A 56,532-nucleotide genomic window follows, 5' to 3' on the forward strand; every position below is an offset into this window, starting at 1 on the left:
GAAATAACTTCTAAACCGAAAGGGTTATCAACTCAGCTACTTGAGCTGATAGAACATATTCTTGAGAACCCCAGTTATGAACCGGTTGAAGAGCCAGATATCACCGATGCTGCGATGTTGATGGCTGCAGACGGCTATGGTTCTGGTAAAGCATTGGGCACCTAAAACGGACACGACGTAGTGATACGAACTTCAGAGTCTCAAAAGAGCTTTTTATTTGATAAAAAGCCAGATCCTGAAATACTTGCATCCCTCGCTCGCGGTTACTTCAAGCGTGTCAGTAGTGAACGAAATATGAGGCATTGACCTGTGCGATATCTCTATGGCCTCCGTGTCGCATTAATAAGTGTGGAAGCAATAGTCTTGGCACTTGGGTGGTTGGCGTGGACGTATTTAGCTCCGCAACTCCATGATTTTGCAAGCTCGCTTGCGCTTAATGATGAAGTCCTTAAGTATCTAATGCTTCTACCAACGGCGCTGGCTGTATGGGTATTCAATGAGGTACGAGGGTTGTTGCAAGAAGATAAGGATACGATTCAACTTCTTGTTAAGTGGCCGGATTATTGGAAATTAAAAGCTCATGCATGGGTCAGCTTGATTTACGCGGTAGTCTTTTCATGTATGTCCCTACTTCCTTGGGTCGCAAAATCAGGTATCAGCACTGGCAGTGGAATGCTGTTATTCGTTACTAGCATAATCGGGCAACTTTCTCTTGCGATAAGCGTTTACGTCGCTCGGATAACACTAAAAGAGATTGTTGCGCATGCTAAAGCGCCGTGATTTACTCAATCTATCCCTAAGCTGGCGCAATAGGCTGTAACCAGAGGCCATGGTAAGTGGTATACCGCACCTTTAATGATAACTGGAGATGATCGGCGAAGCCCTTTTGCCGAGGACGTCTCAGTCTCTACGTAATCACTGGCGTCGCTGTGGCCTTTACCGCTGGGTTTGAAATATCTCAGGCGCCAGGTATTAACGCCGTAGAAATACTGTGCGTCGCCAAAAGTGGTAATTTCTTAGCGTACATTAAAAATTGCATTGCTAGCACGCATCCATAAATATGACCCTAGTTTCTTTTGAAAAGCGGCGTCCATTTTGGATCGTTCGCACTACCCCAAATAATAGGTAGAGAATTATTTGGGCAATTATCCTTAAATACGATCAGCAGTTGACCATCATGGTATCCGAGAGGGTGCCTGTTATTTATCCTGGCACCATATTTTCTCGCCATTGAAAGAGCTTTAGCAACTTCATGGTCCTCAAATATTTTTGACTCGGCTGCGAATACCTTATGCCCGCCATCAATAACATCACATACCCGGAGTACAATTTTGAATGGAAAGTTACTATTGTCAATATGATTTTGACAGTTCTCGATTCCATCGCCTGTTCCGCAAATTACGCCTACAACTACTAGTATTTCTCTTTCGCCCAGGATCTCACCAAGGTCGAGGTTTAATTGATCTAAGTGGCCAATTACAGTGCCGCCAGATGCGACCATATCATCGATGAATACTAGGGCCTTAATATTTTCATCACCCAGAATACCTTTTTGTAACTCGTTGTAGGCTTTTATGCTATGAGCGGTAATGCCGTTCTCCGTAGCATACATTCTGATATATGTCGGCCCGCTCTTGGATAAGGCGCCGAATGCGCTAACCAAAATATCCTTACGAACGCGCTCACCTGCTTTGATAGTGTGTACGACCTCACGCCTGACGATGTCATGGACAATTTTCAGTTTTTCTCTAATTTTAGATTCACCATAGAAGTCTAAATTAAGAAGTAATTTAAATGCCATGCGACGCTCTATGTTGTTTTCAAATTGATCTAGCCATGCGCGGATATGCGACGGGCTAATTTTAGCTCCTCGATAATGCTCCCACTTATCGCTAAGCGTAATAATTTCGCTTTCAGATATATACGCCGCACTTTCTTTCTCATTAAACGCAGTCTGCGCATCTTCATCCGCGAACGAAGCTCTCAGGTTGTACACGCCTTTTTCCGTAAGCCATCGTTCGAAAAGCCTTGGTTTTATCCTAAGCAGGCCTTCCTCCTCGACTATAATATTTCGGCTTATAAAACTCTCAAGTATCTCTTTCGATGGAATTCCAGAAAGAGATAAGTCACTAACAATAGAGGTTTTTTCTACCGAGCTATTTTCACGTAGTTTATCAGCAAATGCTATTAACAGTCTTCGTCGCTGGGTTTCTATGGTGTCTCTGCGCTCAGTGTCCTCAACTCTTATTCCATCACTCCAGAAGTGGTTTAAGTTGATAGCCTCCATATTAACGATTGTATCGTGAATCGCATCTTCCATTTCGTCAATCGATATGAAAGAGCAGCGTCGCTCGCACATTTTTTTGTAAAGGGTCTTAGCGACGAATTTTGTATAAAAGGGGTTGCCCTCTGTCACTTCATAAAGCTTGAGTATGGCTTCATCGCTGTACTCCAATATCCCTCGGACAGGGGCGGTTACAAGTTCTTTAAAGTCTTCCCAGTATTCGGATTTGTTAAAGTAACCGACATTTGAGGCGTCAAATTTATTAAGTTTGTCCGTGCTTTGCATAATCACGCTCATGTTCTCCCCGCCAACAAGTATCAAGGAGACGCGGCCCTCACCACTTTCGCCACTTAAACTTCTTAAGTTGTGAAAAAAAGAATTACCTTCTTCTGTATATGGATAAAGTTGTGACGGGATTTCGTCAAATTCATCTAGAATGATTATTATTCGAGCCTTCTTGTTTGCGGCCACTATGTCTTCTATGTATGAGACTAGAGGGTATAGAGAAGATGCAAATCCACTGTCATCTATTTCGACAGAAAATACCCGTCTTAAATTTTTAGTTATTTTCTTGCCAAGAGTGTTGATAAAGTTGCTTGGAGATGTTTTATCCAAGCTACCAGTCTCGATAAAAACAGTGGCGTGATTATCTTTTCCTTCAAATTTATGCTGAATGGTTCGTGCGAGTGATGTTTTGCCAACTCTTTTTTGGCCATAAATAATTGACGACTCACCTTTTCGAAGGGACAGTTTTGATGAAATATCCTCAAGAAGATCTTTACGTCCTACTAGATCAGCTTCGCTATCTACCGACTCTAGGCTGTAAGGCTGTTGTCTTTTTATTTCATCCCAGTTTAAAGTTCCGTTTTGAGGAACAACCTCAATTTCAAAGTCTACTTCAATTCGCTTTCCTTTATAATCAGCCCATGACAAAATGCCTAAGATTTTTGGGGTTTTCGTACCTCCGGCTACGGAGTGCGCTTTTATTATAAATTCGTGGCGACCAGCATCTACAGTACCTAGAGAAAGCTCATCACTTTCGACTTCAAGACCATCATCTGACTCTAGTATGTTAATTATGGTGTCAAAAGCCACTCCAGGGCCGGAGTTATAAAGGTAAACTTTAATTGGAAAGGATTCGCCAATTGCATGAAGAGGGTACTTTCGTTCAGACGCCTTCAGAGAAAGAATTACAGGTTTTTGCAGTCCGCTATGATTAAAATCCATTTGAGCTGTCACAAAGGCAGACTCTAGGACGTTTTCAATCATGGCGGAAACATAAATATTTGATCCATGTCTTTGTATGTCACTAATATAGCTACGATATATCTCTTCAAGTCTTGTAAAAGCGGTAAGAGCATTAACCCTGTCAGCTTGTGAATATTGCTCTATAGCATTAAAAAATTCATTTATACGCTCTTTAGATACTAACGACTGATCGTATATTTGACTTTCTGAGAATATCGTCGTGAGCGGGCTGCTAATAAGTTTTATGTAGCCTCTGCGGGCATTTATCGCGGTCTCCATGCTCACAATAGAGACTTTTATTTTCTCAAATTCGCCGATTGTATTGGCATGAATGGCCTGCAGTCCTGCGAATATTTCATGGCTGCTGTTTTTTTCATCTATTTTTAATATCTTGTATATCTGATTGCATAAGACATCGTTAAAGAGAGTAATGGCTTTGTGTCTTGTCGAGCTGTCATCCCATAATAATTTAGAATGACCGCTAAGTGCTCGTAGTAGATAAGAGGCTACATGTTTTTTAATGGGGTTATTGTTGTTTTGATCAAGAAGAGAAACTTGAGGGGTGACTGGATTTAACTCAAGAAAAATGCAGATGGTTTTGAATAGCGAGTGTAGAGTTTCGACATTGGAATCATCATCAAGTGCTATAAAACGTTCTTCAATACCATTTTCTTGTTTCATTCGAACTCCCTGTTGAAGTTTCTCGCAATGAGCGTTGATAGCTATATGCCATGAGTGTAATCGTTAATGCATATGAAGGCAATGCTTCAGCGCTCTGCGAAAAGCGCTAAGGACGGTTGGCTCGCTCTGAATTGCACTAGATTTCATAAACCCAGCCTGGGCCTATTGCTGACATGCGCTAAAGATTTAAACTGCCAAGATTTTCCTAATCGAAGAGTGAGCAAATGCATGGTCAGCAGATAGTAATAACGCGTCGATTCGGCGCGTTGGTTCACTTGCTGATTTAGGAGCCACACGAGATGTTTTCGCTGCGAGGTCCGTGGATTGTCGCGTTGCCAGCCCTCATCGATTGCTGTTTGGATAGTCTTCGCCTGACGCAGGTGACGCTGGCGGGTGGTATGCGACCCGGTCAGGACGCCAGCCAGGAAGAGTTCCATATCGAATGCCGTGCTGATGCTCTACCACCAATATACGCCGATACCACGTGGATACGGCCGTGCCCCAGCTCATAGCTGATTTGTACTCGGGCCTGCTGATCGAGGTGTCGGTTGAGCTGATAGCAATGGCCATCGTTGATGGGCGCGGGATGATGGGTGATTTGCTCGTAACGTTCGCATGCATAGGCTGCCCGCAATTCATGGAAACCTTTGAGGTTGTGCTTATGAAGGATGTCCCGTGCGTGACCGAGGATCCCTGCAAGAAATCGGGGTAGCGTTCGTTCGGTGCAAGCAGGTTGCGGCTACCGTCAGGCGAAACTTGAAGGGCAGATGCCAGTGCGTCGCGGATGTGCTCATTCACCGTTATCCATCGAGGGGCTGAGACTCCCAAGCGTCCACCTTTGGTGCCGTCCTGGATGTTGATCCTCCCGAGTTGCTCGGCTTCCCGTTGCAGTCGAGGAAGGTCGGCCAAAATGGCCTCGCGTAAGCGCATTCCGGCGGCTCGCACCAAGTGCACGATGGCGGCAGCGCGTTGCATTTGGTGTTCGCGGAGTACGTCCACGATCCGTTTCACATGTTCGCGATCTTGGCTTTGCGGTACCGATTGACTAGCACTGATGCGCCGCATTCCCAACGCCTTGCTCGGACTCACGACCTTCACATACTGATCGCCTCGAAGCGCAGCCATGGTCCGGTTCACGCTGGACAATCGGTTTTGCGCGGTGGCGATGCCTATAGCGCCTTGTTCAACTTATTGACGCAGATATCCGGCGTATTCCAGCAGGGTCTGTCGATCAATTTGTCGCGTATCGTTAATTTCTGGCCCATCCTCCGACCGACACCACCGAACAAACGCCTGCCAGCGATCACTGTGCGCTTTAACGGTCCCATAGTGTCCGCCGCCGAACATGTCTTTCAGCGCTTGCGACCCGGCATAGCTCAGTTGCCGACCATAGCCAAAATTCCGCCCGTCGCGTCTACCCACCAGTGCCATGATCAAACTCCTCTCGAAGCCATACCTTTAAGACTTTCCCCATGTCATTCCGCCAAGGATGTTGAGTGTGATCAGGCATCAAGGCCCCTGCGACCTGTGAGGGTTGTCCACTAACGCGGGACTTGCGGCTCTTTACGACCGGGAGCTTGGGCATCTCATGATCTGGCCTCCTAAGCACTTCCGAAGAAGTGGGCGGGTGGAGGCTGCACTGGCTGACGAGACCAGCGCCGCGAGATCCTGAGTCGGGTGAAGGCATCTGTGCGATGACCGGGGCATGCCTGACTGTCAGTCAGGTGCAGTCCATTCCGTGGGCTGCGGGACCATCATCTGCATCGCTGTTGATGGTGACTTCGGTGTTTGTCACGCCGATTGTCACGAGCGGAAATGCCGCAATGCCTTGTACGAGGTGGGCTTCAGCAGTGGTAGGAGCGCCCGTCTCTTTCCGGAATGTATAAACCGGAGAGATAGATGACAGCTGTGCCAAGACATGGTGGACACTCTCCGGCAGCACAGACTGCCGGAGCCATGACCATGCCTTGGGATGAGAAAGACATCATGACGTTACGCGAGGAGTTTGTTGCTTTAGCGCTGCAAGATGGCGCCAACCGTCGAGAGCTTTGCCGACGATTTAAAATCAGCCCTCAGACAGCGTACAAATGGCTGTCCCGCTTCAAATCAGATGGTTTAGAGGGCCTGGAGGATCGTTCACGACGCCCAAAAACGAGCCCCAACCAATCTGCGATGAGCGTTGAAAAGCAGGTCGTGGAGCTGCGCGTCCAGCATCCTGCTTGGGGAGGTCGGAAAATTAGCCGGCGACTACAAGATCTCGGTGGCCCCCAAGTCGCACCGAGCACCGTGACTTCGATACTGCACAGATACCAATTGATATTGTCTGAAGCCTCTGACGCTGGCAAAGCATGGCGCCGGTTTGTTCACGACGCGCCTAATGACCTATGGCAAATGGACTTCAAAGGATATTTCCCTACATCTCAAGGGCAGTGCCATCCCTGGACGGTGTTGGATGATCACTCACGGTTTAATTTGGCGATTCAAGCGTGCGGCAACGAACGGTATGCCAGGGTCAAAGAGCGCTGGATGGATGTATTTCGACTTTATGGTATGCCCGTTCAGATCAATACCGACAACGGCGGGGCATGGGGGTCTCCCCGAGTGCCAGGAGAGCTATCTCAGCTCGGAGTCTGGCTGGTTCGTCTTGGGATAAGGCTCACGTTCAGCCGCCCGTGGCATCCACAAACTAACGGTAAAGATGAGCGCTTTCATCGCTCACTGAAGGCAGAAGTTCTCCGAGACAGAGCGTTTCGGTCACTCAGCGAAGCCCAGCTTGCCTTCGACGATTGGCGGAACATCTATAACCACCAAAGGCCGCACCAGGCTCTCCAGATGACAACGCCAGCGACCCACTACCGAATGAGTCCAAGGCCGGATCCGGAAACACTTCCAGAGCTTGAGTACGGTCCAGAAGACACGGTTGTCAAAGTGCACTTTCATGGTAACGCTCGTTTTCGAGGCGAGTTGATTCCCGTCTCGAAAGCGCTTAGAGGGCTGCCCATCGCTGTAAGGCCTAAGGGGGCTGCGGACGGGTGCTTTGACGTCTACTTCAGCCACCACAAGCTCTGCGAGATAGATCTGCGCGGGCGCAAGCCAAAGCCTTGAAACCGTCCACCATGTCTTGGCACAACTGTCACCCTTGTATCTGGTCCATACACGGAAGAAAGAGACGGGCGCAGGTTGGCGCAAGGAAATGGCCAAGCGGATAGGTTGCTGCAGGGCAGCTATGAAAGGGATAAGTTGCCGCCGTGGGCACACTGGTAAAAGTAGGCATCCGTCACATCGTTGTGCCCGTGCGAGCCGCCGGACGCTAATCGCACTTTGGGAGAACCACCACGGTGTGGTCTAGCCTTAAGGGTTCTGGCTACCTGGGTTGCTGTCAACGACAGCGCATTGCCCGATCTTTTCTACGCCTGTGGATAATTCGAGACAAGGCTCGAACTTATATGAGCTCTGCGGCTATGGATGAAATTGTCCACAGGTGGAAATTTATGGCTTTCCGCAGACAGTTCCATGAGGTTTAGTTTTTTAAGTGAAGTCCATCCAAACAGGGCTTCTTTGCAGCTCTGTTTGGATGGATCCGCATGCACAAGCCGATCACCGAGATATGAAGACCGAGCGCTTACTCAGTTGCGTCATGTTTTGCTTTAAGGCGAGTGACGTTCGCTCCGGTCTGGTTCGCGAACTCAGGGGGAGTGACATGCTCCTACTGGTTGGCCTCCAGGTAACGGCTCCGCGAGTTCATGATCAGCCTGCGCTCCTCAATGTTCTCCCAGCTGCCGTGCTTGAGGTCGAACTCGTTCAAGTGTGCGAAGTGCAATTCGATGGAGCACACGAACATGTAAAACCATGGTGGGCTCTAGTGAGGATTGGGGTCGCAGTTGTAGGTGCGCAGCGTTTGCGTGACGGTGGGCAGAGATATTTGATAGGGGCTTAGAGCGGTGGTAACTGAACCGACGCCTTCGCGGCCACTGGCCGCTCCTACAGGGGTTGTGCGCATAAGGCGAACAGCGGCCAGGCGCCCACAAGAAGCACAAACAAAAAAGGCCCACCTTGCGGTGAGCCTTTCTCGTCAAACTATGGTGCCGGCACCAGGAATCGAACCCGGGACCTACTGATTACAAGTCAGTTGCTCTACCATCTGAGCTATACCGGCAAGTGAGGGCGCTGATTATAGCTATTCGATCGGCCGAGTAAACCCCCCTGCGGCATAATTTCTTCGCCTTTAGCTCTTAACCCGCCAGTGCTTATGCACATTTGGCGTGCCAACCCCAGCAACCGCTCGGCGTTTAGGTCGGTTTGATGACATCGTTCGCAAGCTACTGTTTTCGCAGGCGAAACGGACATGAACGAAAAATGACTGATCTTCAGCCTGGCGTTCAAACGCAGACTCAATGCACTGCGCAACATTTCTACCCACAGAGTTATCCACAGGTTGCGCACGCTTCAGAGGCGTTCGGCGATGATCATCAGATTGCGTGGGGTCAGGGTTTCCGGGCAGAAGGTGCCGACCTGTGCGCTGTACTGGCGCTCTTGCAGGTACAGGGCGCGGTCGAGCACCAGCCACAGTTCCAAGGGCTTGCGAAACAGGTCGCGTAGCAGTTCCAGGTTGCGGACTTGGGCAAGTCGTTGCCAGCCGCGCGCTTCAAGCTTATCGAAATTCACGGCATGCCCAATAGTTACGCTCTGCAGCGCTGCAAGGTCGTGGCAGTAATCGGCAAAGGGTTTGTCCAGCCAGGCGGCGGGCAGGGAGGGGCAGGGCAGGTAGTGGTCGATGCGGCGTTGTTCGCGCTGCAGCAGGTCGAAAGCCAGGCGGCGGGCCATGGAGTGGTCACGCTGGCGGCGCACGCGGGCGCCGGCGGTGACGGTGGCTTCGAGGGGCAGGCCGAGGTCTTCGAGGGTCAGGGAGAGCGCCGAGGGTTCGGCGCACAGTTGGCGATAGGCGCCGTGGGTGCGGTTGTAGCAGCAGGGTGCGAAGGCCAGGTGTTGGCAGCCTGCCTGGGTGGCGCAGTGCATGAGTCGCACGTGCAGGTCGCCGCAGGCGTGCAGGGCGACGGGTGTGCTTGAGGCTGGCAGGCGCAGATCGTCGGCCATGACGTCTTGCAGTTGGTGCTGTGCGGGCAAGGCGTGATGGGTGCTGAGCTGGGCGCCGCTGGCCACCAGTGCCGGGTCGTGTTCCAGGCAGGTGAGTTGCTGGCCGTCGCGCAGCAGGCGGCGGCCGAGGTGGCCTTTGCCGGCGCACCAGTCCAGCCAGTGGCTGGCGGACGCTGCGAACGGCAGGGCGGCAGCGAAGGCTTCGATCTGTTGCCATTTGCGGCCGGGTACATCGACGTTGAGACGATGGCGCGCAGTGGGCAAAAAACTGGTCGGCAGCGGGCCTACCGCGGCCAGCGCATGCGCCTGCTGGGCTAAGGCAGGAAAGGGCGCCGGAGCGTCCAGGTCCAGCAGCGAGTTATGCACAGCCTCGGCTTCGGCCAGGGTGCGGGCGCGCAGCCAGGTGGCGAGCTCGGAATGCTTCGCTTCCCAAGGTAAGGTCATTTGGGTGAAGGGCTTGGGCCGCCACAGGTCGGCATGGGCGACCAGAAAGGCGTCCAGTGCGTGAAAGCGCTCACGCAGCTGGTCGCCTTGCAGTGTCAGCGGCCCTGGCACGCGTCCACGCGCAGCCAGCGTTCAAGCAGTTTGAAGCCCTGCACCAGCACGAACGACATGGCCAGGTAGAACATGCCGGCGGCAAAGAAGATTTCCACCGGCAGGTAGGTGCGGGCGATGATCGTGCGGGCCATGCCGGTGAGTTCCAGCAGGGTGACGGTGCTGGCCAGCGAGCTGGCCTTGAGCATCAGGATCACTTCATTGCTGTAGGCCGGCAGGCCGATGCGCGCGGCGCGCGGCAGCATGATGTGCAGCAGGGCTTTGCTGCGGGACATGCCGAGGGCGCGAGCGGCCTCGATTTCGCCCTTGGGTATGGCTTGCAGCGCCCCGCGCAGGATCTCTGCGATATAGGCGGCGGTGTGCAGAGTCATGGTCCCGGCGGCGCACCAGAACGGGCTGCGCAGGTACGGCCACAGGCTGCTCTCGCGCACCGCGTCGAACTGCGCCAGCCCGTAGTACACCAGAAACAGCTGCACCAGCAGCGGGGTGCCGCGAAAGAAGAAGATGTAGGCGTACGGCAGGCCGCTGATGTACCACTTCTTCGAGGTGCGGGCGATGCCCAGCGGGATGGCCAGGATAAGCCCGGCGAGTACCGCGATGGCCACCAGCTCGAGGGTCAGGGTGGCGCCTTGCATCAGCCGCGGCAGCCACTTGATGATCACTTCCCAGTTCATTGCGAGGCCCTCGCGAAGCCGCGCGAGGCGCGTTTCTCCATGAAGTGCAGGGCAACCATGGCGACCACGGTGAGGCTCAGGTACATCAGGGCGGCAACCATATAGAAGGTGAACGGTTGTTTGCTGACGGTGACGGCGTTCTGCGCGTTGCGCATGATCTCTTCCAGGCTGATGACGGACACCAGGGCGGTGTCCTTCATCAGAATCAGAAACAGATTACCCAGCCCCGGCAGGGCGATGCGCCACATCTGCGGCAGCACCAGGCGAATGAAGATGCGCGACGTGCTCAGGCCCAGGGCCAGGCCGGCTTCGCGGTGGCCTTTGGGAATGGCCAGGATGGCGCCGCGGAACACTTCAGTGGCGTAGGCGCCGAAGCACAGGCCCAAGGCGATGACGCCGGCTGCGAAGGGGCTGAGTTCCAGGCTGCCGACGCCCAGCGCCAGGCCGATGCTGCGCAGGCCATTGACGGTGCCGAAGTAGATCAGCAACACCCACAGCAGTTCGGGGATGCCGCGTACCAGCGTCGAGTAGAAACCGCCGAGCCATTGCAGGGGGCGGTTGCCGGAAGTTTTCGCCAGGGCACCGGCGAGGCCCAGCAGCAGCCCCAGGCACAGAGCGCTGAGGGCCAGTTTGACGGTCATCAGCGCGCCTGCGGCAAGCGCAGGGCCGAAGCCATAGAGATCGATGTTCATGGGCAGGCTTGTTCAGGGGCGGGCATCGGCCGTGTAGGCCAACGCCCGCCGGGCTGTCAGAGGATGCTGAAAGGGAAGTACTTGTCGTTGATCTTCTTGTAGGTACCGTCGGCAATGATTTCCTGCAGCGCGGCATTCAGCTTGTCGCGCAGGGCATCACCCTTGCGCACGGCGATGCCGATCTTGTCGCTTTGCTCGACCGCGTCACCCTTGAACTCGAAATTCTTGCCGGCGTCGCTCTTGAGCCAATCGTAGCTGGCGTACTTGTCGGCCAGGATGGCGTCGAGGCGGCCGCTGCTCAGGTCGAGAAAGGCGTTTTCGGAGGTGTCGTACAGCTTGAGGTCGACATCCATGCCGTACTTGTCTTCCAGCCAGGTGCCGGACAGGGTCGCGCGCTGGGCGCCGATGACTTTGCCCTTGAGGCTGTCGCCGTCGGTCTTGAAGTCATCGCCCTTCTTGGCAATGAACTGCAGCTTGTTGCTGTAGTAGGGGTTGGTGAAGTCGACCACTTCCGAGCGCTCGGGGGTGATCGACATCGACGACACGAGGAAGTCGAACTTCTGCGACTGCAGTGCGGGAATGATGCCGTCCCAGTCGGAGGTGACGATTTCGCACTCTACTTCCATCTTGGCGCACAGGGCCTTGCCGATGTCGACGTCGAAGCCCACGACCTGGCCGCTGGTGTCCTTGTTGTTGAACGGTGGGTAGGCCGCTTCCACGCCCATTTTCAGTTTTTCGGCAGCCATGGCGGCGCCGTTGACCAGCAGTGTGGCGGCAACCGCCAGGAAGATTTTCTTCATGCTCATATTGTTATTGCTCCGTTAGCGGTTGCTGGACATAAACTGCCTGCAGCGCGCCGACAAGGGGTTGTCGAATACTTGCTCGGGCGTACCCTGCTCTTCCACCAGACCTTGATGCAGAAACACCACCTCGCTGGAGACCTGCCGGGCAAAGCCCATCTCGTGTGTCACCAGCAGCATGGTACGGCCTTCTTCGGCCAGGTTGCGAATAACCGCGAGCACCTCCTGGACCATTTCCGGATCCAGCGCCGAGGTCGGTTCGTCGAACAGAATAACCTTGGGCTGCATGGCCAGGGTGCGGGCAATCGCTGCACGTTGTTGCTGGCCGCCGGAAAGCTCGTTCGGATAGGCGTGGCGCTTGTCGGCGATACCCACCTTGGCCAGCAGCGCCTCGGCCACTTCGATCGCTTCGGCGCGGCTTTGCCCCAGCACGCGGCGCGGCGCCTCGATGATGTTGTCGAGCACGCTCATGTGCGGCCACAGGTTGAAATTCTGGAAGACGAAACCGATCTGGCTGCGCAGCCGGTTGATCTGGCGGCTGTCGGCGGCGATCAGCTCGCCGTTGCGAGCGGCCTTGAGCTTGAGCGCTTCACCGGCCACCAGGATCTCTCCCTGATGGGGGTTTTCCAGCAGGTTGATGCAGCGCAGCAGGGTCGACTTGCCGGAGCCGGACGAACCGAGGATGGAAATCACCGCGCCGTCGTTGGCGGCCAGCGATATGCCCTTGAGCACGTCCAGTGCACCGTAGCGCTTGTGCAGGTTACGGATTTCCAGAGCGGGCGTGGCCTGAGCCATGTGCGGTCCTCATATAGGCGGGTGCGGCCTGCCGTCACCAAAGTGAACAGCGAAGCGCAAAGCTAGCATAGCGCGGATGGCGAGGCTGGACTTGCAGCTTGTGTCCGATCTGCCTGGCGCGATGTGCGAAGGCACCGCAGCAGGAACGTCGGACGGGCAGGGCGCGATAAAAAAGGCGCGATGTTGCCAGTTTTGCCCAGTGGAGGAAAGCGCGAATGCGGCTTGAATGTGGCAGCGCGATAAGAGGCAGGTCGCACGAAGTTGCACCTGAGCCATACAGTGCCCATGCAAAAGTTGCGCCTTTAGGTTGCACTGTTTTTGTGCGAAGGTGTTACCGACGTCGTTTTTTGGTGCGGCATATCGCCCCACGCTGAGTAGTTCGGTAATCCGTCTCGGCCCGCAAAGCAAACCTCAACGGATTCAATCTGTTGGCACGAATGGCCAAAAGGTCCGTTTCAGGGCGGCAGGATATACCTTGGTACAATTTGGCGCAATTTTTGCGTAAAAGATAAGGAACGGGGTGTAGCGGACTTTGCACAAGGCTCGCGATCACCGCCGGACAGAACGCTATTCTTCGCAAAGGTAGTTTTATGAGTACGCAGAATTCCACAGGTCTCGCTCAGGGACTCAAGCCGCGTCATGTAACTATGTTGTCGATCGCCGGTGTCATTGGTGCCGGCCTGTTCGTAGGTTCCGGGCACGCCATCGCCGCTGCCGGCCCTGCCGTGCTGCTGGCCTATGCTGCTGCCGGCAGCCTGGTGGTGCTGGTCATGCGCATGCTCGGTGAAATGGCCGTTGCCTCGCCGGACACTGGGTCGTTTTCCACCTACGCCGACCGTGCCATCGGTCACTGGGCCGGTTTTTCCATCGGCTGGTTGTACTGGTGGTTCTGGGTGCTGGTGATTCCGCTGGAAGCCAACGCCGCCGCCTCGATCCTGCATGCCTGGATTCCCGACGTGTCGCATTGGGTGTTCGCATTGTTGATCACCCTGGTGCTGACGGTGACCAACCTGTTCAGCGTGAAGAACTACGGTGAATTCGAATTCTGGTTCGCGCTGATCAAGGTGCTGGCAATCATTGCCTTCATCGTCGTTGGCCTGGGCGCCGTGTTCGGCTTCATGCCCAACAGCCAAGTCAGCGGTGTCAGTCACCTCACCGATACCATGGGCTTCATGCCCAACGGGCTGGGTGCCGTCGTCGCCGCCATGCTGACCACCATGTTCTCGTTCATGGGCACCGAGATCGTCACCATCGCCGCCGCCGAATCGAAGAACCCAGGTCAGCAGATTTCCAAGGCCACCAACTCGGTGATCTGGCGGATCTTCCTGTTCTATCTGGTTTCGATCTTCCTGGTGGTGGCCCTGGTGCCGTGGAACGACCCGCGCCTGGCCGAGCTGGGCTCGTACCAGACCGTTCTCGAGCTAATCGGCATCCCCAACGCCAAGTTGATCGTCGATATCGTGGTATTGGTCGCTGTAACCAGCTGCCTGAACTCGGCGCTGTATACCGCGTCGCGCATGCTGTTCTCCCTCAGCAAGCGCGGCGACGCGCCTGCTGCTGCGCAGAAAACCTCGAAGTCCGGTACCCCGTCGGTGGCCGTGCTGATGTCTACCGCAGCCGCGTTCGTGGCCGTGATCGCCAACTACGTCGCCCCAGCGGCGGTGTTCGACTTCCTGCTCGCCACCTCCGGCGCCATCGCGCTGCTGGTGTACCTGGTGATCGCCGTGTCGCAACTGCGCATGCGCCGCAAGCGCGAGTTGGCCGGTGAGAAGATCGACTTCAAGATGTGGCTGTTCCCCGGCCTCACCTACCTGGTCATCCTGTTCATCGTCGCGGTGCTCACCACCATGGCCCTGCGCGAAGACCACCGCGTTGAAATCCTCGCCACCGGTGGCCTGGCCATCGCCGTAGTCGTCGCCGGGCTGATCGTCTCCAGCCGTCGCAAGGCCGGTAACGCGCGCGTGGCGCTCGGTCGCTGATCGCTTCGACCACTTGAACGCAAAGGCCGCTGTCGGTGACGACAGCGGCCTTTGTTGTTTCTGCGACTGCCGGCGCCAGATCGACCCCGCCCGATGCACTGCATCAGGAAGGTCGGTTGTCCGGCTGTTTCGCTTTGGCGGTCTGTGGCTGGGTGGCTGCGACAGGTTTGAAAAAATCCTGCTTCCACTGAGGCCACTGCGCAACCGTCTGGCGGCACGCAGAGAGATGGTCGAGAAACGCCTGTTTTTTACTGGTCATGTCATTTGTTCTCCAAGTAGCTGGATAGTAGGCTCGCTGCAGTCGATTCCCGGTCTACATAAGACCAGGGGTGCATCTGGGTTCGCAGTTTCGCGTCGCCCTCTTTCCATTCCACGACTTCGCCATCTTCATTCTTGCGAGCGACAGGGTAGCCGCTACCGAGGTTGGTGGAAAACAAGTTGAAGAAGCTGCGAGGACCAACCCCTATGAATGGTTCGAAAACGACATTGCTGTGGTTTTTCGTCAGTGAGATCGAATCCGAGTGAAATTCCAACGCCTTGCTTTTCGGATACGGCTCTACATACACGACTCGTTTGATACCTGCCGCCACGATGTGCTTGGCGCAGTTATGGCAGGGGAACGTCGTACAGTAGAGATCGCTCCCCGCGCAGGAAGTGCCTGAACGGGCACTGGAAAGCAGTGCTTCCATCTCGGCATGCACCACGCGACCGTATTCAGTGATGTCCTTGATTCTGCTTTTCTTGATCAAGGGCGCCAGTTCCTCCTGGTACTGCGCAGGAATCACCGCAAGGATTTCGTCGACGATGAGCTTTTTGTGCGAGGCATTGGAGTCCAGACCGCGCATGTAGTCGCGTCCATCCGGCGTGTCGACGATGCCATGGCTTTCCGGGTCTTTTTCAGGCCAATAGAGCCCGCCGTGTGCCTTGGGCACGTCATTGGCGCCGGTGGCGACGATGCAGCGGTCTTTGGTCAGCACGGCGCCGACCTGGCGCGAGAGATCGGCCGAACGCAGCGATGCGGAAAATGCCATGAACATGGCGTACTCATCGAACGTGGGCGTGATGTAGGGACGCCCGAACAATAGATCGAGGATTCGCCAGGTCTGCTTCTTGAGCGCGTCCGAGTTGCCGTCGTAGTCGATGAAGAAGTCCGAAAGGTGATAGGTGTTGCGCGTGTGCTGCCCATGCTCGTCGCGTTCGTCCGCGTCGCGCTCGATCAGTCGGGAAGCCTGCTGTTCGGTCATCGAGCGATCTTTGACGAGGTACTCGTGACGCCGCGCCGAGTCCGCATGGACACCGACCAGGAAAAAACCATCGGAGTAGATTTTGCGCAGGCGTTCGACCTCGGCAGGACTTTTCAGCGAGTTGATGATGAACGCCCGGCGGCGCATGGGGGCGGACTCGCTGCGCAGCTTGTTGATCTGGGCCGCCGCGCCAAGGGCCAGGATGGCATTGTCCTGGCTGTCCTTGCGCAGCCGGTTGCCTTCTTCCATGTAGCTGCTGATGCGCTCATATTCACTGGTGGTCTGGGCCGGACAGCCAATGCTGGCGATGACATCCGTCGAGATTTTGATGCAGCTGGTTTCATAGCCGAAGATCTTGAGCCTGTCACCGATCAGCTTCGAGACTTCAGGCAGATCAGTGCCGATGGTGCCGACCAGGCCGATGATGAGTTCGGAGTCTGAATAGGTGTCGTCGATGAAGTAGGACGTATCTGATGGGGGAACCTCGGAGAGTTCCGCAACCATCTGCGCTGCACCCAGGGATGGGATGGATGAGCTGCCGTACTGGCTGTCGAGTAGAGGGCCGACCATTTCCTGCAGTTTTGCCGCTGCATGCGGCTTGCCCTGGAAGTGGAGGGTTCCGGTAGAGGGGTACCAATTGAGAATGCCCTTGCCCAGGGTCTTGAACTGACATTGATTGTCGTTGATCACCCGCCATTCGCCTGCAGGCAAAATGCTTTCGAGCTGTGATTTGAGCTCTTCGAATGTGCCATCGAAACGCATAGTGACTCCTTGTTCTCACTGCCGATCAATCCGTTGATCGAGGGGGCTCCCGGTGTCTTTCGAGAGGTAAGGCCATACGGGAATCAAGATAGCCCAGAGTCGAGGAAGGTACAGGCGTTACCCGCGTTGATAAGTAACAGCGTATGTGGGCGTAAGCCGCACCCAGACCGATCGAGTGTCTGCACCGCAGATTGATCTGCAAAAAGATGTGCGTGCCTCGCCCCCAAATCCCGCCCAATAAAAAACCCCTGAATCTTTCAATTCAGGGGTTTCTCGGTATTAGTGGTGCCCAGAGACGGAATCGAACCGCCGACACGGGGATTTTCAATCCCCTGCTCTACCGACTGAGCTATCTGGGCAACGGGGCGCATTAAACTGGTTTTTCGACGGGTCGTCAAGCGTGATGTCGAAAAAAATTTTAATCATTACCGTCGCTTACGATTTTGCTGGGTTATTCGGCGGGTGGTACGTAGCCGTCGGCCTTGGCGTATTCCTCGCCGGACAGGTACTTGTCCATTTCGCCCTGGAGGAATTTGCGGTCTTCGGCGTTCATCATGTTCAGGCGGCGCTCGTTGATCAGCAGCGTCTGGTGTTTCTGCCAGTCGCCCCAGGCTTGCTGGGAGACGTGGTTGTAGATGTCTTCGCCCTTGGCGCCGGGGTAGGGAGGGCGTTCCAGGCCAGGCAGTTCTTCTTTGTACTTACGGCACAGTACGGTGCGGGTCATTACAGATCTCCTGCGTTCAAGGCGTCGGCTGCGTGTTGCAGCAGCTTCTTCACCGGGGCTGCGAGGCCCAGGCGCGGCGGTGTGGCGAGGTTATACCAGAGCCAGTCGGCCTCGGCCACGTGGTGGGCGGTCTGTTCGACCTGCACCAGCCAGGGGTCGATGGCCAGCTGGAAGTGGCTGAAAGTGTGGGTCAGGGCTGGCAATTGACGGCGTGCGAGCATGTGCAGTGCGTGCTGGTCGGCAAGGTGATCGAGGTCGCTCAGGTCATCGAGCTGCGGAAGGCTCCACAGGCCGCCCCACAGGCCTGTCGAGGGCCTTCGGTAGAGCAGGATGGCGCCGTCGCGGTTGGCGAGCAGGGGCATCAGTGTTGCGCGTTGCGGGATGGTCTTGCGCGGCTTGGGTATCGGGTAGCGGATTTCCAGGCCGAGCATGTGCGCTTCACAGCTCTTTTCCAGCGGGCACAGCAGGCAGCTGGGCTTGCTGCGGGTGCACAGCGTGGCGCCCAGGTCCATCATTGCCTGGGTGTAGTGGTTCACACGGGTCTGCGGAGTCAGGCGCTCGGCGGTGGCCCACAGCGCCTTGGCCACCTTGGGCTCGCCTGGGTAGCCTTCCTGCGCGGTGTAGCGGGCGAGCACGCGCTTGACGTTGCCGTCGAGGATCGGCGCGCGCAGGCCCATGCTGATGCTGGCGATAGCCCCGGCCGTGGACAGGCCGATACCGGGCAGCTCGACCAGCTTCTCGACGTTGCGGGGAAACTCGCCGCCGTGCTCGCTCATCACGATTTTCGCGGTTTTCTGCAGGTTGCGCGCGCGGGTGTAATAGCCCAGCCCGGTCCACAGGTGCAGCACTTCGTCTTCCGGCGCCTCGGCCAGCGCCTGCACCGTGGGCAGCGCGGCCATGAAGCGGTCGAAGTAGTTCAGTACCGTGCTGACCTGGGTCTGCTGCAGCATGATTTCCGACACCCATACCCGGTAAGGGTTGATGCCCTGCTGCCAGGGCAGATCATGCCGGCCATTGCGGTCGTACCATTCCAGCACGGCGCTGGAAAACTGCTCGGGGCTCATCGGTTGAACAGACCTCGCAATGCGTCTTTGAGTTTTGGATCGACCTTGTCGCCCAGTTTTTCTTCGAGCTTCTCGTCGATCTTGTCGCGAATACGGTCGCCGGCCAGCTTGGCGGCGACCTGGCCCAAGCCGTCACGGTCGATGCGGCAGGCCTTGGCGCCCATCTCCAGCGGGCCGCGGCAGCGCAGCGGCAGCTCGACGCCGACGAAGCGCTCGCCCACCTGGCAGGCCGGGTCGGCGCTGGTGCCTTGTTCGCCGTCGACCACCACACCAATGCGGTAGTCCATGCCCAGCACGCGCAGATCGACGTCGCCGTTGCCCTTCACGGTCAGGCCGGGGATGCGCACGAGCAGGTCCTGGTTGCTGGCCACACCGTTACGGAACACCAGGCTGCCCTTGAGCTCCTTGAACGGCGTGTCCTTGCCGCGCGGTTCGCCGTTGAGCGTTTTGCGGTTGAGCACGGAGATGCCGCGGCAGATCTGCTGCTCGAGGTTGGCGTTGACCAGCACGCCGTCGTTGAGGACGAAGCTGGCGGTACCGTTGAGCGATTCGACCAGGGCCTTCTGGCTGTTGCCTGAACCGCTGAGGTTGCTGTTGAGGTTCAACAGGCCGCGCAGCGGTGGGTTGGCGTTCTGCGTCTTGATGAAGTTTTCCACCGGCACCTTGTCGATGCGTGTCTGCAACGCCAGCAGCGGCATGTCCGGGCGCACGTCGAGCGTGCCCTGGGTGTTGAAGCTGCCGTTGTAGAGGCCGCCGGCCAGGGTCTGCAGGGTCAGCATGCCGCCCTGGCCCTGCGCCTTGAGGGTGGCGTTGTGCACAGGCAGGCCCTTCAGGGTCAGTTGGCCAATGGTCAGGTCGGCCTGCACGTCCAGGGCGCGCAGACGCTCCACGGGCAGCAGGCGGTCATCGCTCCAGGCGCCGCGGGTCGGGGGCTCCGGCAGCGGTGATTCGCCCGAGGCGACTGCGGCCGCTTCGCTGTTCTGCACTTCGGCCTGGCGCGCCGCGCTGGCATTGGTGGCCTTTTCGGTCTTGGCCGGCAGGTAGCGATCGGCGTTGAAGGTGTCGCCCTTGAGCTGCAGGCGCAGGGCCTGGCGGGCAAAATCGTCCACGGCGATGCGGCCGGTGAAGGTGCTGTCGTCCAGTTTCAGCGTCAGGTCTTCCAGACCAAGGCTGTCGCGGGTGCCCTGCAGGCGGCTGACCAGCTCGAACTTACCGAGGCTGCCCGGTGCCATCGCCGGCAGCGGTTGGCCGATGCCGTCGAAGAACGCGCGCAGGTCGAACTCGGCAATCGACAGGCCGCCGGTGAGCTGAGGGTCGCTGTCCAGATTGCGCACGCGCAGTTCGCCCAGCGCGCGCAGCTGATTGGCGGCCAGCTTGAGGCCGGTCCATTCGGCGACGTTGGCGGACTGGTCGAGCAGCAACTGCCCCTGCGCGCTGAAGGTCACGGTCTTGCCCTGCAGCGGGTCGCCCGAGGCTTCACCGCTCAGGCGCATGTCTTCGAGCTGGTAGCGCTTGAGCACGCGATCGAAGCGAAGCTCGCCGGCAAGCTCGGTGCGGGCCCGCACGACCGGCTGGTTGGTGCCCAGGAAAGCGGTCAGTTTCAGCGGAATGTCCGCGCCTTCATGGACGGCGCCGGTGCTCAGCTGGATGCTTTCGGCGGTGTACATGCGGCCTGTGCGCACGTCGTTGTACTGCACGCGGGCGTTGTTCACGGTCAGGCTGTCGATGTCGAGCTTGACCGGGCGCGAGGGCGCCTGCGGTTTGCCCGGCTCGGTGACTGCCGGTGCATTCGGGTCGGTGGCGTCGGCCGTGGTGACGGGCAGCGGCTTGCCGATGTCTTCCCAGTTGCCGTGGCCGTTGGCATCACGTTCCAGGGACAGGTTCAGGCCTTCGACCCGTACGTCGCTCATCTGCACTTCCTTGCGCAGCAGCGGCAGCACGCGCACGGACAGCCCGAGCATCTGCAGGTCGGCGAAGGGTGCCTTGGGGTTGGCGAGGGTGGCCACGCTGGCGTCGTGCAGTTCCAGGCCCAGCCATGGGAACAGGCTCCAGCCGATGTCCCCGTTGAGGGTCAGCTCGACGTGAGCCTTGTCCCGTGCCAGTTGGCGAATCTCGTCCTTGTAGTCGTTGGGGTCGAACAGGTGGGTGAGGGCGAAGCCCAGGGCCACCAGAATCAACAACAGACCGAGAATGCACAGGCCGAGGATTTTGCCGAACGCTTTCATGGGCGAGTCCTTTAGTCCGAATTTTGGAAGTTAGCGGGAGAGTATAACGTTGTGCGACTGGCGATGTGGGCGGTCCGTCGGTGCCATTTCATTGGGCACCGACGGTCGCTTCGTGAAGGTCGCCCAAGCGCTTTGGGCCGTGGGTTTCACCGCTCCATCGGGCGACTGCCGAGCCATTCAGGGGGATTTTGCCAACCACCTGGCAGTTCATCGCGATAAAGGGATAGCAGTTTGCTTCCATTGGTTACATCTAGTGGTAATCTCCGCCCCTTCAACTGTCCGCTGCGACTTTATGTCGCGATTTGCCAAGTGCTGCCGATAAAACAATCGATCGCCAACGCGCGTGAAGAATGTGGGCGCATTTGTGTGCAGACAGCTGAACTACAAAAATCAACGGGGGTTACAAAATGAGCAGTAGTCTTTCGGGCGGCGGCGTGGGTGCCCAGCCAGGATTCCTGTCCAAGGAGCGGATCATCGCCAAGCCTGGCTTCAACCGCTGGCTGGTTCCACCAGCTGCGTTGGCCATTCACTTGTGCATCGGCATGGCGTACGGTTTTTCGGTGTTCTGGCTGCCATTGTCCAAGGCGATCGGTATCACCGCGCCAGTGGCGTGCGCGCCCGACATGAGCTTCTTCAGCCAGGTGTTTTCATCGTCCTGTGATTGGTCGGTGTCGATGCTGAGCTGGATCTACACACTGTTCTTCATCTTCCTGGGTTGCTCGGCGGCCATCTGGGGTGGCTGGCTGGAGCACGCCGGGCCGCGCAAGGCCGGGGTGGTTTCGGCACTGTGCTGGTGCGGTGGTCTGGTCATTTCCGCGTTGGGTATCTACACCCACCAGATCTGGCTGATGTGGCTGGGCTCGGGCGTGATCGGCGGTATCGGCCTGGGGCTGGGCTACATTTCCCCGGTATCGACCCTGATCAAATGGTTCCCGGACAAGCGCGGCATGGCTACCGGCATGGCGATCATGGGCTTCGGTGGCGGCGCCATGGTGGGCGCACCGCTGGCAGCGGTCCTGATGGGCCATTTCGCCTCGCCTACCAGCGTCGGCGTGTGGCAGAGCTTCCTGGTGATGGCGGCGATCTACTTCGTCTTCATGATCGGCGGCGCATTGTCCTACCGCGTGCCGCCTACCGGTTGGAAGCCTGAAGGCTACGTCGCTCCGGCGAAGAAGGCCAAGGGCATGATCACCAACCGCCACGTGCACGTGAACGTGGCCTGGAAGACGCCTCAGTTCGCCCTGGTGTGGCTGGTACTGTGCCTCAACGTTTCCGCAGGTATCGGCATCCTCGGCATGGCTTCGCCGCTGCTGCAGGAAGTGTTCGGCGGCAAGCTGCTGGGCGTGGACCTGGCGTTCAACCAGCTGGACTCGGCGCAACTGGCGCAGATCGCTGCCATCGCGGCGGGCTTCACCGGCTTGCTCAGCCTGTTCAACATCGGTGGACGCTTCTTCTGGGCTTCGTTCTCCGACTACATCGGCCGCAAGGTGACCTACTTCGTGTTCTTCGCCCTGGGCGTGGCACTGTACGCCTCGGTACCGACCCTGGGTCATTCGGGCAGCATCGCGCTGTTCGTGGCAGCCTTCTGCATCGTGCTGTCGATGTACGGCGGCGGCTTCGCCACGGTTCCGGCCTACCTGGCCGACCTGTTCGGCACGCAGATGGTCGGCGCCATCCACGGTCGCCTGTTGACCGCCTGGGCCGTGGCCGGTGTGCTGGGTCCGGTGCTGGTGACCAACCTGCGTGACTACCAACTGGCGCAGGGCGTTCCGCGCGCGGCCGTGTACGACACCACGTTGTACATCCTCTCCGGTTTGCTGGTGCTGGGTTTCATCTGCAACGCGCTGGTGCGTCCGGTGGCCGACAAGTACTTCATGACCGATGCCGAGCTCAAGGCCGAGCAGGCGCTGGGCCATGACAAAGGTGCAGACGGCACGACCGTGCTGGAGTGGAAGGCCAATCCGGCTTCCAAGCCGCTGGCCATCGCTGCCTGGCTGGCCGTGGGCATTCCGTTGGCGTGGGGTGTGTGGGTGACCCTGCAGAAGACGGCGGTGCTGTTTCATTGATGTAGATGCTTGAATCGGCGGTGGCCCGTTCGCGGCCACTGACCGCTCCTACGACATCCCGTAGGAGCGGTCATCGGCCGCGAAAAGGCCACCGCAGATCATCCTTTCCCCCCTCTTCTGTTCCCGTTTCCCGCCTGCGTGCCTATAATGATCACCTTTTTCGCCCAACGATTTTGCGGAGCTGGTGATGGCCGAACGTATCGCGTTCGTCGAGCGCAACACTCTGGAAACCCAGATCAAAGCCTCGATCAACCTGGATGGCACCGGAAAGGCCCGATTCGATATCGGCGTTCCTTTTCTTGAGCACATGCTTGACCAGATCGCCCGGCACGGGCTGATCGACCTGGACATCGAGTGCAAGGGCGACCTGCACATCGACGACCACCACACCGTGGAGGACGTCGGCATCACCTTGGGCCAGGCATTCGCCAAGGCCATCGGCGACAAGAAAGGCATCTTTCGCTACGGCCACGCCTACGTCCCGCTGGACGAAGCGCTGTCGCGCGTGGTCATCGACTTCTCCGGCCGCCCCGGCCTGCAGATGCACGTGCCCTACACCCGCGCCACCGTCGGCGGCTTCGATGTGGATCTGTTCCAGGAGTTCTTCCAGGGCTTCGTCAACCACGCCAACGTCTCCCTGCACATCGACAACCTGCGTGGGCACAACACCCATCACCAGATCGAAACCGTGTTCAAGGCTTTCGGCCGCGCGCTGCGCATGGCCGTTGCGGTCGACGAACGCATGGCCGGGCAGATGCCGTCGACCAAGGGCGTGCTCTGATGCAGACCGTCGCGGTAATCGACTACGGCATGGGCAACCTGCATTCGGTGGCCAAGGCTCTGGAGCATGTCGGTGCCGGCAAGGTGCTGATCACCAGTGACGCCAATGTCATTCGTGAAGCCGACCGCGTGGTCTTTCCCGGTGTGGGTGCCATTCGCGACTGCATGGCTGAAATCCGTCGCTTGGGCTTCGATGTGCTGGTGCGCGAAGTCAGTCAGGACCGGCCCTTCCTGGGTATCTGCGTCGGCATGCAGGCGTTGATGGAGCACAGCGAAGAGAACGCCGGCGTCGACTGCATCGGCGTGTTTCCCGGCAAGGTGCGCTTTTTCGGCAAGGACCTGCACGAAGGTGGCGAGCACCTGAAGGTCCCGCACATGGGCTGGAACGAAGTGCAGCAGGCGGTGGATCACCCGCTGTGGCACGACATTCCGGACCTGGCGCGTTTCTACTTCGTGCACAGCTATTACATCGAGGCCGGCAAGCCGGGCCAGGTGGTGGGGCGCGGCCATTACGGTCGCGACTTCGCCGCGGCACTGGCCGAGGGGTCACGCTTCGCCGTGCAATTCCACCCCGAGAAGAGCCATACCCATGGCCTGCAGCTGCTGCAGAATTTCGCAGCCTGGGATGGACGCTGGTAATGGGCAAGGCCAGCAAGCCGCCCATTCTTACCCTGACGCCGGAGCAGGAGAGCGAAGCGGCCGAGAAGATCAAGCGGTTCATGCGTGACCGCTTCGATCTCGATCTGGGTTCGTTCGAGGCCCTCGAGGTGCTCGAGCTGTTCACCCGCGAAATGGCTCCACACTATTACAACAGGGCGATTTTCGATGTGCAGGCGCACCTCAGCGAGAGGTTCGAAAGCATCGAGAGCGACCTGTGGGCGCTCGAGAAGAACTGACTTCCGAGCATCGCCGTTCACCGACTTCGAAGGTTTTTGCAGATGCTGATTATCCCCGCTATCGATCTTAAAGACGGTGCCTGCGTGCGCCTGCGCCAGGGCCGCATGGAAGATTCCACGGTGTTTTCGGACGATCCGGTGAGCATGGCCGCCAAGTGGGTCGAGGGCGGCTGCCGTCGCCTGCACCTGGTCGACCTCAACGGTGCCTTCGAAGGCCAGCCGGTGAACGGCGATGTGGTCACCGCCATTGCCAAGCGCTACCCGCACCTGCCGATCCAGATCGGCGGCGGCATCCGCTCGCTGGAAACCATCGAGCACTACGTCAAGGCCGGCGTGAGCTACGTGATCATCGGCACCAAGGCGGTCAAGCAGCCCGAGTTCGTCGCCGAGGCCTGCCGTGCATTCCCCGGCAAGGTCATCGTCGGCCTGGACGCCAAGGATGGCTTCGTCGCCACCGACGGCTGGGCCGAAGTAAGCACGGTGCAGGTCATCGACCTGGCCAAGCGGTTCGAGGCCGATGGCGTGTCGGCGATCGTCTACACCGACATCGCCAAGGACGGCATGATGCAGGGCTGCAACGTGCCCTTCACGGCTGCTCTGGCGGCTGCGACCAAGATCCCGGTGATCGCCTCCGGCGGTATCCACAACCTGGGCGACATCCGTGCCCTGCTGGATGCCAAGGCGCCGGGCATCATCGGCGCCATCACTGGCCGCGCCATCTACGAAGGCACCCTGGACGTCGCCGAGGCCCAGGCATTCTGCGATTCGTACAGCGCGTAACGCCGGACGCAGCTCGCGCCACGGCTCCCTGTAGCAGCGGCGCAAGCCGCGTCCGCCTGCACCTCGGTCCAACTTTAGCGGAGAACCCCCATGGCCCTGGCCAAACGCATCATCCCCTGCCTGGACGTGGACAACGGCCGAGTGGTCAAGGGCGTCAAGTTCGAGAACATCCGCGACGCCGGCGACCCGGTCGAGATCGCCCGGCGCTACGACGAGCAGGGCGCCGACGAGATCACCTTCCTCGACATCACCGCCAGTGTCGATGGCCGTGACACCACCCTGCACACCGTCGAGCGCATGGCCAGCCAGGTGTTCATCCCCCTGACCGTGGGCGGCGGCGTACGCACGGTGGCGGATATCCGCAACCTGCTCAATGCCGGTGCGGACAAGGTTTCGATCAACACGGCTGCGGTGTTCAACCCGGAGTTCGTCGGTGAGGCGGCTTCGCGCTTCGGCTCGCAGTGCATCGTGGTGGCCATCGATGCGAAGAAGGTCTCGGGGCCCGGCGAAGAGCCGCGCTGGGAGATCTTCACCCACGGTGGGCGCAAGCCTACCGGCCTGGACGCCGTGCAATGGGCGCAGAAGATGGAAGGCCTGGGCGCGGGTGAAATCCTGCTGACCAGCATGGACCAGGACGGCATGAAGAACGGCTTCGACCTGGGCGTGACCCGCGCCATCAGCGACGCGTTGGGCATTCCGGTGATCGCTTCCGGCGGGGTGGGCAACCTGCAGCACCTGGCCGATGGCGTGATCCAGGGTGGCGCGAGCGCGGTGCTGGCCGCCAGTATCTTCCACTTCGGCGAGTACACCGTGCCTGAAGCCAAGGCGTTCATGGCGAAGCAAGGCATCGTGGTCCGCTGACCCTGTAGCAGCGGCGCAAGCCGCGTCAGGCGTCACCGCGTTGCGCCAGGTTCACCGCACGCACCGCCGACGCGGCTCGCGCCGCTGCTACAAGGAATCTGTCGTTGCGGTAACCGCGTCCGGCATCCCGGTAATGACGATCGCCGTTTCGGCAACCGCGTCCGGCGTCCGAGTAATGACGATCGCCGTTGCGGTAACCGCGTCCGGCGTCCGGGTAATGACGATCGCCTTCACGGCAACCGCGTCCGGCGTCCGGGTAATGATGGTCACCGTTTCGGCAACCGCGTTCGGCATCACCGCGACCCTGTAGCAGCGGCGCGAGCCGCGTCGGCGGGCAGCGCGGTGGGACGGCTGATCGCGTCGGCGTTTGACGCGGCTTGCGCCGCTGCTACAGGGGTAAGGAGTTTGTATGTACCACGGCGAACGAATGAACGCCTGGACCCATTTGGCTGGGGCTGTGCTGGCGGCGGTCGGTGCTGTCTGGCTGCTGCTGGTGGCAGCGTTTCAAGGTGATCCCTGGAAGATCGTCAGCGTGTGCATCTATGGCAGCACGCTGATCCTGCTCTACAGCGTTTCCACGATCTACCACAGCGTGCGCGGGCGCGGCAAAGCGCTCATGCAGAAGCTCGATCACCTGTCGATCTACCTGCTGATCGCCGGCAGCTACACGCCGTTCTGTCTGGTCACCCTGCGCGGGCCTTGGGGCTGGAGCCTGTTCGGTGTGGTCTGGGGGCTGGCGGTGCTGGGCATGTTGCAGGAGATCAAGCCACGCTCCGAGGCCCGCGTGCTGTCCATCGTGATCTACGCGGTGATGGGCTGGATCGTGCTGGTCGCGATCGAGCCGTTGCTGCGCCTGCTGGGCCCCGCCGGATTCGCCTGGCTGGCCGCGGGCGGCGCGCTGTACACCGTGGGCATCATCTTCTTTGCACTGGACAAGCGCCTGCGCCATGCCCACGGGATCTGGCACCTGTTCGTGATCGCGGGCAGCGTGCTGCACTTCATCGCGATCTTTTTCTACGTCATCTGAACCCTAGAAATCACCCCATAGCTGCTGCGCCACCGCCAGGGCGACCACCGGCGCGGTTTCGGTGCGCAATACGCGCGGGCCGAGGCGGGCTGCGTGAAAGCCGCCAGCCTTGGCCTGCTCCACTTCGGCATCGCTCAAACCGCCTTCAGGGCCGATCAGGAACGCCAGGCTGGCAGGTTTTGCATGGCTGAGCAGCGGCTCTGCAACGGGATGCAGCACCAACTTGAGTTCGGCGTGGCTGGCGGCGACCCAATCGGCCAGCGCCTGCGGCGCATGAATGACCGGCACGCTGGAACGGCCGCACTGCTCGCACGCGCTGACCGCCACCTGGCGCCAGTGGGCCATGCGCTTGTCGGCGCGCTCGTCCTTGAGGCGCACCTCGCAGCGCTCGCTCACCAGGGGGGTGATTTCACTCACGCCCAGTTCGGTAGCTTTCTGGATCGCCCAGTCCATCCGTTCGCCACGGGACAGGCCCTGACCCAGATGGATGGCCAGCGGCGAATCGGGCTGGCCGGCAAACTGTTCGTCGAGGGTGACGCTGACGCGTTTCTTGCCCACTTCCAGCAAGGTGCCGAGGTATTCCTGACCGCTGCCGTCGAACAGCTGCACCTTGTCGCCGGCGGCCATGCGCAGCACGCGGCCGATGTAGTGGGCCTGGGCTTCGGGAAGTTCGTGTTCGCCCAGGGCGAGCGGGGCGTCGATGAAAAAGCGGGACAGTCGCATGGGGGTGTCTCTGGTGATTTTTTGGTGTTTATTCGGGCCTCTTCGCGGCCACTGGCCGCTCCTACGGTTGCAGGGTGTGCCCTTGTAGGAGCGGTCAGTGGCCGCGAAAGCACTGGTACAGGCGACGTCCTACTCAACCCGGATCGCGAAACCCTGGGTGAAAATCTTCGGCGACCTGCACGCTCACGCTGCTGCGCGTGGCGATATCGATCCCCTCGCTGGCCACCTCGGCCAGGAAGTCGATCTGCTCGGGCGTGATCACATAGGGCGGCAGGAAATACACCACACTGCCCAGCGGCCGCAGCAACGCGCCACGTTCGAGTGCATGGTTGAATACTTTCAATCCGCGCCGCTCCTGCCAGGGGTAGGCGGTCTTGCTGGCCTTGTCCTGGACCATTTCGATGGCCAGGACCATGCCGGTCTGGCGCACTTCGGCCACGTGGGCATGATCGACGAGGTGCGCCGTGGCGCTGGCCATGCGCTCGGCCAGGGCGCGGTTGTTCTCGATGACGTTTTCCTGCTCGAAGATGTCCAGTGTCGCCAGCGCCGCGGCACAGGCCAGCGGATTGCCGGTGTAGCTGTGCGAATGCAGGAAAGCGCGCAGGGTCGGGTAGTCGTCGTAGAAAGCGCTGTAGACGTCATCGGTGGTCACACAGGCGGCCAGCGGCAGGTAGCCCCCGGTCAGCGCCTTGGACAGGCACAGGAAATCCGGACGGATGCCGGCCTGTTCGCAGGCGAACATCGTTCCGGTACGGCCAAAGCCCACCGCGATTTCGTCGTGGATCAGGTGCACGCCGTAGCGGTCGCACGCCTCGCGCAACAGCTTGAGGTACACCGGGTGATACATGCGCATGCCGCCAGCGCCCTGGATCAACGGTTCGATGATCACCGCAGCAATACTTTCATGGTGCTCGGCCAGGGTGTGTTCCATGGCCTGGAACAGCGTGCGCGAATGCGCCTCCCAACTCACCCCTTCGGGCCGCAGGTAGCAGTCCGGGCTCGGCACTTTCAGCGTGTCGAGCAGGAGCGGCTTGTAGGTTTCGGTGAACAGCGGCACGTCACCAACCGACATCGCCGCAATGGTTTCGCCGTGATAGCTGTTGGTCAGCGTGACGAAGCGCTGCTTGTTCGGCTGGCCTCGGTTGACCCAGTAATGAAAGCTCATCTTCAGCGCGACTTCGATGCACGACGAGCCGTTGTCGGCGTAGAAGCAGCGGGTCAGCCCCTCGGGCGTCATCTTGACCAGCCGCTCGGACAGCTCGATCACCGGCTGATGGCTGAAGCCGGCCAGGATCACGTGTTCCAGCTGGTCGACCTGATCCTTGATGCGCTGATTGATGCGCGGGTTGGCGTGCCCGAACACATTGACCCACCAGGAGCTGACCGCGTCCAGGTAACGCTTGCCCTCGAAGTCTTCAAGCCATACGCCTTCACCGCGCTTGATCGGGATCAGCGGCAGCCGCTCGTGGTCTTTCATCTGGGTACAGGGATGCCACAAGACCTCGAGGTCGCGCTTCATCCACTGATCGTTGAGTCCCATCTTTTTCTCCCGCGGCAACACGCTTGGCAAACAGTCGCGCAAGCCTATGCAATGAGGCCTCGGCTCACAACCCAAACATGCTCGATGGCGGCGCTGGCGGGCAGTATGGCGCTGGCGTATGCTGCGCGGCACTTTGCCATTGCCGGGGCATGATCCGGCCATATCGCTTGCTCTGCCGGAGTTCTCTGCATGTCTGCTGGTTGGTTGCGCGCTTGGGCGCTGATAGTGGTGGGGCTGTTCAGCGCGCAGGCGTTGGGCAATGACAAGGCACAGACGGCGATCGTCGTCGGCGGCGGTCTGGCGGGGCTCACAGCCGCCTACGAGCTGCAGGCAAAGGGCTGGCAGGTGACCTTGCTCGAGGCGCGCCCCAGCCTTGGCGGCCGCTCGGGCCTGGCCACCAGCGAGTGGATCGGCGGCAGCAAGATCCAACCGGTGCTCAACGGCTATGTGAACACCTTCAAGCTGGCCACCCAGCCGGCGCCGGAATTCGTCCGCAACCCCGGCTACCTGATCGACGGCGAATACTTCACCGCCGCCGATCTGGCCACCAAGCAGCCGGCCACTGCCGAGGCGCTCAAGCGCTACGAGAAAACCCTGGATGACCTGGCCCGCTCGGTCAAGGACCCGGAAAACCCCGGCGCGACCAGCACCTTGTTCGCTCTGGACCAGATCAACGTGTCCAACTGGCTGGACCGCCTGCAACTGCCCGCCACGGCACGGCAGCTTATCAATCAGAAAATTCGTACGCGCTATGACGAACCATCGCGTCTGTCGCTGCTGTATTTCGCCCAGCAAAGCCGCGTTTACCAAGACATCGACGATCGCGATCTGCGCGCTTCACGCTTGATTGGCGGCAGCCCCGTGCTGGCGCAGGCCTTCGTCAAACAGATCAAGACCATCAAGACCGATTCGCCGGTCTCGGCCATCAGTCAGGACAAGGACGGCGTGACCGTCAAGGTCGGCGCGGTGGGTTACCAGGCCAGTTACGTGGTGCTGGCCATCCCCTTGCGTGCGCTGGGCAAGATTGCCTTCACCCCGGCGCTGGACAATCGTCAGTTGGCCGCGATCAAAGGCACCAACTACGGTTGGCGCGACCAGTTGCTGCTCAAGTTCAAGACGCCGGTGTGGGACAGCAAGGCGCGCATGTCCGGCGAGATCTACAGCAACACCGGTCTGGGCATGTTGTGGATCGAGCCGGCCTTGAAGGGCGGCGCCAACGTGGTGATCAACCTGTCCGGTGACAACGCTCGCCTGCTGCAGGCCTTCGGCGACAAGCAGATGGTCGACCAGGTGTTGATCCGCCTGCACGCGTTCTATCCTCAGGCACGCGGTGCCTTCACCGGCTATGAAATCCGTCGCTACAGTGTCGATCCTTCCTACGGTGGTGCTTACCTGGCCTACGGGCCGGGACAGATCAGCAAGTTCTGGAAGGTCTGGGAAAAGCCGCAGCAGCGCATCGCTTTCGCCGGTGAGCATACCGATTCGCTGTACCCAGGCACGCTGGAAGGTGCCCTGCGCAGTGGCCAGCACGCCGCTGGCCAGGTTGTGGACCTGGCAGCGGGTAAATCCTTCGAGCCGGTCAAAGTGGTTCCGCCAGTGGCCGTGCCGGCGAAGGCCGTGGACAGCAAGCCTGGGTTCTTCTCCAAATGGTTTGGCGGGGGCGAGACGCCGGTGGCCAAGCCGGTCGAGCCAGCACCTGCGCCTGCGCCTGCACCAATACCTGCGCCAGCACCAACGCCCGCCCCGGTACCTGTGGTGGTGCCCGCGCCAGCGCCGGTCAACGCCGAGCCTGTGAAAAAGGCCGCACCGGTGAAAAAGGTCGACACCAAGAAACCGGAGACGAAGAAAGCCGAGGTGAAGAAGCCTGTGGCCAAGAAACCGGTCGAAACCAAGAAACCGGTCGAACCGAAAAACAAGGCAGAAGCGAAAAAGCCTGCGGTACAGCCGTAGGTTTCACACCCTCGCCGTCGCCTTTCCCACAGGGCGGCGGCGAGCCTTCAACGTGCTATTGCTGCACCCTGGTCACTGACATCACTGCGCTTAATACTGACTTAATCGACTTTATCGATATTTCAAAGCGAGATTTTCCGCTTTAATTCGATAGGTGAGTCAGTCATCTTGAGCGCAGTTCTTACAGGGTCCAGGCACATGCAGCTACGTAATTCCACTTCTCGCTATGGCTGGGTCAGCATCGTTCTGCACTGGGGCGTCGCGCTGACCGTGTTCGGGCTTTTCGCCCTGGGGCTGTGGATGGTTGGCCTGGGCTATTACGACCCATGGCGCAAGGCCGGCCCCGATCTGCACAAGAGCATCGGTCTGGTACTGTTCTTCTTCATGTTGCTGCGCGTGGTCTGGCGCTTCATCAGCCCGCCGCCGCCCGCTACGCCCAATCAAGGCAAGCTCACCCGCACTGCGGCTCATCTGGGCCACCTGTTTCTCTATGTGGACCTGTTCCTGGTGATGAGCGCCGGTTACCTGATCTCGACGGCCGACGGCGTGGGGATTCCCGTGTTCGGACTGTTCGAGATTCCGGCATTGGTCAGTGGGTTGCCCGATCAGGCGGAAACCGCCGGTACCGTGCATTTCTACCTGGCCTGGGTATTGGTGATATTCGCCGTATTGCATGGCCTGGCCGCATTGAAACACCACTTCATCGATCGTGATGCAACCCTCATCCGTATGCTGGGTCGCAAAGCTTGACCGCTGTACCTATCAATTTTCCAGAGGAATGCTTTCTATGCTGAAAAAGACTCTTGCCGCACTCGCCATTGGCTCTGCCTTGTTCACCGCAGGCCAGGCCATGGCCGCCGACTACAAGATCGACAAGGAAGGCCAGCACGCTTTCGTCGACTTCAAGATCAGCCACCTGGGCTACAGCTTCATCACCGGTACCTTCAAGGACTTCGATGGCTCGTTCAGCTTCGATGCAGCCAAGCCTGAAGACTCGAAGATCGACGTGACCTTGAAGACTGCCAGCGTGTTCACCAACCACGCCGAACGCGACAAGCACATCAGCAGCAAGGACTTCCTGGACGTCGCCGCGTTTCCCGAGGCTACCTTCAAGTCCACCAGCGTCAAGCCGACCGGCAAAAGCGCCGATGGCAAGACCACTGCCGACGTGACTGGCGATCTGACCCTGCACGGCGTGACCAAGCCAGTCGTGATCAAGGCCACCTTCCTGGGTGAAGGCAAGGATCCATGGGGCGGCTACCGTGCCGGTTTCGAAGGCACCACGTCGATCAACCGCAAGGACTTCGCGCCCAAGTCGATGGACCTGGGTCCACAGTCGGACACCGTCGAGCTGTACTTCACGTTTGAAGGCGTGAAAGCGAAGTAAGTTANCGTGCTGAAACCTTCGCGGCAGAGCCCGCTCCCACAGGGCGGCGGGCCTGCCTACCTCATGCTCAGCCTTCGCGGTTACGCGTCAGCAGCGCAGGCTTTTCACCCCGTGGCCGGCTTGGCAATTGCTCCAGCTGCTCGACAGTCGGGAAACGATCGATCTTCGATTCCTTGTGCACGATCACCGGTTGGCTCGGGTTGCGCGAGTCAGCTACCACCGGTTCCTGGCGTGGTTGCTCGTCACGCGCCGGGCGGCGGTTGCGCGGATTGCTTTCGCGACGGGGCTGGCCGTCACGCGCGCCACCCCCGTTGCTGCGCGGGCCACGCTTGGCACCAGCGTTGTCACCGGTGCCAGCCGGACGCGCGGCACCGCCGCTGCGCGGCGCGCTACCGGCAGGACGACCCTGGCGAGGCGCGGCTGCAGGCGCGGCAGCACCGGCCGGAGCCGAAGCGCCCGGACGACGACCGCGGCCCTGGTTCTTGCCCTGATAGGGGCTGACGTAATCCGCACGGTTGCCGAAATTGTCCACTTCGTCATCGAGGAATTCGTCCGGCGCACGGTTGGCGGAAACAGTCGATTCTACGGCCGGGCGCGCAGCTTGGGGCTGGCGTGGCTTCTGGTCACGGGGTTGGCGTTCAGAACGCGCCCCGGCGGGCTTTTCCTTGCCTTTGTCCTTCCCTTTGTCCTTGCGTCCACCACCGGCATTGCTGCTGCCGTCGCCGCGTGGCGCGCGAGCGCCGCGGGCATTGTTGGCCTGAGGGCGTTCACGCACCTCGGGTTTTTCCGCTTCCACGGTGCTGGCATCGAACCCCATCAGATCACCGTCCGGGATCTTCTGCTTGGTCATGCGCTCGATGCTCTTGAGCAGCTTCTCTTCGTCCGGCGCGACCAGCGAGATCGCTTCGCCACTGCGACCGGCACGGCCAGTACGGCCAATGCGGTGCACGTAGTCTTCGTCGACGTTGGGCAGCTCGAAGTTGACCACGTGGGGCAACTGGTCGATGTCCAGGCCACGGGCAGCGATGTCGGTGGCAACCATGATGCGTACGGCGCCGGCCTTGAAGTCGGCCAGGGCCTTGGTGCGTGCGTTCTGGCTCTTGTTGCCGTGGATGGCCACGGCGCTCAGGCCATGCTTCTCCAGGTACTCGGCCAGGCGGTTGGCGCCGTGCTTGGTACGGGTGAACACCAGCACCTGCTCCCATGCGCCCTGAGTGATCAGGTGCGCCAGCAGCGAGCGCTTGTGGCTCGAGGCCAGGCGATAGACGCGCTGCTCGATGCGCTCGACCGTGGTATTGGGCGGCGTGACTTCGATGCGCTCGGGGTTGTGCAGCAGCTTGCCGGCGAGGTCGGTGATGTCCTTGGAGAACGTCGCCGAGAACAGCAGGTTCTGACGCTTGGACGGCAGGCGCGAGAGCACTTTCTTGACGTCGTGCACGAAGCCCATGTCGAGCATGCGGTCGGCTTCGTCGAGCACGAGGATTTCAACGTGGGACAGATCGACACTGCCCTGGCCACACAGGTCGAGCAGACGACCGGGGCAGGCCACCAGCACGTCGACACCGCGGGACATGGCCTGAACCTGCGGGTTCATGCCGACACCGCCGAAGATACAGGCGCTGACGAATTTCAGGTCGCGAGCGTACGTCTTGAAGCTGTCGTGAACCTGGGCGGCGAGCTCGCGCGTCGGGGTCAGGACCAGCACGCGCGGTTGGCGCGGGCCATGACGTTGGGATTTGTCCGGGTGACCACCTGGGAACAGCCGTTCCAGAATCGGAAGGGCGAAACCGCCGGTCTTACCTGTACCTGTCTGAGCGGCAACCATCAGGTCGCGGCCTTGCAACACGGCGGGAATGGCCCGCTGTTGCACCGGTGTGGGCTGGGTGTAGCCCGCTGCCTCGATGGCGCGGACTAGAGCCTCGGAGAGACCGAGGGAAGCAAAGGACATGAGTAATCCTGTTCTAGTAGGGGCTTATGCCCGAGGGATAATCTTGCCTGGCGCGACGGGTGTGTGATGACACTGTCGCGTCCGGTCCTGCTGGGGTTGCAAAGGGGGCTTCACGAAGCGGTGCGCGGGCGCAAGCCCAGCTGGCAGGTGCTTCGAGAGGCCTTGGCAAGGCCGAGCGGCCGGACGTAAGCCTGGCACAAGGGCCGAGTATAACAGAGCAATCACATTGCGCTGCTTTCACGCTGCCCAGCGGTGCTCGCGGGCGGTTGCCGCAGTATCTGCGGCGCAGCGGAAGGTAGCGTTTTACCACTCATTGGCGCGTCGGCATAGCGTGCCAGCAACTGCGCGTAGGCCGGCTCCTGTTTGAACCGGCGCAGTTCCGCGGCGAAGCGCTGCACCAGCAGGTCCATCCCGGCGCCGCGGCGTACCGCCAGAAACTGCGGATTGCTGCCGATCTCCATGGGCAGCCGACTGACCCGCTGCTCCATGCCCAGACGCTTGACGGTGTATTCGCCCACCCGGCGGTCGGTGATCAGCAGGTCGATGCGTGCCTTGGCCAGCTTGCCGAAGTTGGCTTCCTGGCTGGGTCCGCTCTCGCGGATCACGCCAGGCGCCTGGGCGAACTCGTCACCGTAGTCGTACCCCGCCGTTATGCCCACGGTCAGCCCCTTGAGGTCGGCCATGCTCTGCACGGGGTGAGGGCGATCGTTGGCCTGGTAGAACACCCATTCCACCTCCGACAGCGGCTCCCTGGGATAGAACAGGCTGGCATCGCGCTCGTTGGTCTGGAAAATATCGAGGATGCCGTCGGCCTGGCCTTGATCGAGCATGGCCAGGCAGCGTTTCCACGGCAGGAATTGCCACTGCACTTGAATGCCCAGGCGCTCGAAGATCAGCGCGGTGATGTCGTAGTCGATTCCCTGCGCCTTACCGTTTTCCTCGAAGGCGTAGGGCGCCCATGAATCGGTGACGATGCGCAGCGTTTCGCCGTGGGCCTGCAGGCACCAGCAAAGGAGAAGCGCAGAGGGCAACGAGCGGAGGATGGCAACCATGGGCCGGAGATTACGACGGCTGGCTCCGCTTGAAAAGGTCTGCGCCGGGCTTTCAGGACTTTTGCCGGCTCGTCAGGTGCTGATAGATGGAGCTGCGGCGGCGGCCCAGCAGTAAACGAACGCCGGGATGCCCCAGCCACTGTTCCAGTTGCCGCGGCTGCAGCGGCGTGCGCATGCGCCGCTCGACGTTGTCCTGAGCCTTTTCCCACCAGACGGGCGCGCAGGCCTGATCGAACTCGTTGGCATGGGGATAGCAGCCATACAGCACTTCGCGCACGAACTGCCGCTGATGACCGGGCAGCAGCAGGGTCACGGCCTTGAACAGCAGGCGTTGCGCAGCGGGCGGACGCGGCAACTGGGCGGTGACCTGCCGGGTATCGTCCAGCGCAGCAGGATCGAGCGGCACGTTTTGGTGCTTGCGCAGCCACGCCATGACCTTGGCCCGGAACAGCTGCTTGCGGCTCCAGTAGTGGTGGATCAGGTCGGGGCATTCACGCAGGGCGTAGTGCCGGTAGGCGGCGATGCCCAGGCAGAACTCCTCCAGGATGTAGGCACCCTGGGCCCGCGGGTACAGGTCGTCCATCAGCTCGATCGAGCGCTCGAGCAGGCAGGCATCGTCGGCATGCAGGCCGATCACCCCGGAGTTGATCAGGGGCATCTGGTCATCGGCCAGGCCGCGCGCCTGCAGTTCTTCGCTCAATGCGCTGTACAGCACGCTTTCCCGGCAGTCGCCATAGCGGATACCGATCGCGTTGCACAGCAGGCTCCCCGGCGCGATGCGCTCGAACAGCGCCAGCGGCGATTGATGGAAGAAGGTATCGGTGTCGATCAGCAGAGCGACTTCGGATTCGCGCAGCACTTCGAGCAGCGCCATGTGCTTGATGCGGAAGTGGTAACCGTGCGGTTGCATCCACGCCTTGCGGGTGGCCGCGTCGAAATTGCGCACGCGTACCGGCAGGTCGCCGTAGGGCGCGGGGTCGTCGGTGAACACCTGGATATCGATGCGGTGACCGGGCGTTTCACGTAGACGCGCCAGGGCGCTGCAGATGCTGAAGATGGCTTCCCGGTGATAGGTGTCGGCACCGAACACGAGGTAGACCAGTTGCGGGCGAGAAGAGCGGGTTTGAGTGACCATGGACCTGATTCTGATGCTGATGAACGACGAAAAAAGGCCCCGGCAATGTGCCGAGGCCCTGTGGCCGCCTGAGAAGACTCAGCTGCTGAGTTTCAGATTGTTCCATACGGCCAGGCTGGGTTCTGCCTGGTTAAGGGTATAGAAGTGCAGGCCCGGTGCGCCGCCCTGCAACAAACGCTCACACATCTGCGTGATCACTTGCTCGCCGAACGCCTGGATGCTTTTCACGTCATCGCCGTAGGCTTCCAGCTGCTTGCGCACCCAGCGCGGGATTTCTGCGCCGCAGGCGTCGGAGAAACGCGCCAGCTTGCTGTAGTTGGTGATCGGCATGATGCCGGGCACGATCGGAATGTTCACGCCCAGCTTCTGCACACGCTCGACGAAGTAGAAGTAGCTGTCGGCGTTGAAGAAGTACTGAGTGATTGCGCTGCTGGCGCCGGCGTTGGCCTTGCGCGCGAAGTTGACCAGGTCATCTTCGAAATTGCGCGCCTGCGGATGCATCTCCGGGTAGGCCGCCACTTCGATGTGGAAGTGGTCGCCGGTTTCGGCGCGAATGAACTCGACCAGGTCGTTGGCATGGCGCAGTTCGCCGCTGGACATGCCCATGCCCGAAGGCAGGTCGCCGCGCAGGGCAACGATGCGCTTGATGCCGGCCGCTTTGTACTGATCGAGCAGGCCACGCAGGTCCTGCTTGCTGTCGCCCACACACGACAGGTGCGGAGCGGCGGGAACATTGACTTCGTTTTCCAGCTGCAGAACGGTGTTCAGCGTACGGTCGCGGGTCGAACCGCCAGCGCCGTAGGTGCAGGAAAAGAAATCGGGTTTGTAGGCAGCCAACTGGCGGGCAACGCCCATCAGCTTTTCATGCCCGGCATCGGTCTTGGTCGGAAAGAACTCGAAGCTTAAGGGACGATCTTGAGACATGGCAGTTTCTCGGTAAACCCATCGAGCGGGCCAGGGTTGGCTGGCCCGCCGTATCAACGGTGCAGAAGCTTAGTAGCGATAGGCTTCTGGCTTGAACGGACCTTCGACGGTGACGCCGATGTAGTCGGCCTGCTGCTGGGTCAGCTGGGTGACCACGCCGCCGAAGCCGCGGACCATTTCCAGGGCCACTTCCTCGTCGAGTTTCTTCGGTAGCACTTCGACGGTCAGGCGCGCAGCCTTGCCGTTGGCGTCCAGGTCGGCGTATTTCTGCTCGAACAGGAAGATCTGCGCCAGCACCTGGTTGGCGAACGAGCCGTCCATGATGCGGCTTGGGTGACCAGTGGCATTGCCCAGGTTAACCAGACGGCCTTCGGCCAGCAGGATCAGGTAGTCGTCGTTCTGCGCGTCGAAGCTGCCGGCACCGGTGCGGTGAATCTTGTGTACCTGCGGCTTCACCTCTTCCCATGCCCAGTTCTTGCGCATGAAAGCGGTGTCGATTTCGTTGTCGAAGTGGCCGATGTTGCAGACCACGGCACGCTTCTTCAGCGCCTTGAGCATGTTGGCATCGCAGACGTTGACGTTACCGGTGGTGGTGACGATCAGGTCGATCTTGCCCAGCAGTGCCTTGTCGATGCTCGCTTCGGTGCCGTCGTTGATGCCGTCGACGAATGGCGACACCAGCTCGTAGCCATCCATGCAGGCCTGCATGGCGCAGATCGGGTCGACTTCGGAAACCTTGACGATCATGCCTTCCTGACGCAGCGACTGGGCCGAGCCCTTGCCCACGTCACCATAGCCGATCACCAGCGCCTGCTTGCCCGACAGCAGGTGGTCGGTGCCGCGCTTGATGGCGTCGTTGAGGCTGTGACGGCAGCCGTACTTGTTGTCGTTCTTGCTCTTGGTCACCGAGTCGTTGACGTTGATGGCCGGGATCTTCAGTTCGCCCTTGGCCAGCATGTCCAGCAGGCGGTGTACGCCGGTGGTGGTTTCTTCGGTCACGCCGTGGACCTTGTCCAGCATGGCCGGGTATTTCTTGTGCAGGATTTCGGTCAGGTCGCCGCCGTCGTCCAGGATCATGTTGGCATCCCATGGCTGGCCGTCCTTGAGGATGGTCTGCTCGATGCACCACTCGTATTCTTCCTCGGTTTCACCTTTCCAGGCGAACACCGGGATACCGGCGGCAGCGATGGCTGCAGCGGCCTGATCCTGGGTGGAGAAGATGTTGCACGAGGACCAGCGCACTTCGGCACCCAGGGCGACCAGGGTCTCGATCAGCACGGCGGTCTGGATGGTCATGTGGATGCAACCCAGGATCTTCGCGCCCTGGAGCGGCAGCTGGCCGGCATATTTGCGGCGCAGGCCCATCAGCGCGGGCATTTCCGACTCGGCAATGATGGTTTCGCGACGGCCCCAGGCAGCCAGGGAGATGTCGGCGACTTTGAAATCGGAAAAACCAGCAGGCGTAAGTACAGCGCTCATTAAGAGCCTCCATTCGTAAGGTTCGAATGGGCGCCGTTGTGTGCGTTTGGCGTCCCCAGGCAAAGCCTGTAGGGACAACGCCCCATCCGAGCCTGACAGGTCGAACCTGCTGCAGCGCCCCTCGGACGGGTGGCGGGAACGGCCGGGAGTGAAAAAGGCCGTTGGGTGAATCGGTGGCGATTATATAGCGATGTGCCCAGCTGCCAAAGTATTTCTGACGATCAGCGCCGGATCGATAATGGTATTCATAGGCAAAGCTCAATGGAGCCGGGCGCCGCGGTCTGCCATGATTCGAGCCACTTAGGTGAAGAACAGAGGAGCCAGCATGAATTTTCATACGCGCAAATGGGTAAAACCCGAAGACCTCAACCCCAACGGCACCTTGTTCGGTGGCAGCCTGCTGCGCTGGATCGACGAGGAAGCGGCCATCTACGCCATCGTCCAGTTGGGCAATCAGCGCGTGGTGACCAAGTACATCTCCGAGATCAACTTCGTCAGCGCTTCGCGCCAGGGCGACATCATCGAGCTGGGCATCACCGCCACCGAATTCGGGCGTACCTCCATCACCCTGACCTGCGAAGTGCGCAACAAGATCACCCGCAAGAGCATCCTCACCGTGGACAAGCTGGTATTCGTCAACCTCGGCGAAGATGGCCTGCCAGCGCCTCACGGACGCAGCGAAATCCGCTACATCAAGGATCAGTTCGACACCGTCGGCTGAGCCCTTGCGGGTTACCGAAGGTCGGGGCCCAGGCCGCGTATTGCCTGGCTTCTGGCCGACCGGTGGCGTTGCTGGCAGCCCGGTATTTCTGTACTGTACATAAAAACAGTATCGGGAAATTTCATGCAATTGATCGATAAGCTCAGCATCCTCGCCGACGCCGCCAAGTACGATGCCTCGTGCGCCAGCAGCGGTGCGCCCAAGCGCAGCTCGGAAGGCAAGGGCGGGCTGGGCTCGACCAATGGCATGGGCATCTGCCACAGCTACACGCCGGACGGCCGCTGTGTATCGCTGCTCAAGATCCTGTTGACCAACTTCTGCCTGTTCGATTGCCAGTATTGCGTCAACCGCCGCTCCAGTGACGTGCCGCGGGCACGCTTTACGCCCGAGGAAGTGGTGCGGCTGACGGTGGATTTCTATCGCCGCAACTGCATCAGCGGACTGTTCCTGAGCTCCGGCATCATTCGCTCGGCCGACTACACCATGGAGCAGTTGATTCGCGTTGCACGCCTGCTGCGCGAGGAACATCAGTTTCGCGGTTACATCCACCTCAAGACCATTCCCGAAGCGGACCCGGCGCTGATCGCCGAAGCCGGTCGCTATGCCGATCGCTTGAGCGTCAACATCGAGCTGCCCACCGATGCCAGCCTGCAGACCCTGGCCCCGGAAAAAGACGTGGCGTCGATCAAGAAAGCCATGAGCACCATCTACACCGGTCAGCAGACCGTGCTCAACGAGCCGCGCGCGCCGCGTTTCACACCGGCCGGGCAGAGCACGCAGATGATCGTCGGTGCCGACCAGACCGATGACAGCACCATCCTGCACAGCGCCGAGTCGCTGTACGGCAACTTCGGCCTGAAGCGGGTCTATTATTCGGCGTTCAGCCCCATTCCCAACAGCCCCAAGAGCGTGCCGCTGGCAGCACCGCCGCTGATGCGCGAGCACCGCCTCTACCAGGCCGACTTCCTGCTGCGCAGCTATGGCTACAAGGCGGACGAATTGCTGTCCGGTCCGGGCGACCTGGCGCTGGACATCGACCCGAAACTGGCCTGGGCCCTGGAAAACCGAAGCGTTTTCCCGTTGGACCTGAACCGTGCCGAACCGGCGCTGATCGCGCGCATACCCGGTATTGGCCTGCGTACCACCAAGCGCCTGGTGGAGCTACGCCGGCAGCGACGGATTCGCTATGAAGACCTGACTCGCCTGCGCTGCGTGCTGGCCAAGGCCAAGCCGTTCTTCATCACCAGCGATTACCATCCACAACAGGCAGAAATCTCCACCCTGTTGCTGCGCGACCAGCTGCGTGATCGCCCGCAACCCCAGCAGTTGGGGCTGTGGGGATGATATGCCTGGATTGCGACGACCTGTTCGCGACCTGGCGGCAACAGGCGCGCTGGCTGCTCAGCCATCAGATCGATCCGAGTCATGTGGGCTGGAACACCGTGGCGGACCTGTTCGCCACGGACGAGCACTACCCGGCGGAAATCGGGCCATTCCAGGCGCGCATTCCCCTAGCCCTCATCGAGCTTCTGGAAAGCGCAGCGCAGTACCGCGGCGAGCAACGCTGGAGCCTGTTGTACGAGGTGCTCTGGCGCGTCAGTCACGGCGATCGCACGGCCATGCTGGCGGGTGATCGCCTGGGCAGTGAACTGCACCGGCGCATCAAGCAGGTGCGACGCGAAAGCCACCATCTGCATGCCTTCCTGCGTTTCGTCGAGCTGCCGGCGGCGGCCGAGGGGCCACCGGGCCCCGAGTACGTGGCCTGGCATGAGCCGGCCCACGATATTCTGGCCCTCGCCAGCGAGCATTTCATCGGCCGTATGGGGCGCAGTCGCTGGCTGATCGCAACGCCCCAGGACGGGGTCTATTACGACGGGGCGCAGTTGATCCACGAGCGGCAGTGCCCGCTGGAATGGCAACAGCTGGCGCAGCAGGCGCACGACCCGCAAGGCGAGCTGTGGCTGACCTATTACAGCCACATCTTCAATCCTGCGCGCCTGAACCCCAAGGTCATGCAGGGCCACCTGCCCACCCGCTTCTGGAAGAATCTGCCTGAAGGGGCATTGATTCCCGGCCTGATCAGCGATGCCCGCACCGGCAAGCAGCGCGATGGCCAGGCCAGCGACATCGGCAAGCGCCAGGGCAAACGCATCGGCCGTTCGGTTTAGCGCACAACTGGCTAGACCGATTGCAGGTGCACTTCGGCCAGTGCGCTGCCCAGTGGGCCGAAGCTGCGCTCGATCATTTCCCGACGACCTGCGGCATCGACGATGACCACGGTGCTGGCCCGCGTCCCGTAGCTGGCTCCGGTAATGAATACGCTCGAGAGCAACCGCTCGGTGGCCAGGCCCACGCCGGTGTCGGGCAATGCATGCTCGGGCGCCTGGGCCGGGTCGGCCAGCATGTCCAGCAGCGCATGGGGCTGGCTGCCCAATGCCTCCAGCCCCTGACGGGCCTTCACCAGCTTGGGCCATGGCGTATCGAGCCCGGCATTGGATAATCCATAGGTGCCCGCCGACAGATACTGCGGGGAGCCTGCGGCCGAGTGCAGGTAGCACAGGCGCTGGCCATCGCCGAGCAGCAGATTGAATCCGGCATACTCGTCCAGGCGGTCCATGACACGCTGCAGGTAATCGTCGATCGACTCCGTGCCGGTGAGAAAGCCTGCGACCAGATCACCTCTGGAGCGCCGAGCGGGCGGCTGGCCAGGTCGGCGGATATTGGTCAGGGCGGCGATGCGCTGCTCGGGCCCGATGCCCAGCCAGGTACCGCCGGCTTCCAGATCCCGCCCGGCGTGAACGCCAGGGTGTTCCCGCCACGGGGACAGGGGCGCCGTGGGCCGTGCGTGGAATTCGTCACGGTTGCCCGCCAGCACCAGCGGGTGGGCATCACCGGGCTGCCAGGTGAAAACGATCAGGCACATACGTGGAAATCCTTGTAGTTTGGCTTCACTCTACCGATCCCCGGCGCGCCTATCCATCGCTGCAAGGTGGAGCGTGGGGCACCGGTTCCGGTACCATGCCGAACTGTTTACGGGGGCAACCATGGAATTCGCGCTGTATCTACTGCTCGGTGCCTGCGCTGGCGTGCTGGCCGGCCTGTTCGGCGTGGGCGGCGGTATCATCATCGTGCCAGTGCTGGTGTTCAGCTTCACCTTGCAGGGCTTCGATGCCTCGGTACTGACGCACCTGGCGGTGGGCACCTCGCTGGCCACTATCGTGTTCACCTCGATCAATGCCATTCGTGCCCACCACCGGATGAAAGCGGTGCAGTGGCCAGTGGTCGGCTGGATGACCCTGGGTATCGTGGTAGGCGCAGGCATCGGCGCGTTCACCGCGTCGCTGATCCAGGGCCCGCACCTGCAGAAAATCATCGGCGTGTTCGCCGTGCTGGTGTCCGTGCAGATGGCACTGGACTTCAAGCCCAAGGCCACCCGCCAGGTACCCGGCAAACTGGGTCTGGGCGTGGCCGGCACGGTGATCGGTTGGGCTTCGGCCATATTCGGTATCGGTGGCGGCTCGTTGACCGTGCCGTTCCTGACCTGGCGCAGCGTGTCCATGCAGCAGGCCGTCGCGACGTCCTCGGCGGTCGGCCTGCCGATCGCCCTGTTCAGCGCGACAAGTTTCATGGTGCTGGGCTGGCACGAGCCGGGCCTGCCAGCGCATAGTTTCGGATTCGTCTACCTGCCGGCCTTGGCGGGCATCGCCATCACCAGCATGTTTTTCGCCAAATACGGGGCACGCCTGGCGCACAAGTTATCGCCACGTGTGCTCAAACGCCTGTTCGCCGCGCTGCTGTTCAGCGTCGGCATGAGTTTTTTGCTTAGCTGAGGAATCGCAATGCTGCCTTACCCGCAGATCGACCCGGTGGCCCTGGCCATCGGACCGCTGAAAATCCACTGGTACGGCTTGATGTACCTGGTGGGCATTGGTGGCGCCTGGTTGCTGGCTTCGCGCCGGCTCAACGGTTTCGACCCGACCTGGACCAAGGAAAAGCTCTCGGACCTGGTGTTCTGGTGCGCAATGGGGGTGATCGTCGGCGGCCGCCTCGGCTACGTGCTGTTCTACGACCTGGAGCAATACATCGCCAACCCTACTTTGATATTCGAGGTGTGGAAGGGCGGCATGTCGTTCCATGGCGGGCTGCTGGGCGTGATGCTGGCGACCTGGTGGTTCGGCAGGAAGAACGACAAATCGTTCTTCCAACTGATGGACTTCATCGCGCCGCTGGTGCCGATCGGGCTGGGCGCCGGGCGTATCGGCAACTTCATCAACGCCGAGCTGTGGGGCAAGGCCACCGACGTACCATGGGCGATGATCTTTCCGCCTTTCAGCGATCCGGCGCAGTTGCCCCGTCACCCCTCGCAGCTCTATCAGTTTGCCCTGGAAGGCGTCGCGCTGTTCATCATTCTCTGGCTGTTCTCGCGCAAACCGCGGCCGACCATGGCGGTATCGGGCATGTTCGCGCTGTTCTACGGAATCTTCCGTTTCATCGTCGAATTCGTCCGTGTGCCCGATGCGCAGCTGGGCTACCTGGCGTGGGGCTGGCTGACCATGGGACAAGTGCTGTGTCTGCCGATGATCCTGGGCGGCCTGGGGTTGATCTGGTGGGCCTATCACCGCGTGCCGGCAGCTCCGCGCCCGGCCGTTTGATTCTTTTTGCCTGGGCGTGACTGCGGTTGCGCCCTGAACGATGCAGGTAAGTCATGAAGCAATATCTGGAACTGGTCGCCCACGTCATCAAGAACGGCACCTTGCAAAGCAACCGCACCGGCGTGCGCACCATCAGTTTCCCGGGTGCCATGCTGCGGTTCGACCTGCAGGAAGGCTTTCCAGCGATCACTACCCGGCGGCTGGCGTTCAAGTCGGCCATCGGCGAAATGGTCGGTTTTCTGCGCGGGGTCAACAATGCCGCCGAATTCCGCGCCCTTGGCTGCAAGGTCTGGGACCAGAACGCCAACGAGAACGCTCAATGGCTGGCCAACCCGTTCCGCCAGGGTGAAGACGACCTGGGCGAGATCTATGGCGTGCAGTGGCGCCAGTGGCCGGCCTACAAGCGCATCGCCCTGAGCAACCCAGCAGCGATCGAACTGGCCACCAGCCAGGGATATCTGCAGATTGCCCAGGCCGAAGAAAACGGCGAAGGCTTTGTGGTGCTGTACAAGGCCATCGACCAGATTCGCCAATGCGTCGACACCATCATCAAGGACCCCGGCAGCCGGCGAATCCTGTTCCACGGCTGGAACTGCGCCCAGCTCGATGAAATGGCGCTGCCGCCATGCCACTTGCTGTACCAGTTCCACCCCAACCCGGAAACCCGCGAGATCTCGCTGACGTTGTACATCCGCTCCAATGACCTGGGCCTGGGTACGCCGTTCAACCTCACCGAAGGCGCCGCGCTGCTGTCGCTGGTCGGGCGCCTGACGGGCTACACGCCGCGCTGGTTCACCTACTTCATCGGCGACGCCCATGTGTACGAGAACCATCTGGACATGCTCAACGAGCAGATGAAACGCGAGCCGCTGCCGGCCCCCAAGCTGGTGATCTCGGACCGCGTGCCCGAGTTCGCCAAGACTGGCGTGTACCAACCGGAGTGGCTGGAGCTGATCGAACCCAGCGACTTTACCTTGGAAGGGTACGAACACCACGCACCACTGACTGCACCGATGGCGGTGTGATCGGTCTCCACTGAAGGCGAGAACCCCCCTGGAATCGGTCTGGCGGCGGGCAAGACTTGGCTGCAGGAGGCGTGACGTACCGCAGCAATTTCGGCGTTCGCGACAAGTCAGGTCCCAACCCTACCAATCGGCCGAATAGGCCAGGCTCAGCGTTCGCCCTTGCGCATTTGCATAAGGCGCGGTGGCATTGGCTTGGGTAAGCAGCGTCTGGTATTTCGTGTTAGTCGCGTTGTAAACGCCTGCTTCCAGACGGCCGACCGGGAGTGCAACGCCGCCTATCAGATCCATCGTCAGATAGCCCTTGGTTCTGCGACCGTTGTGGTCTCGCGCAGCGGCGCCATAGCTGCTGAGTCGCATGGCTTGGGCGCGCAGGTCGTAGGTGCTTGATTGATAGCTGACATACGCGGTGGTTTTGGGCGGTGCAATCCGGGTAGCGGGAAGGTCCAGCCACTTACCTCGCTGGTATGTCTCGCCTTTTGTCCAGGCGTAGGTGCCGCCCGCTCTCCATTGTTCGTTGAGTGAGTGGTCAACACTCATTTCAAAGCCTCGCACACGTTCACGTTGGTTGATCAGCCGCAGTACGCGTGCTTGGGCATCGTAGAACTGCGTAACATCCGATGTGTTCTGATAAGCGCTTACGCGGCCTTGCCAGTTGCTCCAATCACCTCGCCAGCCCAGCTCGTAGCTATCGACCTTTATGGCTTGGGCGTTGAGAGTTTGGATATCGAAGCTGCTGGTGACGTCCCGCATGAAACGCTGAATATCAGGCAAAGAGAATCCCTGACTGAAATTCGTAAAAACGTTCTGTTGATCAGTGAGCTGATACACCATACCCAGATTGTAGAGCGTGGCGTTGTAATCAAGCGTGTCCCCGGGGAGTACAGCGCGCTGGCCGGTTTGAACGATCTCGCCATAGGCAATGCTGTCCGCTATCTCGCTATTGATCCGCTCGTGTCTAACGCCCCCTCGAAGCGTCCAGTCGCCCCAATACCATGCGGACTGGGCAAATAGCGCGCGTGTCTGAGTAGTCAAGTCAGGCCCCAATTCGTAACGAATTCCAGTTTTTCGATAGGTCAGCCCATCCACCAGGTAGTGGTCGCCACGTTGACGTGCGTGTTCGTTGCTATAGTCCGCACCCCACACAAGATCTCCGCTACTGGCGCCGATGCCGGGAAGCTCGGTTTCCACTGCCGCGCGAAGGCCGTATACATTCTGCGTGCTGGTGGTGCTGGCAACGCCGGCGTGTCCGCGTTTGCGGTCGGGGAAAAAACGCGCATCGGCCTTACGCCAATAGGTTTCGAGTTGCACTGTCTGGCCGTAAAAGTCCCCCTCTCTGTAGTTCAGATTGATCGCTTGATTATGCGTGTAAGGCTGTTCCTTCAGATACAGCCCCTTCACAGCTACTGGACGGGTCTTGTTTCGAGGGTCTTTGGTGTAGTCAGTGTCCTGACGGTCCTTATAGTCCTGCAGAGACAGGGTCAGATTACGGTCTTCCCCCAAAGCAAGTCCCCACCGGGTCTGCAGGTCATAGGTTTGAGTGTCCATGCTGCTACCCTGCGACGTGTCTTGAGGTATACGCGCGAGGCTTGCATCGTATTGATCGTTGCGCTGAATGAGATTGCCAGAGCCATACCAGTCCAGCGGACCGTGCCGGCCAGTTGCGCTCTGGAAGAATTCATAGGCGAGCCCTCCACGATGTAGGGTATCGGGAGATGTCAGTCCGATTTTACTGTGCAGCAATAAATCGGCATCAGAGTTGCGTTTGGTGATGATATTGATGATGCCACCTGACGCACCTGCGCCGTAGATACTGGTCGCTCCAGATATGACTTCGATACGCTCTATGCTGTTGGGAGCAATACTGTTCAGCTGTCGGAAATTGTCTCTAGTAGCATTCTGGGAAACCCCGTCAATCAAGACCAACATGTTCCTTCCCCGAAGCGTTTGGCCAAAATTGCTCATGCCACCGCTAGAAGGCGAAAGGCTGGGTACAAGCTGACCAAGCACATCCGAAAGGCGGCGACCGGTGCCTGCCTGTTGTCTGATCTGGTACTCATCGATCACTTGGATCGAGCCTGGAATCGAAGCGATGCTCGCCTGTGTTCTGGTGGCTGAGACCACACTGGCGTCAAGACTCAGGAAGGCCTCTTTTTCCATTTCACTGGCGCGCGAGTCCGTGCACAGAGTCAGTATCGTCAAAAGCCAGACAGGTCTAATCGTGTAGGGCATACAAAGTCCTTTTAGTTGGAAACTAGGAGATACTGCGTGGCGCGCCAGTCCTTTTGCGCATGAGCCGAATGGCTATGGCCGCTGCAACATAGGTTGCAGCCACGATCCAAAAACTTTGAGCGAGGGGCATCCATGCCAGCGTTGAAGCGCCCAAGGCGATGCCCAACAGCGACCCTGCCTTGGCTGCACTATTACCAAGCGCCATCACGAATCCACGCTGGGTTGAATCGATTGTCTGAGCAATAATTGCGTAAGTGACAGGCAGCAAAGCTCCTTGCCATACGTCCCAAACCAAACGTGTTATCAAGAAACTTAGCCAACCTTGTGCGAATATTGTTATTGCCATAGTAAGTGCACAGAGCCATGCGATACCTTCGATCAGCCTGAGCGTCTGGCTATGTGAATGATGATCAAACAGTTTCCCCCATAATGGCGCGGAGACTGCAAGGGTTGCTGCGCTTGCGGCATAAGTAATTCCAATAAGCCACCCAGGTGCATTCAGTACCTCCAGTACATAAAGTGAGTAGAAAGGCTGAGAGATTACTTTAGCCGCTTGCAAAAAAAACATGACTGATAACAACCCAGCAAGCCACTTTCTATCGAGCCTGATCACAGGCCCTCGTTGGCGGTACCTATAAGCCTGCGGGCGATGGTTGGTCAAGAACGCGCCGCCTATTGCACAGGCTAGGCAAACGTATGCAGCTACACTGCAAATGTGTTTGAAGTCATATTTGTCAATCAACCATCCGCCTACGACTGGACCAACCAAAGAACCGATTGCAGTTGCTGATTGAAGTAAAGCCAATGTTTTGGCTTTGTTAAACTCGTGACAACAACACAAAGCATAGGCCTGTGCGGCTACCAAGAACCCTGCAAGTCCGCCTTGGATGCTACGAGTTATGACCAAAGTTGTCGGGTCTGAGATAAATGCCACTGCGCCTTGGAATATGCTCAGCGCAAGAAGTGCGCGCAAGATCATCGCTTTGTGCCCGACCCGGTCTCCGTAGCGAGCCCATAGCGGGCTCAGCAGCATTGCCGCTACCAAGGGGCCTGCATATACTCCCATTGTGAAGAATGCCAAGTGTTCCTGAGATGCTGGACCTAGAAGAGCTTTTATATGCAAAGGCCAGAAAGGGCCACTCATTTCCAAAGCACCCATCGACAGTGCCTGGATCGCAACGAGGAGAAAAATCGCTTTATGGTCAGCGTGCATTGCTGTGCGTGCGCAGTGGATTGGGTATCCTTTCAACAATATCTTTCGAACTTTCTTCCAGCCGCATGCGCAGAAATGCTTTTGCAGGCCAGTCCTCAAAAAGGATAGCCTGGCGCTCTGCTTCCCAGCGTTGAGCGTCTACTTTTGACCTGAATTGGTAGAACACAGATTCTATTTCCTTAGTCAGGGCATTCCACAGCACAGCATGGGGAATACGCCACTGCCGTGCGCAGAGCAGAGAGAGTTCCCCAATGTGGCACATCAGGGTCGTGTGAATGAATTTGTCTCTCACATGGTTAGAATCATCGAACAGTGTCATGTGAGGGTCATGCAGTTGAATATTCAAAGCATGTTTATTGAATGCCTGACGATCTATTCGGATGTCACCAAAGTCGCGGATCAGGAGCTTGCTGGGCTGTTGGCCGGTGCCTAATATCACGAAGCTGTTCTGTTGGTGTGCCTCAAACGCGACACCGAAAATCAGATAGAATCCCAGAAGCCCAGGGAGTGCCATTGAAATGTATTCTTTGTAGAATTTCAAAGCGGCGTCAGGCTCATTGGAGTTGTAGCGTAACTCAATCCACTGTTCCAATAACGGCCTGCCAGACGCGTCCATTGCAAATAGGCTGCCCACCGGGATCGCCAGTTCGCCGTCATCAACCAGATCTGCAGGATTGTCTCTGAATATGGCTGCTATATGCCGCGCGCGATCGTCATCCGATTGTGCTGGTTCATATTGGATGCCCACGCGCTCTGGAATGATCTTCAGGTAGTGGATAAGGGTCGGCTCAATTTCGTGCATTTCTTGTAATAGTCTGCTTACTCGTGGTCCCATCCGTACAGAGCGGGGTGAGATTGTTCTCTGCACACTGGTCAGCCTTAGCGAGACTGGAAGTTTTACTAATGGGGCTTTCCTCCTGCCATCTGGTATTACGGTTCTGAATGACATCGTTGGATGGCCCGTAAACGCTGTCACATCGGTAATCACCAGCATATGCTGACGAATTTCATCAGGAAATAAATTCGGGAGTTCCGTAGTCGCTTGCCAGGGGTGAACCGGAATGGGCGTGTAATCATCGGGCTTTAGTTTAAGTTTTATAAGGGCTTGCTTCCACTCTTCAGCCGCTTTTGGAAAACGTTGTTGCCACCACTTTGTATGGCTCTCAACAGGATCCATTGACTCTATGTAACACACGTCAGTGCGCAACGCAGCCAGCATCACCGGAAGTCTAGCTTCGAACTCTGGGGAAAAGTCGATGATCTGAGAGATGTCCAAACCCAGCTTGGTTTTGTAATTTGGATGCCAAGGATGTCCGAGGGTACCCCATTGCTCCAGTAAGGCTGTAGGATTCGAGTTTTGAGGATTTGAGTGGAGCCAGTCCAGCGTGTTTCTATAGCCATCATGCTTGGCGATATTGCTAAGTTGTGATGCCCAACGGCGTTGGAATGCTATGCACAAAATATCATTCGCAAAGCTATCGTTGATTTCGGACTCAATCCTTGCGAAGGTGCAGTTACTGTTATGCACCGTAAGATGATCGTATATTAGTTCCAGAAGATCGGAGGGTAGTTCGACAGGTTTTACCACGCCTTGTACGTTTTCGACCGAAACCTTCCCTGTTATCGTCCAGCTCCCCATGGGCCCTGACTTGAGTGAGTCAAAGCGTATACGACCACGCCCTGAGATAGCCAAGCATGTGGTTCCATCCGCACAGGCACTAAGCGCTGAAGAATCCAGAAGTTTTTCCCGAAACATCGCCTGGATCAAGCGTTGGCAAGAATGTTCCAAGGCGATGGGCGCCGCATTTACTAGATCACTGAGACCTATACCTCGACGTTTAAAAGCTTCCGTATCTAAGGCTTTTATCCAGCGGGATAGAACGGCTTGTTGCGTTCCGATTCGAGCCGACGTCATGGGCACCCTCACATCCTTGAAATGAAGATCAAAGCGTATAGCGTAAAGCAACTCGATAAAACGTAATGATTCCTATTATCACGTAAGGCATTTCCGAAACCTATGCTTTAGGATGCCTTGCGCCATTTCCTTCACAAACGCAGGTTTTTCGTCGGATTAGGTGATGAATGGATAGAGTTGCGTGTCTTCGCGAGGGTCTTTACGGTTTTCAAGACGGGGCGGCGAGCTTTCTGGTCAGGTAACAACATCGAAGTCTGGCATATGCCAGCCCTACAGACTTTCCGACCTTACTCCTTCGACATTTTCATGAAGATATTCATCCCCCCAACGTCAGTCTCGATCTGCTCCCAGCCAAGCCGCCCGTAGTACGCCGACTTTTCCTCGACAGCACATAGATAGACCCGCTCGACACCCTCAGCTTTCGCTTTCTGCATTCCGGCTGTGAGTAATGCCGCCCCGACGCCCTCATTGCGGCTCTCGGCCTCCACCCACAGCGCCGCCAGCCAGGGCGAATACTGCACTCGTTCATCCATGTCCGAAACGATCAGCGATACCGTGCCCATGAACCGCTCACCTGCATGAGCGACCAAAGTGGTGGGAATGGGCTTGGAACGCAGGCTGTCTTCCAGAAGCGTCAGCACATCTTCCAAGGTTTGGCCGTCTTCCTTCCACCAGGCTTGCCACAGCCGCTCGCCCACGATGGCAAGAAAACCAGGTTCAGTGCGCAGATCTGATATTTGAAAGGGGGTTGCGGTGCGATTCATGACAGGTTCTTTTTGTTGGACATGTGCAACGAACCTATAGGCAGGCTTTGCAATAGCGAAACCAGGATTGTTTCAAAACCTTGCTCGCTGATTCAGTTAAGAGATCCGAAAGTCCGCATGCAGCTGTTGCCAATGTTGGCGCAGGATCGCTTGCTGGTTTGGCTTCATGACGCTGGCCGCTAGGGCCTCAGGCCACAGCGTTCGTGCTGCGTCCAGTGTTTCTCGTAGATGAACGAGCACGGGTCGCCAAGGTATTCCAGAGGTCTCGGCCCATCGTTTGAAGTGTTCGAGCGAGACGTCATACCAGGCTTTGGTATCGGCCATGTTCAACGCAAACTGGCTCTCGCCGGGAATAAATACCTTGGTCGCGACGATGTCGTAAGCCGGGGACAGTTCTGCGCTGAAAGTGTCCGGATAGATCAGGCTCCAGTTCTTCAGATGCGCATCGCCGTTGGCCAGGAGCACATTGACCAGCAAACGCACAGCCATTTGCGTGACATCCCGTTGGCCATGGCGGGTCTGGGTGTAGAGCAATTTGGCGATCTGTTCATAACGGCCGCTGCGGTATTTATCGTGTGCGTAGGCGTAAAGCACCTGGGCGAAGTCTTCTGAATGAACGCGCTGACCTCCAGCAAGCCGATCATAACGACGAATGCCATAGGCCCATTGCTCGTCGGGTAGGTTGATTGCGGGCAGGCTGTCGATCATGTCCATGCCGACCAGGCGTATTTCAGGAATGTCGACGCCTGCCAGTTGTGCCAGTTTCATGCAGGTGTATTCGTTGAGCGGCACGAATGGATGAACGGTGGAAGGCGTCTTGATGATCCAGTCTCCCGGCGCCGTGGGGTCTGCGGTTATGTAACGACCATCCCGGTCGTGCATGGAGAATTTCATCTGTACGCCGGCCAGCGAGAAATGCGAGCGATGGTCGGGTGTGTCGATGGATACTGGAGTGATCTTGCCGTGGTTGCCCAGCGCATAGGCGGGTATGTGTTCGGCAGATACGGGAGTGGCGACCAATGCACCCGGCAAGTCCTGACCGAGCCAGCTCAATAAGGGAAATTCGCTGTCTGGATGCACTTTCATGGCTTGCGCAACCAGGCCACGCAGCGCGCCTTCCGGAAGTAGATTGCTCAACACCGGGTGCAGCCGGTGATGGGTGATGTAGGGGTGTTTGTTTGCCAGTTGACGCCTGAATATGCCCGGATTGAGGTGAGATAAGGTCAGCGTGCGGCGGTGTGGATCATCAATGTAATCCGGCGCCAAGGTAAGTACATTCTTGCCATTCGAATGGCCGGTGACATAACCGACTAGTTGCGAATGCAGCGTCAGCTTCAAGGCCGCTACGGTCTCGATACTCATGGCAGATCGTCCCAAGGATTTTCCGGATAGTTATCCACAGGGCGATCGTCCTCGAAGTACACCGGTGCGCCTGCCAGGATCTTTTCGATCAGCTTGAGTTGATCCTTGGGTACCAGGACCATGCTGGCGTCCAGGCCTTCGGCAATCAGGTCGAGGGTATTGAGGCGCGGGTTGCCGTCTTTTTCGATCTTTCCGTATTGCTGGCGGGTGAGGCCTGTGCGCAAGGGCATGTCCTGGATCTGAAGGCCCAGTTGTTGGCGGCGGTTGCGGATCTGTTGCAGAAGTGTGGTTAGCATGGGTTGAGTATGAGCTGTATATGGTTCATGTCAAATTTAATGAGCCATATACTATTCACACTACACACAAGATTCGAATGGGAGCGTGTATCCGATGAGCCGCGACGTTTGTTTCGCGGCCGCAGACCGCTCCTACGAGGTTGTGTAATCTCTTGTGGGAGCGGGCTCTGCCCGCGAAGGCCGCGCCGCGGTATGCCTGACGAAACGCAGTGCTCTTTTCGCGGGCAGAGCCCGCTCCCACAGGCTGAGTTCAGTCGTTCAATGCCCGTGGCTGCGGCCTACATGGGAGTGTTCGGCATCGGGAACGGTGACGGCGCCGCTGATTTCCAGGCGCTGAAGGATTGCGCAGTGTTCTTCGGCAGTGCCGCCGTGGCATTTCTGGCGCAGGGCCACGAGTTGTTCCTGCAGCGCGACCAGGCCGTCTATGCGTGCCTTGACGTGATGAATGTGCTCGTCGACCAGGTCGTTGACGCTCTGGCATTGATCTTGAGGACTGTCGCGCAGGGTCAGGAGGTTGCGAATTTCATCCAAGGTCATGTCGAGGATGCGGCAATTGCGTATGAAGGTGAGTCGCTCTACATGGGCCTGGGTGTAGAGGCGGTAGTTGCCATCGCTGCGGGCCGGCAGGGGCAATAGGTGTTCGCGTTCGTAGTAGCGGATAGTTTCGACCTGGCAGTCGGTGATTTTCGCCAGTTCTCCGATTTTCATGCTGATGACCTGCAAATAGGTGCTTGACCCTATAGTGGCTACAGGGTGTTCACTTGGCAACTTGCACTTCAGGGAATTGCGACCAATGAGCCACCCCACCTCCGGCCATGCCCACGATCATAAGCACGAGCACGAGCACGAGCACGAGCACGAGCACGAGCACGAGCACGAGCACGAGCACAGCCCTGCACCCGCCAGCCATTGCTGCGCAGGCAAGGCAACGGCGCCCTCGACCGTCCAGCTCGCGTCCGGGGACAGCGAGGATGCACGGTTGAGCCAGTTCCGCATCGAGGCGATGGACTGTCCGACCGAGCAGACATTGATCCAGAACAAGCTGGCCAAGTTGGCTGGTGTGCAGCAGTTGGATTTCAATCTGATCAACCGCGTGCTTGGCGTGCGCCATTCGCTGCCCGATACCCAGGCGATCGAGAGCGCCATCAAATCGTTGGGCATGCATGCCGAACCCATCAATGGAGACGAGCCTGCCGCCAGTGCGCTGCCGACGCCGCGCAAGCCCTGGTGGCCGCTGGCGCTGTCAGGCGTGACGGCGGTCGCGGCCGAAGTGGTCCATTTCACCCAGGCGGCGCCGACTTGGGTCGTGGCATTGCTGGCCTTGGTGTCGATTGCCAGTTGCGGCCTGGGCACCTACAGCAAGGGCTGGATCGCGCTGAAGAACGGCAACCTCAATATCAACGCGTTGATGAGCATCGCGGTGACCGGTGCGGTGTTGATCGGCCAGTGGCCGGAAGCGGCGATGGTGATGTTCCTGTTCACCGTGGCCGAGCTGATCGAAGCCAAGTCCCTGGATCGTGCGCGCAATGCGATTGGCGGTCTGATGCGCCTCACGCCGGACACGGCCACCGTGCGCCAGGCCGATGGCCAATGGCTGGAACAGGACGTCAAGACTGTCGCTCTGGAGGCCATCGTGCGTGTGCGTCCAGGGGAACGCATCGGTCTTGATGGTGAAGTGATTTCCGGTCAATCCAGCATCGATCAGGCGCCCATTACCGGTGAAAGCCTGCCGGTGGAGAAGGGTGTGGGCGACAAGGTGTTCGCCGGCACCATCAATCAGGCGGGTTCGCTGGAGTTTCAGGTCACTGCCGCGGCTAGCCAGTCGACACTGGCGCGTATCATCCATGCGGTCGAGCAGGCGCAGGGCGCGCGGGCACCCACTCAGCGCTTTGTGGATAACTTTTCACGGATCTATACGCCGGTGGTGTTTGCCCTGGCTCTGCTGATCGCTGTGGTACCGCCGCTGGTAGGTTTCGGCGCCTGGTTTGACTGGATCTACCGTGCGCTGGTACTGCTGGTGGTCGCCTGTCCCTGCGCGCTGGTCATTTCTACCCCGGTTACCATCGTCAGTGCGCTGGCTGCGGCTGCGCGCAAAGGCATCCTGGTCAAGGGGGGCGTGTACCTGGAAGGTGGTCACAAACTGGACTATCTGGCGCTGGACAAGACCGGCACGCTCACCCATGGCAAGCCGGTGCAGACCGATTACGCGCTGCTCGATTCCGCCTTCGAAGGCCGGGCACAGGCGATTGCTCAGGCGTTGGCGGGACGTTCGGACCATCCTGTGTCGCGAGCGATTGCTGCTGACGCAAGTGGGGCGGCCCTGGCCTTGGACAACTTTGAGGCCTTGCTTGGGCGAGGCATCAAGGGCCAGGTGGAAGGGCAGACCTATCATCTGGGCAACCATCGCTTGGTGGAAGAGCTGGGTCAGTGCTCCCCGGCGCTGGAAGCGCAACTCGATCAGCTGGAGCGCGAAGGTAAATCGGTCGTGGTATTGCTGGGCCCGCAGGGGCCGGTGGCGTTGTTCGCGGTGGCCGATACGGTGAAGCAGACCAGCCGCGAGGCCATTGCACAGTTGCATGCGTTGGGCATAAAGACCGTGATGCTGACCGGAGACAACCCGCACACTGCCAAGGCGATTGCCGCCCAAGTGGGTATCGACCAGGCCATTGGCGATCTGTTGCCTGCCGACAAGCTCAAGGCTGTGGAGCAGCTGTACGCCCAAGGACATCGGGTTGGCATGGTCGGTGACGGCATCAACGATGCACCGGCGCTGGCGCGGGCCGAAATCGGTTTCGCCATGGCGGCAGCGGGCACCGACACTGCGATCGAAACCGCCGATGTCGCCTTGATGGACGATGATCTGCGCAAGATACCGGCCTTCATTCGGCTGTCGAGGCAGACCCGCGCCGTGTTACTGCAGAACATCGTACTGGCCCTGGCGATCAAGGCAGTGTTTCTGCTGATGACCGTGGCCGGTATGGCAACG

General features: G+C 59.2%; 49 protein-coding genes, 2 tRNA genes, 2 pseudogenes and 1 riboswitch (2 of these 54 running past the window's edge). Of the genes and pseudogenes, 21 read left to right on the forward strand and 32 right to left on the reverse strand.

Annotation, left to right across the window (positions count from 1 at the left end; all coding sequences use genetic code 11):
* Positions 1-165, forward strand: the end of a protein-coding gene (locus IFT80_RS10375) for a hypothetical protein (RefSeq protein ID WP_192137520.1). Its footprint begins 576 nt before the window's first position; only the last 165 of its 741 coding nucleotides appear in the window; its start codon lies off the left edge, out of view; it ends in the stop codon at positions 163-165.
* A gap of 198 nt (positions 166-363) precedes the next feature.
* Positions 364-780, forward strand: coding sequence for a hypothetical protein (locus tag IFT80_RS10380; RefSeq protein WP_192137521.1), 417 nt, complete (start codon positions 364-366; stop codon positions 778-780).
* A 286-nt stretch (positions 781-1,066) separates the two neighbouring features.
* On the opposite strand, the gene IFT80_RS10385 is transcribed toward IFT80_RS10380, so the two are convergent.
* From IFT80_RS10385 to IFT80_RS10395, 3 genes and pseudogenes are all read right to left on the reverse strand, one after another.
* The gene (locus tag IFT80_RS10385) at positions 1,067-4,213 is read right to left on the reverse strand and encodes a phosphoribosyltransferase-like protein (RefSeq protein WP_192137522.1); all 3,147 of its coding nucleotides are present in this window, start codon (positions 4,211-4,213) and stop codon (positions 1,067-1,069) included.
* A gap of 143 nt (positions 4,214-4,356) precedes the next feature.
* Positions 4,357-4,668 carry a hypothetical protein gene (locus IFT80_RS10390; protein ID WP_192137632.1) on the reverse strand — a complete coding sequence of 104 codons (312 nt, stop codon included), beginning with the start codon at positions 4,666-4,668 and terminating at the stop codon, positions 4,357-4,359.
* Positions 4,623-5,644, reverse strand: a pseudogene (locus tag IFT80_RS10395) (integrase domain-containing protein). The gene IFT80_RS10390 and the pseudogene IFT80_RS10395 overlap by 46 nt, the downstream one beginning before the upstream one ends.
* Before the next feature lie 531 nt (positions 5,645-6,175).
* On the opposite strand from IFT80_RS10395, the gene IFT80_RS10400 reads away from it, so the two are divergent.
* Complete coding sequence (locus tag IFT80_RS10400; protein WP_192137523.1) at positions 6,176-7,318, forward strand: IS481 family transposase; 1,143 nt, start codon at positions 6,176-6,178, stop codon at positions 7,316-7,318.
* Positions 7,319-7,835: 517 nt separating this feature from the next.
* On the opposite strand, the pseudogene IFT80_RS10405 reads toward IFT80_RS10400, so the two are convergent.
* The 7 genes and pseudogenes from IFT80_RS10405 to IFT80_RS10435 all read right to left on the reverse strand — a co-directional run.
* Positions 7,836-7,985 (reverse strand): annotated as a pseudogene (locus tag IFT80_RS10405) (tyrosine-type recombinase/integrase); the annotation flags it as partial.
* A gap of 308 nt (positions 7,986-8,293) precedes the next feature.
* Positions 8,294-8,369: transfer RNA gene (locus tag IFT80_RS10410), tRNA-Thr, on the reverse strand.
* 290 nt (positions 8,370-8,659) lie between these two features.
* Positions 8,660-9,862, reverse strand: a complete 1,203-nt coding sequence (locus tag IFT80_RS10415) for a methyltransferase (RefSeq protein WP_342214339.1) — start codon at positions 9,860-9,862, stop codon at positions 8,660-8,662.
* On the reverse strand, positions 9,847-10,536 hold the full coding sequence (locus tag IFT80_RS10420; protein ID WP_122480575.1) for an ABC transporter permease: 690 nt from the start codon (positions 10,534-10,536) through the stop codon (positions 9,847-9,849). Before IFT80_RS10420 ends, IFT80_RS10415 begins: the two co-directional genes overlap by 16 nt.
* On the reverse strand, positions 10,533-11,228 hold the full coding sequence (locus IFT80_RS10425; RefSeq protein ID WP_122714457.1) for an ABC transporter permease: 696 nt from the start codon (positions 11,226-11,228) through the stop codon (positions 10,533-10,535). Before IFT80_RS10425 ends, IFT80_RS10420 begins: the two co-directional genes overlap by 4 nt.
* Before the next feature lie 56 nt (positions 11,229-11,284).
* Entirely contained in the window at positions 11,285-12,034 is a 750-nt protein-coding gene (locus IFT80_RS10430) for an ABC transporter substrate-binding protein (protein WP_122480573.1), read from the reverse strand.
* A gap of 15 nt (positions 12,035-12,049) precedes the next feature.
* A complete protein-coding gene (locus IFT80_RS10435) occupies positions 12,050-12,823 on the reverse strand; it encodes an ABC transporter ATP-binding protein (RefSeq protein ID WP_122714459.1) in 774 nt (257 codons plus the stop codon).
* Positions 12,824-13,413: 590 nt separating this feature from the next.
* Here IFT80_RS10435 and gabP point away from each other — a divergent pair.
* Entirely contained in the window at positions 13,414-14,802 is a 1,389-nt protein-coding gene (gene gabP, locus IFT80_RS10440) for a GABA permease (RefSeq protein ID WP_192058900.1), read from the forward strand.
* A 103-nt stretch (positions 14,803-14,905) separates the two neighbouring features.
* Here gabP and IFT80_RS10445 read toward each other — a convergent pair whose 3' ends face one another.
* The 6 genes from IFT80_RS10445 to IFT80_RS10470 all read right to left on the reverse strand — a co-directional run bounded on the left by IFT80_RS10445 (position 14,906) and on the right by IFT80_RS10470 (position 20,821).
* Complete coding sequence (locus IFT80_RS10445) at positions 14,906-15,061, reverse strand: hypothetical protein (RefSeq protein WP_192137524.1); 156 nt, start codon at positions 15,059-15,061, stop codon at positions 14,906-14,908.
* A 1-nt stretch (position 15,062) separates the two neighbouring features.
* Positions 15,063-16,808, reverse strand: coding sequence for an anti-phage dCTP deaminase (locus IFT80_RS10450; RefSeq protein ID WP_192058902.1), 1,746 nt, complete (start codon positions 16,806-16,808; stop codon positions 15,063-15,065).
* A 283-nt stretch (positions 16,809-17,091) separates the two neighbouring features.
* Positions 17,092-17,167: transfer RNA gene (locus IFT80_RS10455), tRNA-Phe, on the reverse strand.
* A 92-nt stretch (positions 17,168-17,259) separates the two neighbouring features.
* Complete coding sequence (locus IFT80_RS10460) at positions 17,260-17,532, reverse strand: oxidative damage protection protein (protein WP_043191657.1); 273 nt, start codon at positions 17,530-17,532, stop codon at positions 17,260-17,262.
* Complete coding sequence (gene mutY, locus IFT80_RS10465) at positions 17,532-18,596, reverse strand: A/G-specific adenine glycosylase (protein WP_192137525.1); 1,065 nt, start codon at positions 18,594-18,596, stop codon at positions 17,532-17,534. The genes IFT80_RS10460 and mutY overlap by 1 nt, the downstream gene beginning before the upstream one ends.
* Positions 18,593-20,821, reverse strand: coding sequence for an AsmA family protein (locus IFT80_RS10470; RefSeq protein WP_192137526.1), 2,229 nt, complete (start codon positions 20,819-20,821; stop codon positions 18,593-18,595). Before IFT80_RS10470 ends, mutY begins: the two co-directional genes overlap by 4 nt.
* Before the next feature lie 407 nt (positions 20,822-21,228).
* On the opposite strand from IFT80_RS10470, the gene IFT80_RS10475 reads away from it, so the two are divergent.
* The 6 genes from IFT80_RS10475 (at position 21,229) to hisF (ending at position 26,204) form a co-directional block, all read left to right on the forward strand.
* Positions 21,229-22,887: an OFA family MFS transporter gene (locus IFT80_RS10475; RefSeq protein WP_122480567.1), complete on the forward strand. Its 1,659-nt coding sequence runs from the start codon at positions 21,229-21,231 to the stop codon at positions 22,885-22,887.
* A gap of 187 nt (positions 22,888-23,074) precedes the next feature.
* Positions 23,075-23,668 (forward strand): imidazoleglycerol-phosphate dehydratase HisB, encoded by a 594-nt coding sequence (gene hisB, locus IFT80_RS10480; protein WP_043191647.1) that lies wholly within the window; start codon positions 23,075-23,077, stop codon positions 23,666-23,668.
* Positions 23,668-24,306: an imidazole glycerol phosphate synthase subunit HisH gene (gene hisH / locus IFT80_RS10485; protein ID WP_122480566.1), complete on the forward strand. Its 639-nt coding sequence runs from the start codon at positions 23,668-23,670 to the stop codon at positions 24,304-24,306. Before hisB ends, hisH begins: the two co-directional genes overlap by 1 nt.
* On the forward strand, positions 24,306-24,563 hold the full coding sequence (locus IFT80_RS10490) for a DUF2164 domain-containing protein (RefSeq protein ID WP_122480565.1): 258 nt from the start codon (positions 24,306-24,308) through the stop codon (positions 24,561-24,563). The genes hisH and IFT80_RS10490 overlap by 1 nt, the downstream gene beginning before the upstream one ends.
* 42 nt (positions 24,564-24,605) lie before the next feature.
* Positions 24,606-25,343 (forward strand): 1-(5-phosphoribosyl)-5-[(5-phosphoribosylamino)methylideneamino]imidazole-4-carboxamide isomerase, encoded by a 738-nt coding sequence (gene hisA, locus IFT80_RS10495; RefSeq protein ID WP_192102803.1) that lies wholly within the window; start codon positions 24,606-24,608, stop codon positions 25,341-25,343.
* A 90-nt stretch (positions 25,344-25,433) separates the two neighbouring features.
* Positions 25,434-26,204, forward strand: coding sequence for an imidazole glycerol phosphate synthase subunit HisF (gene hisF / locus IFT80_RS10500; protein ID WP_043191638.1), 771 nt, complete (start codon positions 25,434-25,436; stop codon positions 26,202-26,204).
* Positions 26,205-26,291: 87 nt separating this feature from the next.
* Here hisF and IFT80_RS10505 read toward each other — a convergent pair whose 3' ends face one another.
* Positions 26,292-26,498 (reverse strand): hypothetical protein, encoded by a 207-nt coding sequence (locus tag IFT80_RS10505; protein ID WP_192137527.1) that lies wholly within the window; start codon positions 26,496-26,498, stop codon positions 26,292-26,294.
* Positions 26,499-26,613: 115 nt separating this feature from the next.
* Between IFT80_RS10505 and trhA the strand changes: the two genes are divergently transcribed.
* Positions 26,614-27,231: a PAQR family membrane homeostasis protein TrhA gene (trhA, locus tag IFT80_RS10510; RefSeq protein ID WP_192102805.1), complete on the forward strand. Its 618-nt coding sequence runs from the start codon at positions 26,614-26,616 to the stop codon at positions 27,229-27,231.
* A 3-nt stretch (positions 27,232-27,234) separates the two neighbouring features.
* On the opposite strand, the gene IFT80_RS10515 is transcribed toward trhA, so the two are convergent.
* A complete protein-coding gene (locus IFT80_RS10515; protein WP_185794879.1) occupies positions 27,235-27,954 on the reverse strand; it encodes a 16S rRNA (uracil(1498)-N(3))-methyltransferase in 720 nt (239 codons plus the stop codon).
* A 133-nt stretch (positions 27,955-28,087) separates the two neighbouring features.
* Positions 28,088-29,494: an adenosylmethionine--8-amino-7-oxononanoate transaminase gene (locus IFT80_RS10520; RefSeq protein ID WP_192137528.1), complete on the reverse strand. Its 1,407-nt coding sequence runs from the start codon at positions 29,492-29,494 to the stop codon at positions 28,088-28,090.
* A gap of 189 nt (positions 29,495-29,683) precedes the next feature.
* Between IFT80_RS10520 and IFT80_RS10525 the strand changes: the two genes are divergently transcribed.
* The 3 genes from IFT80_RS10525 (at position 29,684) to IFT80_RS10535 (ending at position 32,831) form a co-directional block, all read left to right on the forward strand.
* Positions 29,684-31,444: a flavin monoamine oxidase family protein gene (locus IFT80_RS10525; protein ID WP_192137529.1), complete on the forward strand. Its 1,761-nt coding sequence runs from the start codon at positions 29,684-29,686 to the stop codon at positions 31,442-31,444.
* Positions 31,445-31,642: 198 nt separating this feature from the next.
* The gene (locus IFT80_RS10530) at positions 31,643-32,194 is read left to right on the forward strand and encodes a cytochrome b (RefSeq protein WP_122480559.1); all 552 of its coding nucleotides are present in this window, start codon (positions 31,643-31,645) and stop codon (positions 32,192-32,194) included.
* A gap of 37 nt (positions 32,195-32,231) precedes the next feature.
* Positions 32,232-32,831 (forward strand): YceI family protein, encoded by a 600-nt coding sequence (locus IFT80_RS10535; RefSeq protein ID WP_122480558.1) that lies wholly within the window; start codon positions 32,232-32,234, stop codon positions 32,829-32,831.
* 67 nt (positions 32,832-32,898) lie between these two features.
* On the opposite strand, the gene IFT80_RS10540 is transcribed toward IFT80_RS10535, so the two are convergent.
* The 5 genes from IFT80_RS10540 to ahcY all read right to left on the reverse strand — a co-directional run bounded on the left by IFT80_RS10540 (position 32,899) and on the right by ahcY (position 39,369).
* Positions 32,899-34,779: a DEAD/DEAH box helicase gene (locus IFT80_RS10540; protein WP_192137530.1), complete on the reverse strand. Its 1,881-nt coding sequence runs from the start codon at positions 34,777-34,779 to the stop codon at positions 32,899-32,901.
* A gap of 221 nt (positions 34,780-35,000) precedes the next feature.
* Complete coding sequence (locus tag IFT80_RS10545; RefSeq protein ID WP_192058915.1) at positions 35,001-35,831, reverse strand: substrate-binding periplasmic protein; 831 nt, start codon at positions 35,829-35,831, stop codon at positions 35,001-35,003.
* A gap of 52 nt (positions 35,832-35,883) precedes the next feature.
* Entirely contained in the window at positions 35,884-36,966 is a 1,083-nt protein-coding gene (locus IFT80_RS10550) for a hypothetical protein (protein ID WP_192137531.1), read from the reverse strand.
* 78 nt (positions 36,967-37,044) lie between these two features.
* A complete protein-coding gene (gene metF, locus IFT80_RS10555; protein WP_122480554.1) occupies positions 37,045-37,890 on the reverse strand; it encodes a methylenetetrahydrofolate reductase [NAD(P)H] in 846 nt (281 codons plus the stop codon).
* 69 nt (positions 37,891-37,959) lie between these two features.
* Positions 37,960-39,369 carry an adenosylhomocysteinase gene (ahcY, locus tag IFT80_RS10560; RefSeq protein WP_192058916.1) on the reverse strand — a complete coding sequence of 470 codons (1,410 nt, stop codon included), beginning with the start codon at positions 39,367-39,369 and terminating at the stop codon, positions 37,960-37,962.
* Between the two features lie 21 nt (positions 39,370-39,390).
* Positions 39,391-39,498: riboswitch (S-adenosyl-L-homocysteine riboswitch) on the reverse strand.
* A gap of 196 nt (positions 39,499-39,694) precedes the next feature.
* On the opposite strand from ahcY, the gene IFT80_RS10565 reads away from it, so the two are divergent.
* The 3 genes from IFT80_RS10565 (at position 39,695) to IFT80_RS10575 (ending at position 42,258) form a co-directional block, all read left to right on the forward strand.
* On the forward strand, positions 39,695-40,090 hold the full coding sequence (locus IFT80_RS10565; RefSeq protein ID WP_122480552.1) for an acyl-CoA thioesterase: 396 nt from the start codon (positions 39,695-39,697) through the stop codon (positions 40,088-40,090).
* Positions 40,091-40,213: 123 nt separating this feature from the next.
* Entirely contained in the window at positions 40,214-41,434 is a 1,221-nt protein-coding gene (locus tag IFT80_RS10570) for a putative DNA modification/repair radical SAM protein (RefSeq protein WP_122480551.1), read from the forward strand.
* Entirely contained in the window at positions 41,431-42,258 is an 828-nt protein-coding gene (locus IFT80_RS10575) for a TIGR03915 family putative DNA repair protein (RefSeq protein ID WP_192137532.1), read from the forward strand. Before IFT80_RS10570 ends, IFT80_RS10575 begins: the two co-directional genes overlap by 4 nt.
* Before the next feature lie 11 nt (positions 42,259-42,269).
* Here IFT80_RS10575 and IFT80_RS10580 read toward each other — a convergent pair whose 3' ends face one another.
* Complete coding sequence (locus tag IFT80_RS10580; RefSeq protein WP_192137533.1) at positions 42,270-43,013, reverse strand: NRDE family protein; 744 nt, start codon at positions 43,011-43,013, stop codon at positions 42,270-42,272.
* Between the two features lie 121 nt (positions 43,014-43,134).
* Between IFT80_RS10580 and IFT80_RS10585 the strand changes: the two genes are divergently transcribed.
* Genes IFT80_RS10585 through IFT80_RS10595 form a run of 3 tightly spaced genes read left to right on the forward strand, consistent with a single transcriptional unit; the run spans position 43,135 to position 45,767 of the window.
* Positions 43,135-43,920: a sulfite exporter TauE/SafE family protein gene (locus IFT80_RS10585; RefSeq protein WP_122480548.1), complete on the forward strand. Its 786-nt coding sequence runs from the start codon at positions 43,135-43,137 to the stop codon at positions 43,918-43,920.
* 9 nt (positions 43,921-43,929) lie between these two features.
* A complete protein-coding gene (gene lgt, locus IFT80_RS10590) occupies positions 43,930-44,742 on the forward strand; it encodes a prolipoprotein diacylglyceryl transferase (RefSeq protein ID WP_192058924.1) in 813 nt (270 codons plus the stop codon).
* A 53-nt stretch (positions 44,743-44,795) separates the two neighbouring features.
* Complete coding sequence (locus IFT80_RS10595) at positions 44,796-45,767, forward strand: thymidylate synthase (RefSeq protein ID WP_185794890.1); 972 nt, start codon at positions 44,796-44,798, stop codon at positions 45,765-45,767.
* 120 nt (positions 45,768-45,887) lie between these two features.
* Here IFT80_RS10595 and IFT80_RS10600 read toward each other — a convergent pair whose 3' ends face one another.
* The 7 genes from IFT80_RS10600 to cadR form a co-directional block, all read right to left on the reverse strand.
* Positions 45,888-47,996, reverse strand: coding sequence for a TonB-dependent receptor (locus IFT80_RS10600; protein WP_192137534.1), 2,109 nt, complete (start codon positions 47,994-47,996; stop codon positions 45,888-45,890).
* A gap of 22 nt (positions 47,997-48,018) precedes the next feature.
* Positions 48,019-49,209 carry an MFS transporter gene (locus IFT80_RS10605; protein WP_192137535.1) on the reverse strand — a complete coding sequence of 397 codons (1,191 nt, stop codon included), beginning with the start codon at positions 49,207-49,209 and terminating at the stop codon, positions 48,019-48,021.
* Positions 49,199-51,124 (reverse strand): IucA/IucC family protein, encoded by a 1,926-nt coding sequence (locus IFT80_RS10610; RefSeq protein WP_122480543.1) that lies wholly within the window; start codon positions 51,122-51,124, stop codon positions 49,199-49,201. Before IFT80_RS10610 ends, IFT80_RS10605 begins: the two co-directional genes overlap by 11 nt.
* A 287-nt stretch (positions 51,125-51,411) precedes the next feature.
* On the reverse strand, positions 51,412-51,888 hold the full coding sequence (locus tag IFT80_RS10615; protein ID WP_185794893.1) for a GNAT family N-acetyltransferase: 477 nt from the start codon (positions 51,886-51,888) through the stop codon (positions 51,412-51,414).
* Positions 51,889-51,984: 96 nt separating this feature from the next.
* Positions 51,985-53,250, reverse strand: a complete 1,266-nt coding sequence (locus tag IFT80_RS10620; protein ID WP_122480541.1) for a type II toxin-antitoxin system HipA family toxin — start codon at positions 53,248-53,250, stop codon at positions 51,985-51,987.
* Positions 53,247-53,546: a helix-turn-helix domain-containing protein gene (locus tag IFT80_RS10625; protein ID WP_090355550.1), complete on the reverse strand. Its 300-nt coding sequence runs from the start codon at positions 53,544-53,546 to the stop codon at positions 53,247-53,249. Before IFT80_RS10625 ends, IFT80_RS10620 begins: the two co-directional genes overlap by 4 nt.
* A gap of 258 nt (positions 53,547-53,804) precedes the next feature.
* Complete coding sequence (gene cadR / locus IFT80_RS10630; protein ID WP_192137536.1) at positions 53,805-54,254, reverse strand: Cd(II)/Pb(II)-responsive transcriptional regulator; 450 nt, start codon at positions 54,252-54,254, stop codon at positions 53,805-53,807.
* Between the two features lie 85 nt (positions 54,255-54,339).
* On the opposite strand from cadR, the gene IFT80_RS10635 reads away from it, so the two are divergent.
* Positions 54,340-56,532: the 5' portion of a heavy metal translocating P-type ATPase gene (locus IFT80_RS10635; protein ID WP_192137537.1), read on the forward strand. 78 nt of this gene lie beyond the right edge of the window; 2,193 of the gene's 2,271 nt are visible here — the first part of the coding sequence; the start codon lies at positions 54,340-54,342; its stop codon lies beyond the right edge, outside the window.

The organism is Pseudomonas sp. CFBP 8771, from assembly GCF_014841695.1.
In the GTDB taxonomy this organism is placed as follows: Bacteria; Pseudomonadota; Gammaproteobacteria; order Pseudomonadales; family Pseudomonadaceae; genus Aquipseudomonas; species Aquipseudomonas baltica.

What these genes read in the sequence shown, in the direction of transcription:
- IFT80_RS10430 (WP_122480573.1), bottom strand. Translation starts at nt 12,034, where the DNA reads ATGAGCATGAAGAAAATCTTCCTGGCGGTTGCCGCCACACTGCTGGTC.
- IFT80_RS10570 (WP_122480551.1), top strand. Translation starts at nt 40,214, where the DNA reads ATGCAATTGATCGATAAGCTCAGCATCCTCGCCGACGCCGCCAAGTAC.
- IFT80_RS10625 (WP_090355550.1), bottom strand. Translation starts at nt 53,546, where the DNA reads ATGCTAACCACACTTCTGCAACAGATCCGCAACCGCCGCCAACAACTG.
- IFT80_RS10580 (WP_192137533.1), bottom strand. Translation starts at nt 43,013, where the DNA reads ATGTGCCTGATCGTTTTCACCTGGCAGCCCGGTGATGCCCACCCGCTG.
- IFT80_RS10385 (WP_192137522.1), bottom strand. Translation starts at nt 4,213, where the DNA reads ATGAAACAAGAAAATGGTATTGAAGAACGTTTTATAGCACTTGATGAT.
- IFT80_RS10535 (WP_122480558.1), top strand. Translation starts at nt 32,232, where the DNA reads ATGCTGAAAAAGACTCTTGCCGCACTCGCCATTGGCTCTGCCTTGTTC.
- IFT80_RS10545 (WP_192058915.1), bottom strand. Translation starts at nt 35,831, where the DNA reads ATGGTTGCCATCCTCCGCTCGTTGCCCTCTGCGCTTCTCCTTTGCTGG.
- gabP (WP_192058900.1), top strand. Translation starts at nt 13,414, where the DNA reads ATGAGTACGCAGAATTCCACAGGTCTCGCTCAGGGACTCAAGCCGCGT.
- IFT80_RS10585 (WP_122480548.1), top strand. Translation starts at nt 43,135, where the DNA reads ATGGAATTCGCGCTGTATCTACTGCTCGGTGCCTGCGCTGGCGTGCTG.
- cadR (WP_192137536.1), bottom strand. Translation starts at nt 54,254, where the DNA reads ATGAAAATCGGAGAACTGGCGAAAATCACCGACTGCCAGGTCGAAACT.
- trhA (WP_192102805.1), top strand. Translation starts at nt 26,614, where the DNA reads ATGTACCACGGCGAACGAATGAACGCCTGGACCCATTTGGCTGGGGCT.
- IFT80_RS10435 (WP_122714459.1), bottom strand. Translation starts at nt 12,823, where the DNA reads ATGGCTCAGGCCACGCCCGCTCTGGAAATCCGTAACCTGCACAAGCGC.
- IFT80_RS10575 (WP_192137532.1), top strand. Translation starts at nt 41,431, where the DNA reads ATGATATGCCTGGATTGCGACGACCTGTTCGCGACCTGGCGGCAACAG.
- IFT80_RS10595 (WP_185794890.1), top strand. Translation starts at nt 44,796, where the DNA reads ATGAAGCAATATCTGGAACTGGTCGCCCACGTCATCAAGAACGGCACC.
- IFT80_RS10420 (WP_122480575.1), bottom strand. Translation starts at nt 10,536, where the DNA reads ATGAACTGGGAAGTGATCATCAAGTGGCTGCCGCGGCTGATGCAAGGC.
- hisF (WP_043191638.1), top strand. Translation starts at nt 25,434, where the DNA reads ATGGCCCTGGCCAAACGCATCATCCCCTGCCTGGACGTGGACAACGGC.
- IFT80_RS10540 (WP_192137530.1), bottom strand. Translation starts at nt 34,779, where the DNA reads ATGTCCTTTGCTTCCCTCGGTCTCTCCGAGGCTCTAGTCCGCGCCATC.
- IFT80_RS10530 (WP_122480559.1), top strand. Translation starts at nt 31,643, where the DNA reads ATGCAGCTACGTAATTCCACTTCTCGCTATGGCTGGGTCAGCATCGTT.
- metF (WP_122480554.1), bottom strand. Translation starts at nt 37,890, where the DNA reads ATGTCTCAAGATCGTCCCTTAAGCTTCGAGTTCTTTCCGACCAAGACC.
- IFT80_RS10425 (WP_122714457.1), bottom strand. Translation starts at nt 11,228, where the DNA reads ATGAACATCGATCTCTATGGCTTCGGCCCTGCGCTTGCCGCAGGCGCG.
- IFT80_RS10610 (WP_122480543.1), bottom strand. Translation starts at nt 51,124, where the DNA reads ATGACGTCGGCTCGAATCGGAACGCAACAAGCCGTTCTATCCCGCTGG.
- IFT80_RS10400 (WP_192137523.1), top strand. Translation starts at nt 6,176, where the DNA reads ATGCCTTGGGATGAGAAAGACATCATGACGTTACGCGAGGAGTTTGTT.
- ahcY (WP_192058916.1), bottom strand. Translation starts at nt 39,369, where the DNA reads ATGAGCGCTGTACTTACGCCTGCTGGTTTTTCCGATTTCAAAGTCGCC.
- IFT80_RS10600 (WP_192137534.1), bottom strand. Translation starts at nt 47,996, where the DNA reads ATGCCCTACACGATTAGACCTGTCTGGCTTTTGACGATACTGACTCTG.
- hisA (WP_192102803.1), top strand. Translation starts at nt 24,606, where the DNA reads ATGCTGATTATCCCCGCTATCGATCTTAAAGACGGTGCCTGCGTGCGC.
- IFT80_RS10550 (WP_192137531.1), bottom strand. Translation starts at nt 36,966, where the DNA reads ATGGTCACTCAAACCCGCTCTTCTCGCCCGCAACTGGTCTACCTCGTG.
- IFT80_RS10620 (WP_122480541.1), bottom strand. Translation starts at nt 53,250, where the DNA reads ATGAGTATCGAGACCGTAGCGGCCTTGAAGCTGACGCTGCATTCGCAA.
- IFT80_RS10475 (WP_122480567.1), top strand. Translation starts at nt 21,229, where the DNA reads ATGAGCAGTAGTCTTTCGGGCGGCGGCGTGGGTGCCCAGCCAGGATTC.
- IFT80_RS10525 (WP_192137529.1), top strand. Translation starts at nt 29,684, where the DNA reads ATGTCTGCTGGTTGGTTGCGCGCTTGGGCGCTGATAGTGGTGGGGCTG.
- hisB (WP_043191647.1), top strand. Translation starts at nt 23,075, where the DNA reads ATGGCCGAACGTATCGCGTTCGTCGAGCGCAACACTCTGGAAACCCAG.
- IFT80_RS10565 (WP_122480552.1), top strand. Translation starts at nt 39,695, where the DNA reads ATGAATTTTCATACGCGCAAATGGGTAAAACCCGAAGACCTCAACCCC.
- IFT80_RS10520 (WP_192137528.1), bottom strand. Translation starts at nt 29,494, where the DNA reads ATGGGACTCAACGATCAGTGGATGAAGCGCGACCTCGAGGTCTTGTGG.
- IFT80_RS10445 (WP_192137524.1), bottom strand. Translation starts at nt 15,061, where the DNA reads ATGACCAGTAAAAAACAGGCGTTTCTCGACCATCTCTCTGCGTGCCGC.
- IFT80_RS10515 (WP_185794879.1), bottom strand. Translation starts at nt 27,954, where the DNA reads ATGCGACTGTCCCGCTTTTTCATCGACGCCCCGCTCGCCCTGGGCGAA.
- hisH (WP_122480566.1), top strand. Translation starts at nt 23,668, where the DNA reads ATGCAGACCGTCGCGGTAATCGACTACGGCATGGGCAACCTGCATTCG.
- IFT80_RS10605 (WP_192137535.1), bottom strand. Translation starts at nt 49,209, where the DNA reads ATGCACGCTGACCATAAAGCGATTTTTCTCCTCGTTGCGATCCAGGCA.
- IFT80_RS10460 (WP_043191657.1), bottom strand. Translation starts at nt 17,532, where the DNA reads ATGACCCGCACCGTACTGTGCCGTAAGTACAAAGAAGAACTGCCTGGC.
- mutY (WP_192137525.1), bottom strand. Translation starts at nt 18,596, where the DNA reads ATGAGCCCCGAGCAGTTTTCCAGCGCCGTGCTGGAATGGTACGACCGC.
- IFT80_RS10505 (WP_192137527.1), bottom strand. Translation starts at nt 26,498, where the DNA reads ATGCCGAACGCGGTTGCCGAAACGGTGACCATCATTACCCGGACGCCG.
- IFT80_RS10470 (WP_192137526.1), bottom strand. Translation starts at nt 20,821, where the DNA reads ATGAAAGCGTTCGGCAAAATCCTCGGCCTGTGCATTCTCGGTCTGTTG.
- IFT80_RS10490 (WP_122480565.1), top strand. Translation starts at nt 24,306, where the DNA reads ATGGGCAAGGCCAGCAAGCCGCCCATTCTTACCCTGACGCCGGAGCAG.
- IFT80_RS10615 (WP_185794893.1), bottom strand. Translation starts at nt 51,888, where the DNA reads ATGAATCGCACCGCAACCCCCTTTCAAATATCAGATCTGCGCACTGAA.
- lgt (WP_192058924.1), top strand. Translation starts at nt 43,930, where the DNA reads ATGCTGCCTTACCCGCAGATCGACCCGGTGGCCCTGGCCATCGGACCG.
- IFT80_RS10450 (WP_192058902.1), bottom strand. Translation starts at nt 16,808, where the DNA reads ATGCGTTTCGATGGCACATTCGAAGAGCTCAAATCACAGCTCGAAAGC.